44 protein-coding genes and 3 tRNA genes (1 of these 47 running past the window's edge) are annotated in these 57,671 nt (G+C 34.0%); 21 read left to right on the top strand and 26 right to left on the bottom strand.

The features are described from left to right. A protein-coding gene (locus tag BLV91_RS02410; RefSeq protein ID WP_091429238.1) for a TonB-dependent receptor crosses the window boundary here: on the bottom strand, positions 1–1,798 show its 5' portion. Its footprint begins 677 nt before the window's first position; the window shows 1,798 of its 2,475 coding nt (coding positions 1–1,798); its start codon is at positions 1,796–1,798; its stop codon lies off the left edge, out of view. 95 nt (positions 1,799–1,893) lie between these two features. Continuing rightward, on the bottom strand, positions 1,894–2,235 hold the full coding sequence (gene arsC / locus BLV91_RS02405) for an arsenate reductase (glutaredoxin) (RefSeq protein ID WP_091429743.1): 342 nt from the start codon (positions 2,233–2,235) through the stop codon (positions 1,894–1,896). 96 nt (positions 2,236–2,331) lie between these two features. On the opposite strand from arsC, the gene BLV91_RS02400 reads away from it, so the two are divergent. Beyond that, the gene (locus tag BLV91_RS02400) at positions 2,332–3,267 is read left to right on the top strand and encodes a CPBP family intramembrane glutamic endopeptidase (protein WP_091429235.1); all 936 of its coding nucleotides are present in this window, start codon (positions 2,332–2,334) and stop codon (positions 3,265–3,267) included. Positions 3,268–3,282: 15 nt separating this feature from the next. Further along, a complete protein-coding gene (locus BLV91_RS02395) occupies positions 3,283–4,329 on the top strand; it encodes an AMP-binding protein (RefSeq protein ID WP_091429233.1) in 1,047 nt (348 codons plus the stop codon). 184 nt (positions 4,330–4,513) lie between these two features. Here BLV91_RS02395 and BLV91_RS02390 read toward each other — a convergent pair whose 3' ends face one another. The 5 genes from BLV91_RS02390 to lpxD all read right to left on the bottom strand — a co-directional run bounded on the left by BLV91_RS02390 (position 4,514) and on the right by lpxD (position 10,670). Continuing rightward, on the bottom strand, positions 4,514–5,101 hold the full coding sequence (locus tag BLV91_RS02390; RefSeq protein WP_091429230.1) for a hypothetical protein: 588 nt from the start codon (positions 5,099–5,101) through the stop codon (positions 4,514–4,516). Between the two features lie 79 nt (positions 5,102–5,180). After that, positions 5,181–5,825 (bottom strand): hypothetical protein, encoded by a 645-nt coding sequence (locus BLV91_RS02385; RefSeq protein WP_091429228.1) that lies wholly within the window; start codon positions 5,823–5,825, stop codon positions 5,181–5,183. A 351-nt stretch (positions 5,826–6,176) separates the two neighbouring features. Then, complete coding sequence (locus BLV91_RS02380) at positions 6,177–7,760, bottom strand: S41 family peptidase (protein WP_091429225.1); 1,584 nt, start codon at positions 7,758–7,760, stop codon at positions 6,177–6,179. Positions 7,761–7,841: 81 nt separating this feature from the next. Then, positions 7,842–9,470 (bottom strand): acyl-CoA carboxylase subunit beta, encoded by a 1,629-nt coding sequence (locus BLV91_RS02375; RefSeq protein ID WP_091429222.1) that lies wholly within the window; start codon positions 9,468–9,470, stop codon positions 7,842–7,844. A 201-nt stretch (positions 9,471–9,671) separates the two neighbouring features. Further along, positions 9,672–10,670 carry a UDP-3-O-(3-hydroxymyristoyl)glucosamine N-acyltransferase gene (gene lpxD / locus BLV91_RS02370; protein ID WP_091429220.1) on the bottom strand — a complete coding sequence of 333 codons (999 nt, stop codon included), beginning with the start codon at positions 10,668–10,670 and terminating at the stop codon, positions 9,672–9,674. Between the two features lie 185 nt (positions 10,671–10,855). Between lpxD and BLV91_RS02365 the strand changes: the two genes are divergently transcribed. Next, a complete protein-coding gene (locus BLV91_RS02365; RefSeq protein ID WP_175513935.1) occupies positions 10,856–11,767 on the top strand; it encodes a phospholipase A in 912 nt (303 codons plus the stop codon). A gap of 227 nt (positions 11,768–11,994) precedes the next feature. Next, positions 11,995–12,630 (top strand): L,D-transpeptidase family protein, encoded by a 636-nt coding sequence (locus BLV91_RS02360; protein WP_091429219.1) that lies wholly within the window; start codon positions 11,995–11,997, stop codon positions 12,628–12,630. Positions 12,631–12,743: 113 nt separating this feature from the next. Here the strand turns inward: BLV91_RS02360 and prfB are convergent. Next, positions 12,744–13,842, bottom strand: a protein-coding gene (prfB, locus tag BLV91_RS02355; RefSeq protein WP_139262256.1) for a peptide chain release factor 2 whose coding sequence is annotated in 2 segments (ribosomal slippage) — positions 12,744–13,778 and positions 13,780–13,842 — 1,098 coding nt in all. Because the reading frame shifts where the segments join, the coding sequence is not laid out codon by codon here. Positions 13,843–13,889: 47 nt separating this feature from the next. Here prfB and BLV91_RS02350 point away from each other — a divergent pair. Continuing rightward, positions 13,890–14,909: a threonine aldolase family protein gene (locus BLV91_RS02350; protein WP_091429213.1), complete on the top strand. Its 1,020-nt coding sequence runs from the start codon at positions 13,890–13,892 to the stop codon at positions 14,907–14,909. A gap of 65 nt (positions 14,910–14,974) precedes the next feature. Here the strand turns inward: BLV91_RS02350 and BLV91_RS02345 are convergent, their stop codons facing one another. Then, a complete protein-coding gene (locus BLV91_RS02345) occupies positions 14,975–15,295 on the bottom strand; it encodes a YbaB/EbfC family nucleoid-associated protein (protein WP_091429210.1) in 321 nt (106 codons plus the stop codon). 142 nt (positions 15,296–15,437) lie between these two features. Between BLV91_RS02345 and BLV91_RS02340 the strand changes: the two genes are divergently transcribed. Then, positions 15,438–17,498 carry a S9 family peptidase gene (locus BLV91_RS02340; RefSeq protein ID WP_091429208.1) on the top strand — a complete coding sequence of 687 codons (2,061 nt, stop codon included), beginning with the start codon at positions 15,438–15,440 and terminating at the stop codon, positions 17,496–17,498. A gap of 70 nt (positions 17,499–17,568) precedes the next feature. Next, complete coding sequence (locus tag BLV91_RS02335; RefSeq protein WP_091429205.1) at positions 17,569–18,609, top strand: cysteate synthase; 1,041 nt, start codon at positions 17,569–17,571, stop codon at positions 18,607–18,609. Between the two features lie 79 nt (positions 18,610–18,688). Here BLV91_RS02335 and BLV91_RS02330 read toward each other — a convergent pair whose 3' ends face one another. From BLV91_RS02330 to gcvT, 5 genes are all read right to left on the bottom strand, one after another. Next, positions 18,689–20,761, bottom strand: coding sequence for a hypothetical protein (locus BLV91_RS02330; RefSeq protein ID WP_091429203.1), 2,073 nt, complete (start codon positions 20,759–20,761; stop codon positions 18,689–18,691). A gap of 381 nt (positions 20,762–21,142) precedes the next feature. Next, positions 21,143–22,000 (bottom strand): EamA family transporter, encoded by an 858-nt coding sequence (locus tag BLV91_RS02325; protein ID WP_091429201.1) that lies wholly within the window; start codon positions 21,998–22,000, stop codon positions 21,143–21,145. An 81-nt stretch (positions 22,001–22,081) separates the two neighbouring features. After that, on the bottom strand, positions 22,082–22,795 hold the full coding sequence (locus tag BLV91_RS02320; RefSeq protein ID WP_007138974.1) for a YebC/PmpR family DNA-binding transcriptional regulator: 714 nt from the start codon (positions 22,793–22,795) through the stop codon (positions 22,082–22,084). 106 nt (positions 22,796–22,901) lie between these two features. Further along, positions 22,902–24,935, bottom strand: coding sequence for a S41 family peptidase (locus BLV91_RS02315; RefSeq protein WP_091429199.1), 2,034 nt, complete (start codon positions 24,933–24,935; stop codon positions 22,902–22,904). A gap of 87 nt (positions 24,936–25,022) precedes the next feature. Continuing rightward, complete coding sequence (gene gcvT / locus BLV91_RS02310; RefSeq protein ID WP_091429196.1) at positions 25,023–26,105, bottom strand: glycine cleavage system aminomethyltransferase GcvT; 1,083 nt, start codon at positions 26,103–26,105, stop codon at positions 25,023–25,025. A gap of 216 nt (positions 26,106–26,321) precedes the next feature. On the opposite strand from gcvT, the gene BLV91_RS02305 reads away from it, so the two are divergent. The 4 genes from BLV91_RS02305 (at position 26,322) to BLV91_RS02290 (ending at position 28,874) form a co-directional block, all read left to right on the top strand. Further along, a complete protein-coding gene (locus BLV91_RS02305; protein ID WP_394331829.1) occupies positions 26,322–27,176 on the top strand; it encodes an NAD(P)H-hydrate dehydratase in 855 nt (284 codons plus the stop codon). Between the two features lie 3 nt (positions 27,177–27,179). Then, a complete protein-coding gene (locus BLV91_RS02300) occupies positions 27,180–27,647 on the top strand; it encodes a hypothetical protein (protein ID WP_091429193.1) in 468 nt (155 codons plus the stop codon). A 71-nt stretch (positions 27,648–27,718) separates the two neighbouring features. Beyond that, positions 27,719–28,513 (top strand): HipA family kinase, encoded by a 795-nt coding sequence (locus tag BLV91_RS02295; protein WP_091429191.1) that lies wholly within the window; start codon positions 27,719–27,721, stop codon positions 28,511–28,513. Further along, on the top strand, positions 28,491–28,874 hold the full coding sequence (locus tag BLV91_RS02290; RefSeq protein ID WP_091429189.1) for a DUF3037 domain-containing protein: 384 nt from the start codon (positions 28,491–28,493) through the stop codon (positions 28,872–28,874). Before BLV91_RS02295 ends, BLV91_RS02290 begins: the two co-directional genes overlap by 23 nt. Positions 28,875–28,923: 49 nt before the next feature. On the opposite strand, the gene BLV91_RS02285 is transcribed toward BLV91_RS02290, so the two are convergent. Continuing rightward, complete coding sequence (locus tag BLV91_RS02285; RefSeq protein WP_091429187.1) at positions 28,924–29,433, bottom strand: GNAT family N-acetyltransferase; 510 nt, start codon at positions 29,431–29,433, stop codon at positions 28,924–28,926. A 248-nt stretch (positions 29,434–29,681) separates the two neighbouring features. On the opposite strand from BLV91_RS02285, the gene BLV91_RS02280 reads away from it, so the two are divergent. Next, a complete protein-coding gene (locus tag BLV91_RS02280) occupies positions 29,682–30,221 on the top strand; it encodes a lipid-binding SYLF domain-containing protein (RefSeq protein ID WP_091429185.1) in 540 nt (179 codons plus the stop codon). Positions 30,222–30,555: 334 nt separating this feature from the next. On the opposite strand, the gene BLV91_RS02275 is transcribed toward BLV91_RS02280, so the two are convergent. Beyond that, positions 30,556–31,194, bottom strand: a complete 639-nt coding sequence (locus tag BLV91_RS02275) for a hypothetical protein (RefSeq protein ID WP_091429182.1) — start codon at positions 31,192–31,194, stop codon at positions 30,556–30,558. 619 nt (positions 31,195–31,813) lie between these two features. Here BLV91_RS02275 and ehuB point away from each other — a divergent pair. Together ehuB and BLV91_RS02265 are read left to right on the top strand one after the other, a co-directional pair. After that, the gene (gene ehuB / locus BLV91_RS02270) at positions 31,814–32,671 is read left to right on the top strand and encodes an ectoine/hydroxyectoine ABC transporter substrate-binding protein EhuB (RefSeq protein ID WP_091429179.1); all 858 of its coding nucleotides are present in this window, start codon (positions 31,814–31,816) and stop codon (positions 32,669–32,671) included. A gap of 20 nt (positions 32,672–32,691) precedes the next feature. Further along, positions 32,692–35,625, top strand: a complete 2,934-nt coding sequence (locus BLV91_RS02265) for a PAS domain-containing protein (protein ID WP_091429177.1) — start codon at positions 32,692–32,694, stop codon at positions 35,623–35,625. A 385-nt stretch (positions 35,626–36,010) separates the two neighbouring features. Here the strand turns inward: BLV91_RS02265 and BLV91_RS02260 are convergent, their stop codons facing one another. From BLV91_RS02260 to BLV91_RS02240, 5 genes are all read right to left on the bottom strand, one after another. Further along, positions 36,011–37,930, bottom strand: coding sequence for a hypothetical protein (locus tag BLV91_RS02260; RefSeq protein WP_091429175.1), 1,920 nt, complete (start codon positions 37,928–37,930; stop codon positions 36,011–36,013). Between the two features lie 272 nt (positions 37,931–38,202). Then, positions 38,203–39,492, bottom strand: a complete 1,290-nt coding sequence (gene thrC, locus BLV91_RS02255; RefSeq protein WP_091429172.1) for a threonine synthase — start codon at positions 39,490–39,492, stop codon at positions 38,203–38,205. 118 nt (positions 39,493–39,610) lie between these two features. Next, positions 39,611–40,531, bottom strand: coding sequence for a homoserine kinase (locus BLV91_RS02250; protein WP_091429170.1), 921 nt, complete (start codon positions 40,529–40,531; stop codon positions 39,611–39,613). A 98-nt stretch (positions 40,532–40,629) separates the two neighbouring features. After that, positions 40,630–43,077, bottom strand: a complete 2,448-nt coding sequence (gene thrA, locus BLV91_RS02245) for a bifunctional aspartate kinase/homoserine dehydrogenase I (protein WP_091429168.1) — start codon at positions 43,075–43,077, stop codon at positions 40,630–40,632. A gap of 107 nt (positions 43,078–43,184) precedes the next feature. Beyond that, complete coding sequence (locus BLV91_RS02240; protein ID WP_091429165.1) at positions 43,185–43,400, bottom strand: hypothetical protein; 216 nt, start codon at positions 43,398–43,400, stop codon at positions 43,185–43,187. 362 nt (positions 43,401–43,762) lie between these two features. Between BLV91_RS02240 and hutH the strand changes: the two genes are divergently transcribed. Continuing rightward, a complete protein-coding gene (gene hutH, locus BLV91_RS02235) occupies positions 43,763–45,271 on the top strand; it encodes a histidine ammonia-lyase (RefSeq protein WP_091429737.1) in 1,509 nt (502 codons plus the stop codon). Positions 45,272–45,369: 98 nt separating this feature from the next. Here the strand turns inward: hutH and rimK are convergent, their stop codons facing one another. Beyond that, a complete protein-coding gene (rimK, locus tag BLV91_RS02230) occupies positions 45,370–46,740 on the bottom strand; it encodes a 30S ribosomal protein S6--L-glutamate ligase (RefSeq protein ID WP_091429163.1) in 1,371 nt (456 codons plus the stop codon). 140 nt (positions 46,741–46,880) lie between these two features. Next, positions 46,881–49,430 carry an ATP-dependent Clp protease ATP-binding subunit gene (locus tag BLV91_RS02225; protein WP_091429161.1) on the bottom strand — a complete coding sequence of 850 codons (2,550 nt, stop codon included), beginning with the start codon at positions 49,428–49,430 and terminating at the stop codon, positions 46,881–46,883. A gap of 260 nt (positions 49,431–49,690) precedes the next feature. On the opposite strand from BLV91_RS02225, the gene gyrA reads away from it, so the two are divergent. Both gyrA and BLV91_RS02215 read left to right on the top strand, forming a co-directional pair. Beyond that, positions 49,691–52,339, top strand: a complete 2,649-nt coding sequence (gyrA, locus tag BLV91_RS02220; RefSeq protein ID WP_091429159.1) for a DNA gyrase subunit A — start codon at positions 49,691–49,693, stop codon at positions 52,337–52,339. A 54-nt stretch (positions 52,340–52,393) separates the two neighbouring features. Next, complete coding sequence (locus tag BLV91_RS02215; RefSeq protein ID WP_091429156.1) at positions 52,394–53,665, top strand: tetratricopeptide repeat protein; 1,272 nt, start codon at positions 52,394–52,396, stop codon at positions 53,663–53,665. A 53-nt stretch (positions 53,666–53,718) separates the two neighbouring features. Here the strand turns inward: BLV91_RS02215 and BLV91_RS02210 are convergent, their stop codons facing one another. Continuing rightward, complete coding sequence (locus tag BLV91_RS02210) at positions 53,719–54,480, bottom strand: C40 family peptidase (protein WP_091429154.1); 762 nt, start codon at positions 54,478–54,480, stop codon at positions 53,719–53,721. A gap of 70 nt (positions 54,481–54,550) precedes the next feature. Next, the gene (locus BLV91_RS02205; protein ID WP_091429152.1) at positions 54,551–55,729 is read right to left on the bottom strand and encodes an acetyl-CoA C-acyltransferase; all 1,179 of its coding nucleotides are present in this window, start codon (positions 55,727–55,729) and stop codon (positions 54,551–54,553) included. A gap of 241 nt (positions 55,730–55,970) precedes the next feature. Here BLV91_RS02205 and BLV91_RS02200 point away from each other — a divergent pair. The 4 genes from BLV91_RS02200 to BLV91_RS02185 all read left to right on the top strand — a co-directional run bounded on the left by BLV91_RS02200 (position 55,971) and on the right by BLV91_RS02185 (position 57,085). Further along, a tRNA-Ser gene (locus tag BLV91_RS02200) sits at positions 55,971–56,054 on the top strand. An 89-nt stretch (positions 56,055–56,143) separates the two neighbouring features. Beyond that, positions 56,144–56,218 (top strand) — tRNA-Pro (locus BLV91_RS02195). Between the two features lie 39 nt (positions 56,219–56,257). Then, positions 56,258–56,331, top strand: a tRNA-Arg gene (locus BLV91_RS02190). 94 nt (positions 56,332–56,425) lie between these two features. After that, positions 56,426–57,085: a M15 family metallopeptidase gene (locus tag BLV91_RS02185; protein WP_091429150.1), complete on the top strand. Its 660-nt coding sequence runs from the start codon at positions 56,426–56,428 to the stop codon at positions 57,083–57,085. Here the strand turns inward: BLV91_RS02185 and BLV91_RS02180 are convergent, their stop codons facing one another. Beyond that, positions 57,086–57,415, bottom strand: a complete 330-nt coding sequence (locus tag BLV91_RS02180) for a hypothetical protein (protein WP_245709590.1) — start codon at positions 57,413–57,415, stop codon at positions 57,086–57,088. It abuts the gene before it with no gap. Between the last annotated feature and the right edge of the window lie 256 nt (positions 57,416–57,671).

Genomic DNA, 57,671 nt, shown 5'->3' with positions numbered 1-57,671 from the left:
TATATCCTAAATCAAATTTATCAGTCAATGAAGGGTCTAAATCTGGATTACCTCTAAAGATATTGATATTACTTGAAATGTTAGGAGTAGGGTCTAAAAAGCGTCCTCTAGGTCTTGATAAACGTTTGCTATAACTTAATGATAAGCTACTTTCATCTGAAATTTCGTAATTCACAAATGCACTTGGGAAAAACTTGTTGTATTTTTTATTGTTAAATTCATTGGTGTCCAATAAATTAACGTCGATATTAGTGTCTTCCCAACGCAAACCAAATAAGTAAGAGAATTTATTTACCTTAAAACCATATTGAGTGTAAATAGCATTAATTTTCTCTTTGTATTCTAAGGTGTTAGATAGAAAGTTGTCTACACTATTCCCGTTATCACTAGAGAAAATGTCATAATCCTTATTCAGGTTATTGAAATTCCCTTTGTATCCAGCCTCAAACTGACTTCCTTTACCAATAGGTAAAACATAATCAGCTTGAAATTGAAACTGTTTCTGAGTTTCATGATTAAGTGTCGTACTATACGTTGATTGATCTGGGAAAGTTACATTCACACCATTAATGGTTGAATCATCTTTATCGTTATTTCTAGAAAATGATCCGTCAACGGTCAATTTATGACCATTATCATCGAAGTTCTTAAGGAAGTTAGATGAAAATTCGAAATCTTCTCCTTTATCATTTCCATCATTTAAACGGTAGCTATAAGAAGTGAAATCTTTATTGCTATCAAATGCATTGTAGTTTACTAAGTCTTTGTTTTTTCCGCTATTTTCTCTGTAGCTGATCGAGTTAGTCCAGAATGTATTTGGAGCAATTGTCCATTCTACTCCAGTTTTAGTAGAAATTCCTTTTCTAGTTCTCTGCGTATCGCGATCCTCGTTAATGAATTTATTGATAGATCCGTCAGGATTGAAATACTGTGAATTAGTTAATCCAGCACCTTCATTCGTTCTGTAGCTGTAACCGGTAGAAGTGAAGTAATTCATCTTCTCTGTTTTGTAATTTAAGTTGGTGCTTAAGCCATATGTTTCAGGAATTCCTGCAGAAACGATAAAAGTACCGTTAAAGCCTTGGTTTTTTCCTTTTTTCAGAATGATATTCAAAATTCCGGCTCCACCTTCTGCGTCATAACGGGCAGATGGATTTGTGATAACTTCTACTTTGTCAATAGCATCTGCTGGAATTTGGCGTAAAGCCTCAGCCATGTTTAAAGCGTTTGAAGGACGACCATCAATGAAAATACGAACATTGTCGCTACCTCTTAAACTTACGTTTCCTTCAACATCAACAGATACAGAAGGGACGTTTTCTAATACATCACTTACTGTCCCACCTTTAACAAGCATATCTTGACCTACATTATATACTTTTTTATCCAGTTTTATCTCAACAGTAGATTTCTCTGCACGGATAACAACTTCGTTTAATTGGGCTGCGTCCTCTACTAAAGCAAGCGTTCCTAAACTGATGCTTTCTTTAAGGTTTTTGTCTTTTAATTCAATTGATTTAAAAGATATAAACTCAATTTTAATAGTATACGTTCCAGGGATTACATCAATATTAAATTCTCCTTTTGGATTCGTGATCCCTCCAGCGATTACTTTCGCCGACTTTGAGTTTGTAAATGTAACTGTCGCGTATTCGAGCGGCTGCTTGCTTATTTTTTCAATCACTGTACCTGTAATCTTAATTCTTTCCGCAGTAGAAGCTGGTCTTTGCTGCGCAAAACTCAATAAGAATGTAAAGAACAATGTAAGTGTAAAATAATAATTTAATTTAGAACGCATTATTTTTTAGTTTTGATTATTTTTAATTGGAATGCAAAAATCGGATTTGGTTTAAAGGGCAAATCACAAAAATCTGTTAAAAAAGCAAAAAGGGATTAAATAAAAACGGCTACTTTATCTAATTCTCTGCCAATGATGGCTTTATCTCCTTTTATTACAATTGGTCTTTCTATAAGTATAGGATTAGAAACCATTGCTTTAATGATTTCATCATCAGTTATTATTTGATTTTTGAAATTTTCTATCCAAATTTTTTCTTTTTGGCGCACTAATTCCAACGGCTTCATATTTAGTTTCTTTAGCAGGGAAACTAATTCATTATAAGTGGGTGGCTGTTCTAGATATTTAATGATTTCATAGTCTTGTCCAGAGTCATCTAAGAAAGCTAAACAATTTCTGGATTTCCCGCAGCGTGGATTATGATATATTTGAATCATGGTTATTATTTTTTTGAATGAAATAAAAAGGTTATTTTCGAACATACAAAAGTAGGCTTTGAAAGTCTAATCACACATTTAATTAAAGAATAATACATGTTTATAGAACAAGGCGTAAATTCAGAAAATAAGTTTTGGAAATATTTGATTGGCTCAGTGGTAATTATAGTCGCCTCGTTTGTAGGACAGGTTCCGCTATTATTGGGTTTGTTATATGAAACAATGGTGGGAGGAAAAGCATATCCTTCAAACAATGATGCCGTCATGCACTTTTTTGAACCTAATTTGACCTTATTTCTGATTCTACTTTCTTTTGTATTTACCTTAATAGGTGTTTATTTTGTGGTGAAGTACCTGCATAATCAAACCATGCTTTCCATAACAACATCTCGGAAAAAAATGGATTGGTCCAGATTCTTTTTCTCGTTTTCCATCTGGGCAATTTTTACAGTTATTTCTACTTTACTCTTCTACTTCGTCAATCCCGAAGATTTTATAATTAATTTTAAACCACTACCTTTTGCTATACTTGTTATTATAGGGACGCTTTTGATTCCAATTCAGACCAGCACGGAAGAATATGTGTTTAGAGGGTATTTAATGCAGGGATTTGCCAATCTTGCTAAGAATAAATGGTTTCCATTGCTGATGACTTCAATTATTTTTGGAGGTATGCATTTGTCTAATCCAGAAGTTACTAAGATGGGAAATATTGTTTTCGTATATTATATAGGCACTGGTTTGTTTCTGGGGATAATCACTTTAATGGATGAAGGAATGGAACTGGCTTTAGGTTTTCATGCGGCTAACAATCTAGTAAGTGCTTTGCTGGTTACCTCTGATTGGTCTGCTTTTCAAACGCATTCTCTTTTTAAGGACATATCAGAACCTGAGGCAGGTTTAGATGTTATCTTACCAGTAATTGTAATATACCCGATACTTTTATATATCTTTAGTAGAAAATACGAGTGGTCCGGTTGGAGAGAAAAACTGACGGGTAAAATTAATATAGAGGAAGTCAACAATATTTAAAACAAAAAATTGCTAATGAACACGGTAACCTACAAAAACGTACATAATCTTTTTAAGTTAAATGGTGTCCACTTGGATAAGGATGAGTTATGTATAGCAGCCTATTATCTGATAAAAGAAGGTGATGCATTTGAGAAATCTATTGGGGATTTTTTATTGGATTGGTTTGATAATAATCCAAACATCGATTTACAAAGTTCAGGAACGACAGCTGAACCTAAAATTATAAAGACAAGCAAGCAGTCAATGGTCAACTCCGCTTTGGCTACAGGTGATTTTTTCGAATTGAGCCCTGGTGACAAAGTATTGTATTGTTTACCCACCAGATATATTGCAGGAAAAATGATGTTGGTTCGCAGTTTTATATTGGGGCTGGAGATTGATTTTGTAGCTCCAAGCTCTCATCCTTTGGCTAAAAATAAGACTAAATATGATTTTGTGGCTATGGTGCCGTTGCAGGCTCAAAACTCATTGGCTGGATTGAAAAATGTAAGAAAGATGATTGTTGGTGGAGCTAAAATGAGTAAGTCTCTTGAAAAAACACTAGTGAAATCGAAAGCCGAAGTCTATGAAACCTATGGTATGACAGAGACAGTTAGTCATATTGCAGCTAAGAAAGTAGGAGAGGAAGCATTTACCCTTTTACCAAATGTCACCATTTCGCAAAACGGTGATAATTGTCTTATAATTAATGCTTCAAAAATTTCTGTAGAACCAATTATTACAAATGATCTGGTAGAAATTATAAATGAAAAGCAGTTTGTGTTTTTAGGGCGTATTGATAATGTAGTTAATAGTGGAGGAATCAAATTAATTCCAGAGCAAATTGAAGCGAAATTATCAGCTGAAATTAATTCCCGTTTTTTCGTAGGTGGTATTTCGGATTCAGTTTTAGGGGAGAAATTAATTCTGGTTATAGAGGGTGAAAAACCAGCTTCGGATGGAGTTAGCTTTGAAATGTTAGATAAGTATGAAAAACCCAAAGAAGTTTTTTATGTTTCCAAGTTTATGGAAACGGATAATGGAAAAATCAAAAGGAAAGAAATTTTGCTAAGTATTTAAATAGCATAAAGAAGCATTTGCCACAGCAGATGCTTCTTTTTTTTAAGGTTGTTTTGGTAGTTAAAAATAGGAATCAACTTCTATTAAATTAGAAGAAAAGGCCTATGATAAGAATTACATGTGCCAAGAATAAATTTTGCTAATCAAATATTCAGTTTAGTTACAGTCAGAAATAGACTTTTTTTCAGGGTTTTCTTTTATTTAGATCTTTTAGGATTTTAGTAACCCAATCTGTACTCATTTCCACCGCCACTTTTACATTGGATTTTGAGGTTTTAGACTCGTCGTTTGCTTTCCAAAACCAAAATGATTTTGAATCCAGTAAATTGGCTTTTTTAGCTTTTATTAGTTTTTCAAATGATTTTTGAGAATACTCCGTCGAACCAGCTCCTACTGTCACTGCAATTACATCTTTTCCAGTAATTTTCAGTTGTTTTTCTATTGCTTTTGATATAGCCCAGTCAGGCGCCCAATTATAGGTGTTGGCACAAAATACATATAACTGATAGTCGGTTGTTTTAATATCTTTCATAGCAGCGACCGTAGCTATAGTAACATTAAAATCGTTGTCGGCGCAGACACGACCAATGGATTCAGATATTTGCTGGTCTAGATTGTAAAATGGGTCTGGATCATATAGTATCAATACCTTTTTTGAAGCGTATATATTTCCCATATTCCATTTATCGTAAGGACCTTCTTTTTCTACCCACACGGTTAATACGCCCCATATGAATAAGACCGCCAAAACCCATATAATTATCTTTTTCATGCTTTACACAACTTGTTTTTAAAAACCAGATTTTCCATTTTTATTAGGTGTTATTTGTAAAATTTAAAGTCTAAAAATCTTATTTAGTGAAGCAGTAATTAAACTTCAGTCCTAAGATATTTTCTGCATGGCCTTTGAGGACATAGTTAGTTAGATTCAAAGATATGCCAATGTGTCGAGTTTTTTCGCCATAAGAAAAATATTTACCTAGGTTTATTCCAGAACACCAACCAAAACGGGCATCACCAGAATACTCAGAGACAAAACCCATTCCTATGCTGCTGTTTTCATCGGAAATAGCATAACCTACTCCAGTTTCAAACCCTAGGAACCACTGGCGTCTAAAATAAAATTGAAGATTTGGCTTCACTGCAAATAAACCAAAGTTCTTATATAAAGCCCTTTTTTTTATTTCGTCAAATGGACTTTGGATGTCCGAAAGATCTGGGGACATATTTCTGGCAAAGCGATAATCATACTCGGCTCTAATTCCTAACTCTGTTTTTTTAGATATTTTTTTAGCCGCCCTTATATTAATACCGATACCAGCCCTATGTGAACGGTACATTTGGATATGTACAGGTACAGAAAGATTGAAACCACCCTCTAAGAAAATTGACTTGTCTAATTCATTAGCATTTTCTGGTTGGGACGTTTGCTGTGCAATACAAAATTGAATTGCAAAGCAAATTATAGTTGTCAATATAACTGATGACCTTTTCATTTTACCTTTGATTTAATCATTTTTATGATAAGTTTTTATTTGTATTTTACACTATATACAAAAGGGAGTATTGGGAAAGTATAAATTACTTATTTACGCTCTTAGTTGCTACCTATACTATTAAAGATATAGAATATTTGTATAAAAAACTGTTAATCAACGATTAAAGGTAAAAAAATCCGTAGTAAAACTTGTTTTGAATATTGTATAAACTATTTGCACTGTTGTCTAGAAAAACAAGTGATTTTTGTCAGTATTAAAAAAAGTTAGCTTGGTTTTTTAGAATTGTTCTTGAAATATTTTGAATGAGAAAACGATCAAAAAATTAATGTTAACTGCAAGGGATTATTCTCAGTGTTTTTCTGAAAGATTAGATTTTTGGGGTTTTATATCTTTTAGAATCCAGTCCAGCTCAGGGTCATTTTCTTTGATTCGGTCTTCAATTGTAGGTATGATTTCCTTGTCAGGAAAAATGCCACGACCTTCTTTAGCCGTTTTGAATGTGGACTCCATCATCATTATACCAGTACGAATTTGGATTTCACTGTTGGGTAATTTCACTAGAGGCATAAATCCGGCAACAGTTCCATTATAGGCACCACCAGTTTCTTCACCCACAAAAAAAGCTCTTTTTGAACCTTGTAGACTTGTGGAAAGAATGCTAGATGCCGAAAAACTCCCGCCATTTATTAGAACATAGATTTTACCTTTAAAGGCATTTTTATTCACTTTATCAAGTCTGGTATGGGTGGCATAATAATTTTTTCCGTTATCGTGCTTATGAACAGTCAATAGTAAATAGCCATATACTATTGGTGAATATATGACTTTTAATACTTTGATGGGAAATGAACCGCCATGCCAATAAGCACCATTAAATAAACTGGCTTTTGAAACTACTTCAGATTTCTCCAAAAAGACGAAGCTGGAGTCGGCCAAATAGGAGTATAAATTTACAATTTCGCTTAGCCGACCACCGCCGTTATCACGTAAATCAAGAATAAGCGTATTTGATTTGGACTGTTCAATTTTGTTGAAGCTTTCTTTGTAGAATGTCCTAAAGTGCCCTTTTTTAAAACTCCTGATTTTCATTATAGCAACACTACTGTCTTTTTCTAAAAAGCGAAGCTCATGGATGTAATTCTTTTCGTCTTTATTGTAACCGTTTACTCTTTTCTTTCTTCGAATTTCCCTCGATTTTTGTTTATCAATTGAAGTCAGAACCTTTTTGTTTTTATTGGCAAGTTTTTCAAGAGTATCTTCTTTTTTCCTTAAGATTGTAACCGCTTTAAGACTGTCGTTGAATTGGAAATTAAATTGTATGCTGTCCTTGATTCCATTTTCATTTGTGAAATAAGAAGAGAATCTTTTGCCAGCGCTGCGGTTTTTGAAAGTAGTATTGAAACCGTCTGAACTAAAAAAGCGACTATTTTTATTAATTAAATCAATAGCATTTACTCCGTTGACGGCTATAACTTCAGTTCCTGCTTTTATCGTTTTGTTGTTTGATTTGCTTTTTACAACATATAATTTATTGTTCAAGAATTCATAGTCGAATTGGGAAAGCGGACCTATGCCTTTCTTAAGAAGTGCTTTTATTTCTTTCTTTTTGAATTTTTTGCTTGGAGCAATGACTGTCAGATGACCTTGTCGAACTGAAGCCACCACAGGACTCAGTTTTGTATAAAAATCAAAAGGGAGCATGGGTTTACTAATGCTTGATTTTAGGCTGTCGAACTTATAGTCAAGTTCTTTTTTGCTAATATACCAATACAGATTGGGATGTAATTTTTGTAATTTCCGATAGGTAAAATCAACATCAGATTTTAGTTTTTCAACAGAGATTAAATTATTCAAATGTTCGTTGTACTTTTTTACTGAAGCACATTGGACAAAGAATAACATTATGAAGATAAAAAATATGGTTTTTCTCATGTTCTGTATTTACACGAAGGCCTTTAAAAAGTGTTAAGGTAGTTGTATTATGACCACTACCTTAACACTGATTAATATAAACTATACCTGAATGACACCTAAATTAAATTTCTTTTCAATAGGAGAATGATTCGCTGCTTCAATACCCATAGAAATCCATGTACGAGTGTCTAAAGGGTCAATAATAGCATCTGTCCATAATCTGGAAGCGGCATAATAAGGAGAAACCTGCTCGTCGTATCTGGCTTTTATTTTTGCGAATAATTCAGCTTCTTTTGCCTCATCAACTACTTCTCCTTTTGATTTTAGAGAAGAGGCTTCAATTTGAGCCAGAACTTTGGCTGCTTGTGTTCCGCCCATTACTGCTAGTTCTGCACTTGGCCAAGCAAAAATTAATCTTGGATCATAGGCTTTTCCACACATCGCATAATTTCCAGCTCCATATGAATTCCCAACAATTACTGTGAATTTAGGGACAACAGAATTACTTACTGCGTTTACCATTTTGGCACCATCTTTTATGATTCCGCCTTGCTCTGATTTAGAACCGACCATAAATCCAGTGACATCTTGTACGAAAACCAAAGGAATTTTTTTCTGATTACAATTAGCTATAAAACGGGTAGCTTTATCAGCACTGTCGGAATAGATGACTCCGCCAAATTGCATTTCACCATTTTTAGTTTTTACCACTTTTCTTTGATTGGCTACAATCCCAACAGCCCATCCGTCAATTCTGGCATAACCAGTTATTATGGTTTGGCCGTAACCGTCTTTATAAGCTTCAAACTCTGAATTGTCAACGAGACGATTGATGATTTCCATCATGTCGTATTGCTCATTTCTAGCTTTTGGCAGTATACCATATATATCTTTCTCGTCTAATGCAGGCTTTACAGATTTCACACGGCTGAAACCGGCTTTATCATAATCGCCTATTTTGTCAACGATGTTTTTTATTTTGTCTAAGGCGTCTTTATCGTCTTTGGCTTTGTAATCAGTAACACCTGAAATTTCGCAATGCGTTGTTGCACCTCCTAAGGTTTCATTGTCTATGCTTTCGCCAATGGCTGCTTTGACTAAATAACTTCCAGCTAAAAAGATACTTCCTGTTTTATCTACTATTATAGCTTCGTCACTCATAATAGGAAGGTAAGCACCACCAGCAACACAACTTCCCATAATGGCCGAAATTTGGGTAATACCCATGCTGCTCATTTGTGCATTGTTTCTGAAAATACGTCCAAAATGTTCCTTATCCGGGAAAATTTCATCTTGTAAAGGCAAATAAACACCTGCACTATCTACTAGGTAAATAATGGGTAATCTGTTTTCCATTGCAATTTCCTGTGCGCGTAAATTTTTCTTAGCGGTAATAGGAAACCAAGCTCCCGCTTTCACGGTAGCGTCATTAGCCACAACAATACATTGTTTTCCTTTTATGTAACCTATTTTTACAATCACACCGCCTGATGGGCAGCCACCGTGTTCTTTATACATTCCTTCACCTACAAAAGCACCAATTTCGATACACTTCGCTTTTGGGTCAAGTAAGTAGTCAATGCGCTCACGTGCAGTCATTTTACCTTCGCCATGAAGTTTTTGAATACGTTTTTCTCCTCCGCCAAGTTTTACTTTCGTAAAATTCTGTTTTAATTGAGAAAGTAGAAGTTTATTGTGATCTTCATTTTTATTGAAGCTTAAATCCATGATATTATAATTTTTTGTGAGAAAATAGATGGCTAAAATACAAAATTCGCTGAGATAAATTTCAGGATTAATACTAGTTTAGAATCAAAATTAAATATTTGTTAGTGTCCTTATAAATGCAAAAAAGAAAACAGTTGTTTAGATCTGTTTTCTTTTTGTTATTTTATAAAAAGGTATCGATGTTAAGACTATTACCGATAATTATTTTTTAGATTCGTTAACCAATCTTTTTAAAATGGCCCATTGTTTAAGCGCATCGCGTGCTTCGACTGCCGGATAACCCAACATGGTTTTTCCAGCTGGAATATCACCTGTTACTCCAGAACCTGCACCTACAATTGCACCACTTCCAATGGTAGTATGATCTTTTATAGAAGCGCTTCCTCCGATAATAACACCATCACCTAAGGTTACAGATCCTGCAAGACCACTGTTTCCTGCCATTATGCAAAAACGTCCTAGTTTACTGTTATGGCCTATTTGAACTAAATTATCTATTTTGCAACCATCACCCAAAACGGTAGAACTGAATTTTCCACGGTCAACACAAGTGTTTGCGCCAATTTCGACCCCGTTTCCAATAATAACATTTCCAATCTGGGGTATTTTGACCAAGCCTTTTTCAGGACAAGGACGAAAACCGAAGCCGTCAGCTCCAATTGTTGCGTTAGGATGTATAATACAGTCATTACCAATGTGGCAACGCTCTCTAACTACAGTTCCAGACCAAATTACGGTATTTTTTCCTATCGTTGATTCATCTAGGATAGTCGCGTTTGGGTATATAATAGTGTTTTCTCCAATTTTTACATTAGGGCCAACATAGCAACCAGCACCTATTTTAGTACCAACACCTATTACCGCTGTTCTGTCTATTACGGCAGTTGGATGAATGTCAATATAAAATTCCGGCATTGGTTTTGCAAAAAGCTCTAGAACTTGTGACATGGCCAAGTCGGCATTTTTTACTTTTATAAATGCGCGGTTCTCACCTGGTTCGATAGAAATATCCTCATTTACAACAGCAACGCAAGCTTTCGAACTAGACCAAAGTTTTTCGTATTTTTTATTTCCTATAAACGATATTTCAGAATCAGAGGCAACTTCCAATTGCTCAGGTGCAGTAATTGATTGTAAAGTATTACCGAAAATAACACCATTTAGGACTTCGTTTATTTCTTGTACGGAATAGGATTTCATAAGGTTGTTTAAAGATTGAGTTGGGGTATAATTCTCAAATAAAGTGATTTAGAGTTAAAGTTCCTAATATTTTTTAATTCTTTAACACGTATAAATGTGGTATTTATATAAACAATTATAATAAATATGTAACTATCTGATTTGGTAATCAACTACTTTTGCAAGTTATTATCCTATTATATACCATGAAAAAACTGCAAATAAAGTTCTCCATTTTTATATTTTTATTTTCTTTTTTTACCGCAAATGCTCAGTTGCAGGCTTTGTTTAATAATAAAACCCAACAACGAAATTTGACCGAAAGATGGGAATTAGATACAACATCTGCTAGGGGGACTTTTTTAGTTACGCCTTACAAATCCATGTATGTATTACCAGTTCATTGGACTAGCTCTCCTAATGAGCAACCTAGTTCTGGGAATACTGACCCGGATTATATCGCACCTGCAGGAGTTGATTATGATAACGTGGAAGCTAAATTTCAATTGAGTTTTAAGACTAAAGTTCTACAAAGCTTTTTATTTGGAAAAGGGGATTTATGGGTTGGTTATACGCAAATATCACATTGGCAGATTTATAATAATGATTTATCTCGCCCTTTTAGAGAGGTGAATTATGAACCTGAAGTAATTGTGAATTTCCCTGTTAAATTTAATTTTCTAGGACTTAAAACCCGAATGGTTGGTGTGGCATTAAATCATGAATCAAATGGGAAAAGTGATCCTTATTCTAGAAGTTGGAACAGAGTTATTTTTCACGCTGGACTCGAATATAATAATTTGACGATCTATGTTAGACCTTGGCTTATTTTACCAGCAGCTAAAAATGACAATCCAGATATTGGGGAATATATAGGAAGAGGTGACGTAAATATAATTTATGCTAAAAACGGGAATATTATATCCTTTATAGGAACCCATAATTTGAATTTTAATTCTAAAGCAAGAGGAAGTGGGATGTTTTCTTGGTCTTATCCAATAAAAAACAATTTAAAAGGTTTTCTACAAGTTACTCATGGTTATGGTGAAACGCTTATAGATTATAATCATTTGCAAACAACGGTTGGTGTTGGAGTTTCTTTAATTGAATGGTTGTAGTTTTTTAGTTTACTAAAGCAAAAAAAGGCTACTGAATTAATGCACTGCTTTTAAGATAAATTTGGTATTTTTGAAAGGAAGAGGGAAGTTGAATGATAATGTGATTTCCTTGATAGTTTTTGAACAATATACTTACAGTAAATGAAACTTAAGATAAGAACGGATTTTTATTTTTGTCAGCAGCGCTACTTTTTTGTTGTAATCTGCGAGCCCAAACAAATGCTAGTATGATTGAAGACGCAATAGTAATAACCAAGAATAATAAGAGTAAATTAAACAACATTGAGCAATTGCTGGTAGTTTACAATTATCAACCAGAAAGTTACAGTGCTGTTTTTGTTGCCTTTGAGAAAAAGGATGGAAGTTGGGCTTTAAAATTTGATCCCGTAGAAGTAGGTATTGGTAAAAATGGATTTGCCAATCCACTTACTAAAAAGGAAGGCGACGGAAAATCCCCAACTGGAATATTTCGTTTAGGAAAATTGTTTTCTTACGAAAAGCAATTAAATACACTACTTGAGAATCAACAAACCACTGCTGACGATAAATGGATTGATGACCCTGATTCAGTGGATTACAATACTTATGTAAAAGGTACTACCAGTGCAAAATCGTATGAAAATTTATTGCTAAAGAATGATGCCTACAAATATTGTATGGTTGTAGAATACAATACTAATCCAGTTATAAAAGGAAATGGCAGTGCTATCTTTTTTCATTTAGGTGTAAAAAAACCTTATTTTACTGCAGGTTGTGTTGCAATTGATGAAGGCAACATGAAGTCAATAGTGAACTGGTTAGACCCTAAAATGAACCCATCGATTATAATGGGAAATTTGAATGTTTTGAAAAATGGTTTGTAAACAGTAATACAACATCTGCTTAAATTAAAAAATCCTCTCCACTTTTCGATAAATAAAAGTGAAGAGGATTTTTATATAAATTTAGAACCTCAAAAGGTCGCTAGCAGAGTTAACTATTCCTCTTCCTTTTGTCCCATCATCATAAGATAGGCTTTCAAGAATTGATCAATTTCACCATTCATAACGCCATCAACATCGCTGGTTTCGAAACCGGTGCGGACATCTTTGACTAATTTATAGGGCTGCATCACATAATTCCGGATTTGGGAACCCCATTCGATTTTCATTTTACTTGCTTCGATATTAGCTCGTTCTGCCTGTTGCTTTTTTAATTCGATTTCATACAATTGAGATCGTAGCATTTGCATCGCACGCTGTCTGTTATCTTGTTGCGAACGGGTTTCAGAACATTGAATTTGAATTCCTGTTGGTTTATGGACTAATTGTACTTTAGTCTCTACTTTATTTACATTTTGTCCTCCGGCACCACTAGAGCGGGAAGTCGTAATTTCAATATCAGCAGGATTAATATCAATTTCGATACTATCATCAACTAAAGGATACACATAAACGGACGCAAAAGAAGTATGCCTTTTAGCATTACTATCAAAGGGAGATATACGTACTAAACGGTGTACACCATTTTCGCCTTTTAAGTATCCAAATGAATAATCCCCTTCAAACTCAAGTGTGACAGTTTTAATACCGGCAGCCTCTCCTTTTTGGAAATTCAGTTCTTTTATTTTGTAACCATGCTTTTCGCCCCACATCATGTACATACGCATGAGCATTTCGGCCCAATCACAACTTTCAGTTCCACCAGCACCAGCAGTTATTTGTATTACGGCGCTTAAGGTGTCACCTTCATCCGAAAGCATGTTCTTGAATTCGATAGCTTCAATATGATTTTCTATCAATGCATATTGCTCGTCAAGTTCTTCTGCAGTTAGTTCCCCTTCCTTATAAAACTCGTATGCTAATTGCAATTCGTCAGTCATTTCGACTGCTCTATCGTAATCTTCAATCCATTTTTTCTTATTCCTAAGATTTTTGACAATGGCCTCCGCTTCCTTTGGATTGTTCCAAAAATCAGGGGCAAAAGTCTTCTCTTCTTCGTTTGAAATCTCAATTAGTTTGGCATCAACGTCAAAGATACCTCCTCAACGCACCAAGGCGCTCTACAATACCTTTAATTTGTTCGGTAGTTGTCATAAATTATGTAATTTTGTTCGACAAAAATAAGATATAGTTTTTAGAATATGGAAATAAATTTAATTAGCGATACAATTACCAAGCCTACACACGAAATGTTGCAATATATGTTTAATGCTGAGGTGGGTGATGATGTATATAAACAGGATCCTACAGTAATTGAACTTGAAGATACCATTGCACAAATTTTTGGTATGGAGGCAGGACTTTTTTTTCCCTCTGGAACAATGGCAAATCAAGCAGCAATTAAATTACATACCCAAGCTGGCGAACAAATAATTGCTGATAAATATGCCCATGTCTATCTTTACGAGGGTGGAGGTGCGTCTTTTAACAGCGGGGTTTCTTTTTCCTTGATTGATGGTGACCGCGGGATGATAACTGCTGAACAAGTTGCGGCAGCTATTAATGATCCTGAGTTTTATCACAGCCCTTTAACGAGTTTAGTTTGTGTCGAGAATACCACAAATAAAGGAGGAGGCGCTTGTTATGAAATTGAAGATTTACAAAAAATAAAGGCTGTTTGTGATGCCAATAATTTGAAATACCATCTTGATGGTGCCCGAATTTGGAATGCGTTAATTGCTAAAAAGCAAGACCCAAAGTCATTTGGAAAAATATTTGATACGATTTCAGTTTGTTTGTCAAAAGGTTTAGGGGCGCCAATAGGCTCTGTTTTGTTAGGAGATAAAGCGACTATTCACCGTGCTTTAAGAATACGTAAAATATTAGGCGGAGGAATGCGACAAGTAGGATATTTGGCGGCAGCCGGATTATACGCATTAGATCATAACATTAGTCGTCTTGCTGAGGATCATCGCAGAGCAAAGGAATTAGCAGAAATATTAAAAACTAAAGAATGGGTGGCTAAAGTAGAGCCAGTAGAAACTAATATTTTGATTTTTACTTTGGCGCCAAATTACAGTGAGAAAGTTTTAATTGAAAAACTAAAACAAAAAAACATATCCATCAGTTCTATGGGACAGGGAAAATTAAGAATGGTAACGCATCTTGATTATAGAGAGGTGATGCATACTTATGTATTAGAAACCTTATCAAAGATGTAAATGATGAAAAATGAATTATGAGTTTTTAAATCAACTCATAATTCATTTCTTATAACTGTGTTGGATTATTTAAACATATTCTCCATTCCTGGAATCATTGGCATGTCCATTTTTGCAACAGCGTCAAGCTCAGCTTCGTTTACTTTTGTAGCTTTCTCGATTGCTTTGTTCATTACTAGTATCATATAGTCTTCCAATTGCTCTTTGTCCTCAAGTAAAGAATCGTCAATAGTAACTGATTTTATCGTTCTATTAGCCGTAATAGTTACTTTCAATAAACCATCTGTACTTTGTTCGTCTACAAGAACTGAATCCAATCGTTTCTTTGTTTCTTCCATTCTTTGTTGGGTTTCCTTAAGTTTTCCCATCATTCCCATTAAATCCATTTTGATAATTTTAAAATTATATAAGTACGAAATTACAAAATTTGCAACAATACACAATGTTAAATAAGATGAAAAACGCAGTCTTTATGAGTTGGCTTTGTTTATTTTTGTAGCTTGTTTAAAAAATTTGAAAGCTTAAAAAATGACAGAAAAGATACAACCACCAGTTGCTAAAATTATACCCACCATATTAGAGAAATTCGGAGATGTTAGAATTGACAATTATTTTTGGTTAAAAGACAGAGAGAACCCTGAAGTCATTGACTACCTTAATAAGGAGAACGAATATTACCAAAAAATGACTGCTCACACTCAAGAGTTCCAAAAGGAATTATTCGAGGAAATGAAAGCTAGGATTAAGGAGGATGACGAGTCAGTACCTTATTTATATAATGGTTATTTTTATATTACCCGTTTTGAAAAAGGAAAGGATTATCCTATTTATTCTCGAAAGAAAGAGAGCCTTTCGGCAAAAGAAGAGATAATGTTCGACTGTAACGAACTGGCAAAAGGGAAAAAATATTTCAATTTAAGCGGTTTAAGTATCAGTACTGACAATCAATTTGCGACTTATGCAGTTGATACTGTTGGAAGAAGAATTTATACGTTACATTTTAAAAATTTGCTTACAGGCGAGGTTTTAGAAGATAAAATAGAAAATACCACGGGGAATTCTACTTGGGCAAATGATAATAAAACGATCTTTTATACTAAACAAGATATAAATACCTTACGTTCTGATACAGTATTGAAACATATTGTTGGATCAGATTCAGCACTAGATAAGTTGATTTATTTTGAAAAAGATGATACTTACGATGTCGCTGTTGGAAAAGAAAAATCAAAAAAATACATTTTGATAAGTTCTTCAAGCACCTTAACATCAGAATTCAGAACTTTATTAGCAGACAAGCCAGAAGGTAAATTTACTGTTTTTCAAAAAAGAAAAAGAGGCTTGGAATATAGCATTTCTCATTATGGAGACAGTTTTTATATTGTTACCAATAAAGACAAAGCGACCAATTTTAAGCTGATGAAAACTCCTGAATCAGCAACGAAAATGGAGAATTGGGAAGATGTTATTGAGCATAGAGAGGATGTCCTTTTGGAAGATATTGATATTTTTAAAGACTATCTAGTTGTATCAGAGCGAAGTAATGGTCTGAACAAAATTAGAATCATGCCATGGAGCGGAATAGGGGAGTATTATTTGCCTTTTGAAAGCGAGACTTATACGGTGCATCCTACTTCAAATATTGATTTTGACACAGATATTTTGCGTTATGCCTACCAATCAATGGCTACACCGGCTTCGATTATTGATTTTAACATGAAGACCAAAGAAAAAGAAATCAAGAAAGAACAAGAAGTCCTTGGAGGTAATTTCGATAAAAATAATTACACAGAAGAACGTTTATGGGCAACTGCGAAGGACGGAACTATAGTTCCTATTTCAGTAGTATACAGAAAAGGTATGAAGAAAGACGGTACAAATCCGTTGTTGTTATACGCTTACGGTTCTTATGGTCACTCTATGGACGCCCACTTTTCATCAACAAGATTGTCATTATTGGATAGAGGTTTCATCTTTGCAATAGCACACATTCGTGGTGGGGAAGATTTAGGGAGAAAATGGTATGAAGACGGAAAATTATTAAAAAAGAAAAACACTTTCACTGACTTTATTGATTGTTCTAAATATTTAATTAAAGAAAAATACACCTCTCCCGAGCATTTATATGCTGAAGGAGGTTCTGCCGGAGGTTTATTGATGGGGGTTGTTTTGAATATGGCGCCAGAATTATATAATGGGGTAATTGCTCAAGTTCCTTTTGTAGATGTTGCAACCACGATGCTGGATGATACGATTCCGTTGACGACAGGTGAGTATGACGAATGGGGAAATCCAAATTTGAAGAAATATTATGGCTACATGAAGTCGTATTCTCCTTATGATAATGTGAAAGCTCAAGCCTATCCTAATATGTATATATCAACTGGTTTACATGATTCTCAGGTTCAATACTGGGAACCTGCTAAATGGGTTGCCAAATTAAGAACTTTAAAAACCGATGATAAGCTTTTATTTCTGGATACGAACATGGATGCTGGACATGGAGGTGCATCTGGGAGGTTCGAAGCTCTTAAAGAATTGGCAAAGGAATTCAGCTTTTTATTAGATTTAGAGAAAATTAAAAACTAATTCAAAATTTTTTGTTAAATTTGCCATGTTTCGAAGTTAAATAAAATTGACTTTGATTAACTATTTTTTTATGAAAGAAGAAATAAACGCTTATAATAATGTCTTAGAATTAATAGGTAACACACCACTTATTAAGCTAAACAGAGTCACCGAAAAGTTAGAAGGTAATTTCTATGCAAAGGTAGAAGCTTTTAATCCGGGGCACTCCTCTAAAGATAGAATTGCATTATATATTATAGAAGAGGCTGAGAAAAGAGGGATATTATCTCCTGGAGACACCATTATCGAAACTACTTCTGGTAATACTGGTTTTAGTCTGGCGATGGTAAGTATCATCAAAGGGTATAACTGTATTCTTGCCGTTAGTTCAAAATCATCGAAAGATAAAATTGACATGCTTCGCAGTTTAGGTGCAAAAGTTTATGTTTGCCCGGCACATGTCTCTGCAGATGATGAGCGTTCTTATTATAATGTAGCCAAAAGATTGCACGAAGAAACAAAAGGATCGGTTTATATCAATCAGTATTTCAATCAATTGAATATTGATGCACATTATAAATCAACTGGACCTGAAATTTGGAAGCAAACCAATGGTAAAATCACCCACCTGATCGCTTGTAGCGGAACTGGAGGGACGATTTCTGGAACAGCTAAGTATTTAAAAGAACAAAATCCTAATATCAGAGTTCTTGGTGTTGATGCTTTTGGTTCTGTATTGAAAAAATACCACGAAACAAGAGAATTTGACAACGACGAAATCTATCCTTACCGAATTGAAGGTCTAGGTAAAAACCTAATTCCATCTGCTACTGATTTTGATATGATTGATAAGTTCATGAAAGTATCGGATGAAGAAAGCGCGCATTCAGCAAGAGAAATCACCAGAAAAGAAGGATTGTTTGTTGGTTATACTTCTGGAGCAGTTTTACAAGCAATAAAACAATATGCCGAAGATGGTGAGTTTGACGAAAACAGTAATGTTATTGCTATATTTCCAGACCACGGCTCACGCTATATGAGTAAAGTCTTTAGCGATGACTGGATGAACGAACAAGGTTTCTTTGACAGTGTAAACCAAGAAGAAGTTCAAAAAATTGAAATGATTAAATAAGTTGAAAATCATAGATTTAAAAAGTCCCATTCGCCGCGGCGAATGGGACTTTTTTTTGACCTTTATATAAAACACTTATTTAATCCAATAGTTCAGGATTACTAAGTATTAATTCTATCTTTTTAATAGTAATCGTAATCTGACTCATTTGCAATTCTATATTTCTAAAAAACAGACTAATATCTCTATTGACCCAGCTTTCAGAAATAACTCTTGCACCCAAACTGATTCTTAAAATAGCACTTTCAGTTTCATTATTAAATTTCACATTAACCGCTTGACCAATATGGCATTTTTGAGCAGCAAGTCTGATAATTTCTAAAGAAGAATCTTCAAACTGATCGGATAAATCAGAATTTAATAAAGTATACAGTTTTTTAACTTTATCAACTGATAATACTTCCTTGTCTTTAAAAATAAAGAAAGGAAAAATGGTTCGGATATTTCTTATTCCAAATTCCTTACTACTGTAACTCTTTGTTTTGGTTTCATCACCGTAAATAGGTTGTAAAAAAGTGGCTTCTTTTATGGAGTCATCAACAAAATTGCAAAACATCTCAATACCCATATTTCGATATAAAATAGGTGTTTTGTAATACCTGTCCATTTCAACTATGGCAGCATTCCAGCGCATATAGGAACCATAATTATAACCATCAGATAATTCATTTGAACAGAACCAAGAAGTAGGCCAGTCTGAATGATTGTAATATTGGGTTAGACCTTTGGGCAATGGATTCTTTACAGATTGAATCAATTTATTGACACTTTCAGGTAGAATTAATGCACCGCAATACGGAGGGCCAGTGAAGAATTTACTCCCTGTTATGGTAATAATATAGCCTTTGTTTAAATAATTCTGTATGTCTTTTGGATCTAATCTAAGTTGAGAACCATCAACAATTATTTGAATTGATAAATTTTCAAGTGTATTTAATTTTTTAGTAAATTCATCACTAGGAGATTGATAACCTAATTTTGATTGATCCATCGTATGCAGCACGACATGTCTGCCTAGATCTTTGGTTCTTGAAACAGCATTAAACACTTCCTCATCTAATTGACTAGATGATTTTAATGCACCATTTTCATCTCTAAAAGGGATTTTAATTAAATCAACATCTCTAAAACCTTCAATTTTATCCCCTTTTTTAATTGGATAATTCAAAGCAGTAGTGTTTTCAAAATGACAGCCTTTTAAGGCCGAAGCGACACCGCTACCGGTTTCATCAGAGGCTACCAAAATATGCGTAATTTCTTTGTCGGAAATAATTTGGGTTATAGCTGCTATTTGAAGTGAAGAATCAGTACCTGATGGCGAAAATATTATTTCACATTCTTCATTTAATTTGAATATTTTTCTAAGGTTATTTTTTAGTAATTCAGAAAAATCGATAGTAGTATTTTTAAAACCATTTTTCAAGCTATTTCTAATTAGTATACTTCTAACTTTATCTGTTTTATCAAAAGCAAAATTTGAAACGCTTGAGGCTGTCGACGAGGCAAAAGTAAATGCATCAGGTCTTGGGAATGGGCGACATCCGTATTTGTTTAACAAATGAATTTCGTCAATATTCAATCTAAGATCACCTCCTGACATCAATAAGTATTCTGTAGGTTTTGCTAGATTTTCAACAATAGGTTTCCAAGATTCTTTCAGCTCAGTGTTTGAGTTTTTCAAACCATGAAAAGATTGTAACTCTTCATTTTTCAACAAAGATTCGGCATTTAAAGAGGTTTCATTTTTAATTAAGTTAATTAAAAGGTAATCAAGATCCTCTAGTTTTTCTTTATCGTCTTTAGGTAGTAAATTATAAAATATCCGAATCACTTCAAGTGCTGCGATATCACATAAAACAGCATCCTTTTTATCGATATTCAACGCTTTGTACCATAGCTGCCATTCTATACCATATCTTAAATAAACTAAAGCTAATATGGGTTTGTCAAGATAGGATGAACCAATTATAATCGATTTATTAGGTACAATTTTGAAAATATCAGGCTGACTAGTTGAGGTAATAATATTAATGTTATTTACCTTAGGAACGGTATTAAATCTTTTTAAAATGCGAACTAAATAGTTTACATTTTCTTTTTCAAATAAACTTGTTCTTTTATATTGATTTTCAATTAATATGTTGTTTGTCATAAATGTTATAATTTAAAGCGTTCCGTAGAACGATATTCTTTAGTAGGAATAATTGTCTGAATAACTTAATTAATTCAGTAGTTTAATCCTTTTGGAAGCCACCATTAAAAAAGTGATTTCCTATTTTGTATTCTTTATTTTAAGTTGTAATATTTTGTTTGTCAAACAATTATATTCTAATTAGCTTGAAGTATTGGCTGTATTTAGCGAATTGTATTTTGTGAAAATGAAACAAATATAATGAACTTGCGCTCATGTAAAAAAATACTTGTTTGCTAAAGTTCGTCTGTCTTATTTGCGAGTCATAATGAAACCGCATTTATAAATTAATCAGACAAGTAATATACCAATTATAAATATGATTTAGCGCAATTTTTTTTATTAAGTGATAACTTGAGAAAAGGTAATAAGCACAATAGCAACAATGGCTAATAGTAGTCCAAAATAATTGTAACGGCTTACTTTTTCTTTAAAAATAACTACTCCTACGATACTTCCTATAATAATTACACCCATATTCATAGCAGCAAATACTGTCGATGGATTTTTGGCGAAAGCCTGATGCGCTTTAAGATAAAATAAAATATTCCCAAAATTAAACACACCTACAAGCGCTCCAAAAAGTAAATTGTTACTTTTAAATTGGGCTTTTTTTATTGCTATTTCGTAAAGTACTACTGCTAGAATGATCCCAAACGAAATACCAAAAACAATGAATAGCGAAGTTGTAAAAGGCAAACTTGTAGTTAGTGCGATTTGCTTGAATAAAATATCTATCGTTCCAAAACCTACTAATACGACGGCAGGATAAACCCATTTGTTGTTTAGGTTGTCGGTTTTTTTTGAAAGAATTAATAATAAAGCGGGTAGGGCTATCAAGAAGGCAAGCAGTTTTATACTATTGAATTCTTCATCGAATAATAACCAAGCCGCTACAATAGGAATAAATAAGGAAAGCCGTTGTGCAGCATCAGTTTTTACAATTCCCATGTGCTTGATGGACGCTGCTAAAAACAAAAAGATAGCGGGCAATAAAATCCCTAACGGAATATAAATACTCCAAGGTGCAGATGCGTCAATAGCGCTTAAATCAGGACTGTAAAAGAAATAACAAAGCAATAGGGCAAAAACATAATTCCAAGCGACAATTTGGGTTGTGCTTAAAGTGTATTTACGACCTACTTTGAAGATCACCCCTACAGTTACGCTACAGATAATACTTAGAATAAGAAATAACATGGGCTTAATTTTGATTGCATAAAATTTGAGACAAAAAAACTCCAGCCGGAGCTAGAGTTTTATATAGTATTGGAATAAAGTTTATGCTTCTTCCATAGTATGATATACGTTCATAACATCATCATCTTCTTCCAGTTTCTCAATCAATTTTTCGACATCAGCCATTTCAGCTTCCGTTAGTTTTTTAGTGATTTGAGGAATTCTTTCAAATCCAGAAGAAAGGATTTCAAGACCTCTGTTCTCCAATTCTTTTTGAATTGTTCCAAAACTAGCAAAAGGAGCATAGATTAAAATACCGTCTTCGTCTTCAAAAACTTCTTCAGCACCAAAATCGATTAATTCTAATTCTAGTTCTTCAGGATCAAGTCCTTCTGCTGGAATACGAAAATTACAAGTATGGTCAAACATAAATTCTACTGAACCTTGAGTACCCATTGTTCCGTTACATTTGTTAAAAAAACTTCTAACATTGGCAACTGTTCTATTATTATTGTCAGTAGCAGTTTCTACTAAAAGTGCAATTCCATGAGGTGCATAACCTTCAAAAAGAACTTCCTTATAATTAGCTGTATCCTTATCTGTTGCTTTTTTAATGGCGCGTTCCACATTTTCTTTAGGCATATTTGCTGCCTTTGAATTTTGTATAACTGCACGTAATCTAGAATTGGCCTCAGGATTTGGACCACCTTCCTTAACAGCCATTACGATGTCTTTTCCAATTCTGGTAAATGCTTTAGCCATCGCTGACCAACGTTTCATTTTTCTGCCTTTTCTGAATTCAAACGCTCTTCCCATTTCTAATTTATTATATTGAGTCGCAAAAATACAGCTATTAGTTGTTTTTACCAAGATGATGCGCTGTTCTTTTTAAGAAATTGACGGAAAAAATACACTTTTAAGTCTATTTTAAAGAATTGAAATCTTCTAAGATGTTAATGGACTCTTTCAGTAAGTGATTTGTTTTTAATGTTTCCAGTTGAAAGAGATTATTCGCTTTTTCATCAGGATATAAAGTCAGAAGAAATTTATTGAGATAGGAGTTATAAATATTCAAATTACTGATGTGAGCTTCAACACCAATGATCTCTTTTGATAAGCGAGTTACCTCCATTTGTTCTTCAAAAACCGACTCAATAGTTATAGGTAAAGGCAGCTTTGGTTTAGTAATTATGTCGGTTATTTTTTGGTTTATTTCCCTTATTTCATTGAAATAGGAGTCGGTAGCAATTCTTTTTTTGCTGTTGTTTGCAATATTATCAAGGAAGCTTTTTTTATGGAACGGCTTAAAAACAAGTTGATTTGTCAAACTGTCATTTTTAAATGAAGAAGGACTGTTGCTTTCCTTGGGAAATATCGTTTCATAGATTATAGGTATGTATACATTTGGAATAATACCTAATGCCTGGTTGCTTTTTCCGGTGACGCGATAAAACTTGTTAATGGTCACCTTTATGAAATTGTCATTGTCATTTTCGTCTACTGGCATTATCGTTTGCATCGTTGCCTTACCAACAGTGGAGCCTCCCAGCAGCAAAGCCCTGTTATAATCTTGTAAAATAGAAGCGAAAAACTCGCTTGCAGATGCCGTATTACCATTTACTAAAACAACCACTGGTTCCTTAAATAGCATGCCTTTATAAGGATCATTTACTATGGTTTGACGTTGTTTGCTGTCTACAATAATTGAAATGGGTCCCGAATCGATAAACATTCCTGCTAGTTTTATCGCCTCTTCCATTGAGCCGCCTCCATTGTCAACTAAGTCTATAATTAGGCCTTTAATATTTTCTTTCTTTAATTTCAGAACTTCTAATCCAGCGTCTTCGGCGCAACCTTTACCGCTGTTTCCTTCAAAGTCGGCATAAAAGCTGGGAATTTTCAGGTAACCAAATTTTTTATTTTTTTCTTCGATGATAAAGCTGTAGACCGTGTTAGCTTCGTCTTTTATCAGTTGTTTATCAATAGTAACGTCAAAATTTTGACCGGAATTTCTCCTCAGCGTTAAGGTAATTGTCTTATTGGTATCAGAGATAATCATTGTCGAAATTGACTCTATTGTGGCACATGAGACAATTATTCTTTCCTTCATATTAGATACAGAAATTATTTGATCCCCTTTTTTTATTTTGCCCGTCTGAAATGCGGGCCCATTTGGATTTAGAGCATTTATGATAACTTCATTTTTTTCATTTAGACTGACATTTAAACCAAGTGAAAGATGCTCTTTTGATAAAGACGAAACAAAATTTGACTTAGTGTCATTACTGAAATAAGCGGTGTGTGGGTCAAAATAATTACAGAAATTATTGAATATACTCTCTTCATAAGCAGTCGTACTTTGCAGGATGGTGTTTATTCGGCAAAGTTCATTCTCGACAATTGATTTTTTTGATGCTGAAGCAAGTACATCAAAATTAGATTTTATGGAGTCGATGCTGCTATTTTTTGAAGCGATGTCATCAAGAACTTCATATCTTATTTTCTTTCTCCAAACTTTTCCGACGTGGCTTTCCAGCAGATAGAATGGAAATGCTTTCTTGTAAAACCGAATAGTATCTTTTGTTTCATAATCTAGTTTTTCATTGGCGATTGCCTCTATACAGACTTTGTTTCTGGCTAGTCCAGTTTTGTAAGTGTTGACTATATCAGTAACGAAAGAACAGTTTTTAGCAATGATATAATCATCAATTTGGAAACGATATTTTTGCGAAAGAGTTTCGTATTCAGACTTCAGAAATAGATTGTGCGATGGATCGAGCTCGTCAATAAAGTGGTCAAAAACAAAAACCGATAGACTATCATCTATCGGTTTTGGAAGAATATGTTCGCTTTGAATAAGCGTATTTATTTTAGAAAGTATTTCACATGTTTTAGTGTCATTTTGGGCAAAAACCGAAAATGTTGTCAATAACAAAAGCAGTGAAATTGTTTTCATAGATCGTGGTCATGGTATCACTTAAAATTAAGCTAATTATATTTAAAATCAGATTAATATTTAAGAATTTTTTGACTGCGAAACAATTTATTTCTTGTAGAATGGTAATTTTACCACTTTCGCAGGAACATCATTTTTACGAATTCTAATAAAGATATCGTTATCCACGGCGCTATTTGCAACGGTAACATAACCCAGTCCAATTCCTTTGTTCATAGAAGGCGACATTGTTCCAGAAGTTACAATCCCAATCACAGCTCCAGTTCCATCTACAATTTCATAGTCATGTCTTGGTACTGCACGTTCTTGCATTTCAAAAGCAACTAGTTTTCTAGTAACTCCTTCTTCTTTTTGTTTTTTCAAGTTTTCAGAATTCGTGAATTCTTTTGTGAATTTAGTAATCCAACCCAATCCAGCTTCAAGTGGAGAAGTAGTGTCGCTAATGTCATTTCCGTACAAACAGAAACCCATTTCAAGACGCAACGTATCACGCGCCGCTAAACCAATTGGTTTGATTCCAAAAGCCGCTCCAGCTTCAAAAACTTTATTCCATATTTGTTCCGCTTCAGTATTTTTGCAGTAAATCTCAAAACCTCCTGAACCAGTGTAACCCGTTGCAGAGATGATTACATTGTCAACTCCAGCAAAATCAGCCACTTCAAAATGGTAATATTTGATAGCTGACAAATCGATTGAAGATAATGATTGCATAGCTTCAACCGCTTTAGGCCCTTGAATTGCCAATAAAGAATAATCTTCAGATATGTTTTTCATGTCTACTCCTAAATCATTTTGAGATGAAATCCAATTCCAGTCTTTTTCAATATTAGAAGCGTTTACAACCAATAAATACTGCTCTTCTTTCATTTTATAGATAATCAAATCATCTACAACACCACCTTTATCGTTTGGTAAACAAGAATATTGTGCTCTTCCTATTGTCAATACAGAAGCATCATTTGAAGTCACTTTTTGGATCAAAGCCAAAGCATTTGGACCCGAAAGCAAGAATTCTCCCATGTGCGAAACATCAAAAACACCTACAGCATTTCTAACCGTTTCATGTTCAGCATTCACCCCTTCATATAAAATAGGCATATTGTATCCAGCAAACGGAAGCATTTTTGCTCCCAAACTTTCGTGTATGTGCGTAAGCGCAGTATTTTTCATTGTGTATGTATATAAAATTTGAAGTGGCTAATTTATTGAAAAATTATCATATTTAAGGCATCAAATATGTAAATTCAATAGTATTTAGGAGCTATTTCCAGCTTTCCACTGCAATCTTTTTATTTTTAAAGAAAAAATAAAAAGGATTTCCATTTCAATCTGGGCTAGGGGCTTTTGTTTCCCTATTAATTTGTATTTTTAAACAAATAATTCGAAATGATGCAGCCCATTTTCATAGATAAGAACGAAATCATAAAACGCTACAAACCCATTGATTCCCAAACCCACAAAGGGATTCAAGGTCACGCATTGATTATAGCAGGAAGTTATGGGAAGATAGGAGCAGCTGTATTGGCTTCAAATTCCTGCCTAAAAACAGGTTGCGGACTCGTAACGGCCTATGTTCCTGAATGTGGCTATCAAATCCTGCAAATTTCAAATCCCGAAGTCATGACACTAACGGATGAAAGTGAAAAATATATTTCCAACATTACATTCGATATAAAACCACAAGCCATTGCGATCGGTCCAGGTTTAGGACAAGAAACTGAAACTCAAAAAGCAGTTCATGATTTTCTAAAAACCAACAAAATTCCGTTAGTTATAGATGCGGATGCTTTGAATATTTTGTCAAATAACAAAGATTGGTTGGCGTTATTACAACCCAAAACAATAGTAACGCCGCATCCCAAAGAATTAGAACGCTTAATAGGAAAATGGAGTACGGAAGCAGACAAATTCGATAAAACAATTGCCTTTTCTAGACAATATAATTTGGTTGTTGTGATGAAAGGAGCACCCACGCATATTATTGATGGGGGAACTATTTATGAAAACACAACTGGAAATGCTGCTTTGGCGACTGCGGGAAGTGGCGATGTCTTAACGGGAATTATTACAAGTTTAGTAGCACAATCCTATAAACCAGTTGACGCTGCCATCATGGGCGTTTATCTTCACGGACTAACGGCCGATATCGCTTTGCCAAAAACGGGCTATCAGTCCTTCATCGCTTCGGATATTATTAAGTATTTAGGGAAAGCATTTTTGAGTTTAGAAAAAAGCAAATAGATTATGAAAAAGTTTATACTATTATTTACAGCTTTCTTTTTTATTTCCTGTTCTCCAAAAGACAGAATTATGGAGGGAGATTTAGCTTTTAAATCCGTTGAAGTATTTAATTATTATAATCTAGATCAAAAGAATATTAATAAATGGGAAAATATTTTGGATAGTATACGTCAAATAAAAGATCCTAGTAGTAATGATTTACATCTTTTAGAATATTTTGATAATTTAAAAAAATATAAAGTCATTACGTCTCCTTGGGTTAGAGTAAAGTTTAATGATTCTGTCAAAATAGTATATTTTGATGAGTCAGATTATAAATTGCTAAAGCCCTATGTTTCTCATGATTTAGAGAATAATAATAAGAAAGTGACATTAAAAATGAATATAGAAGTAAGAGATGAGTCTATTTATTATTGCAAGCAACTTCTATCAATAAAAAAAAGTAAAGGGCAAACCTATACTAGTAAGTAGTAGGATTTTTTATGCTTCCAGTAAAATCCACTCAACTAATTTGTAAGTTTGTACTTTAGTAAATTCCGAATATGAAAACCAACTTCAATCTTCGAACCGTAAATGTTACGCGGTACATCACGCCTTTGCGCGAAGGCGGTTCTTTGCCAGCTTTGGCGGAAGCCGATGATGATTTTAAATACGTCCTTAAATTTAGAGGTGCCGGTCACGGTGTTAAAGCTTTAATCGCTGAATTAATTGGCGGTGAGATTGCCCGTGCATTAGGTATGAAAATGCCCGAATTAGTTTTTGCAAATCTGGACGAAGCTTTTGGACGAACAGAGGCTGATGAGGAAATTCAGGATTTACTGCAAGGAAGTCAAGGGATGAATCTGGCGCTGCATTTTCTATCAGGTGCGATTAATTTTGATCCGGTGGTAACAGTTGTTGATCCAGTTTTGGCTTCACAAATTGTATGGCTAGACGCTTACATAACAAATGTTGACCGTACTTTTAGAAATACGAATATGTTGATTTGGCATAAGGAATTATGGCTCATCGATCACGGGGCAAGTCTGTATTTTCATCACTCTTGGACTAATTGGGAGAAGCATGCTCAAAGTCCGTTTGCATTAATCAAAGATCACGTATTGTTACCACAGGCTGCAGCCTTAGCTGAAACGGATACCGCTTTTAAACAATTATTGACTCCAGAAGTATTAGAAGGAATTGTAAACCTAATCCCCGAGGATTGGTTGCAGTGGGAAGAAGTAGAAGACACAGCGGCAGAATTGCGAAATGTGTATTTACAGTTCCTATTGACCCGATTAAATCATTCAGAAATTTTTATTAAGGAAGCCCAAAATGCACGAGAAAAACTTATATGAGTATGCCGTAATTCGGGTTGTGCCTAGGGTAGAACGCGAAGAATTCCTCAATGTAGGGATTGTTCTTTTTTGTAAAAAAGCTAAATTTATAAAAGTGCTTTATTCCCTTAACGTCGAAAAAGTACTATCTTTTTCAACAGAAGCAGATGTGGAACAAATCGAAATGAATTTAATGGCTTTCGAAAAAGTTGCACACGGAACTAAAGATGGCGGGCCAATTGCTTTGATGGATATTCCGTCTCGTTTTCGTTGGCTAACTGCTCTGCGTAGTTCCGTTATTCAAAGCTCAAGACCGCATCCTGGATTGTGCGACGATTTGGAACAAACTACGCAACGACTATTTGAAGATTTAGTTTTGTAAAGCAAGCATTTTACTGGGGCGATAAATAGTTTTTATCGCCCCAGTAAAATCAGGCTATTTTTTTCTCCAACACCATAAATTCTAATTTCCCCTCTGATATTGGAATATGAATATCACTCACTGGGAAAGCTTCTCTTGCTCCCGTATCAGTATAACCATGGCGTTTGTACCAATCAATCAATTCGGTTCTAGCTGATATTACCGTCATAACAATTGCATTTAGTCCTATAGCTTTTGCATGAGTTTCGGCCTCAAACAAAAGCTTTTTTCCAATACCGCTATTTTGTAAGTCTGGAGATACCGTTAGCATTCCTAAATACAATTGTTGTTCTTTTTCAACAAGCAAAACGCAAGCTAGGATTTGGTTTCCCTCAGTAAATTTCAGAATCGTATTTTTTGGATCTTGAATAATTTCGATTAACTCCATTTCGTTCGTTCGGCTACCTTCTAGTAGATTGGCTTCAGTAGTCCATCCTTTTTTAGAGGACTCTCCTCGGTAAGCTGAATTGATTAATTTATTTAAACTCGAAACATCTTCTAAAGTTGCTTTTGTAATCATTTACAATGGTCTTTTTATTGTTGTTTTTCAAAGGTAAATAAAAGCATAACAAAAATGCAATTCGCTACACGACCTGTTTCTGGTTTAGATATTGTTGAAATAAGTAATGATTAAGTAGTAAACTTAACTTACTAAAGTGAAGTATTTTGTGTTTATAGTGTTGGTATTCAGTTAAATAAATTTAATTTAAAAAAAATATGATTATCTTTAAGTAAATAAAACATAGAATAATTTAATCCATTTAAGAGATGAAAAATTTAAATATCATTTGGGTATTGGTGATGGCTTGCATATTAAGCGTGTCACCCATTTTAGGACAATCTAAAGCTAAAAAGAACAAAATCATCGCTGACTGTGAAACTGCGAAGGCGGAATTCATCCAGAATGACGGTCTTATGAAGAGTATTTTTGAAAGTGCGTATGCGTACGTCATTTTTCCCAATGTTGGTAAGGGAGGACTCGGCGTTGGTGCGGCAGCTGGAAATGGTGCTGTTTATCAGAATGGCAAGGTTATAGGAATGGCAAAATTATCGCAATTGAGCATCGGGTTCCAGGCAGGTGGACAAGCCTACCGCGAAGTAATATTTTTTGAATCGAAAAAAGAATTGGAAAGGTTCAAAGACAGCCGTTTTGAGTTTGCTGCCCAAGCCTCTGCTGTAGCGGTAACTGAGGGAGCCTCAGCAAATGTAAAGTATGCAGATGGCGTTATGGTCTTCACCATGCAAAAAGGCGGTCTTATGTATGAAGCATCAATTGGCGGACAGAAATTTAGGTTTAATAAATTGTAGTGTTATTGGGGTTGGGCTTATAGCTTTATTACTTTAAATAAAATAGATTGAGACCGCAATCCCTTACGCAAATACTGCTAAATAATATTGAGTTTGTCATTTCGAAGAAAGAGAGCTCATGCTAGTTATTTTCTTCTTGTGATTTCTGCAGCTAGCGTATTTTCTCATTAGGGTGTTTTTTGTATATCACTATTTCAGGACGGGTCAAAAAAGTAATAAAAAAAGCTACTAACTTATGAAGTCAGTAGCTTTTTTTATTCATGGTAGTTTTAGAAATAAAATGGTGTTTACTATTACTACCAAAGGATTCGGTTTAACTGAACTAATATGTTTTTTATTTTTTGCTCAACAATACATCAGCATGTACTGCCACTTCGCTCCATGTTTTACTTACACCATCTGCTCCGGTATGCAATGCTTCACAAGCTTTATTGATAGATGCTACAGCAGCTAAACCATCCCAGTTTTCTAAATTCATTACTCCGTCAAAAGAAAGGCTAGTATCGTTATTAGTAGTGACTTCTAAAGGAATATTTGCTGTTTTTCCGTTTAATAATACATCTATTGAACAAGTGTTATCAGCAGCAACTTTAAACTCACCAGAAATAAGTTCCGTATTTTTCAATACGCCAAAAAAGAATTTCAAAATCTTAGGATCTCTGGTTCCTGTAGCGTCATTAGTAAACAAACTACTTACTGGAATGCTGAATTTAGTTCCATTCAATGCTTCTAATGGTGTTTGTCCTTCTCCAGTATTTGTTAACGTTATTTCTTTAAATGTACCGCCAACAGCTGCTTTGTCAGTTGTTTTGTACGCCGTAAAACTCACTTTTGTAGAGTCATTGATTACGGTATAAGTACCTTCAGTCGTTTGGGTTTCTACAGTTTTATCTTCAGTATCTTTTTTAGAATCTTTACAGCCAACAGCAGTAAATAGTATCATTGCAAGAGCAATCAGTTTTAAGTTTTTCATATATACTTTACTTTTTAAATGTTTGATGTAAAATTAGACATTATAATGGGAACGGCGCAGTTATAGCAGATTAATGACTTGTATTTTAGTGTTAAATCTTACAAAACAGAATGTTAACGATTGTTAATTTTTAGAAGACTTGATGGTCTGATTGGTTGAGGTATTACTAGTTTTTTTAGATGTTTTTGGCATATAATAAATAGGGAAAATTTGAAAGTAAAATATAATATTGCTGTTGTAGTGATTCGGAATAGTGATGGGCAGTAGTGATAAAAAGCTGATGTAATTCTTTTATTACAATTCAGAACAAATCATAATATTAAGCTGTTATGTATGGAAATAGTATGCCGATGAATACTATTATCTAAGAAAAAACTATTGTTTGTGCCTCTCAAAATACAGTAGTATTGGAAAAACAACAATCGAATTCATATTATTTTACTCGTAAAAGTTCTAATTATTTAGATTAATTAGTAAAGTAGGTTGTTTTATCGAATAATCATCAAATTGTAGCAGTAGCTTCCGTTTAATATAGTGAATTTTAATGGCTTAGCGCAATATTTAGTAATATATATATTGTACTTTTAAATTTTTAATTAGAAAATCAAAATTTAAGTAAATGAGGAAAACAATTTTAGTTCTTCTTGTAATTCTTGTTGGAATTACTACAGCTACTTTTTTCATCTATAAAGACAATTCGCTAACAAAAATACAGGAAGCAGGAACCATTAAAATAGGGTATTCTATTGAAGCGCCTTACGCTTTTGTAAAAAAAAATGGGGAAGTTACTGGACTTTCAACAATGGAGGCAAAAGAGATTGTCAATCGATTAGGAATAAAAAATATTGAATGGCGACTAATGGAATTTGGCTCATTGATTAATGAATTAGAATCAGGCAAAATTGACATTATCGCTACGGGTATGTTTATTTCGAATGAAAGAGCCAAAAGAGTGAATTTCTCTGAACCAACATTCTGTGTAAAGCAAGGTTTGCTTGTAGCCAAAGGAAATCCTAAAAAGCTTCTTTCGTACCAACAGATTTTCAAAAATAAAAGCCTTAAAATAGCTATAGTAGAAGGCTCCGTTGAAGAAGTAATGCTTGTAGGAATGGGGTTTAATTCTCAGCATCTTGTCTTAGTACCAGATGTGGAAGCTGGAAAAATAGCTGTAGAAACGAGTTTAGCTGACGCATTTGTAGTATCAAGACCTACTTTACGTCAGTTGCTTAGTAATGATAAAACAAATTTGGTTGAAATAGCGACACGTTTTAATGAGCCAGATGTAACATTAAATAAAAATACAGGATATGGAGCAGTTCAATTTCAAAAAAATGAAGTCCAACTGCAAAATGCTTGGAACAAAGAATTGAAAGCTTTTATTGGAAGCCCAAAGCATTTAGAACTATTGGCAAAATTTGGTTTTTCTAAAGACGAATTACCTGGGACGATAAGCACTGAAGAAATAGTAAACCTTTAGAAATTAATCTACTATTGAAAATGAATTCAATAAAAAATTTGAATATAAAAAAATGGCTTTATATAGTCATCGTTTCCTCACTACTTATTTGTATTGGTATTACTTGGATTTATTTCAAACAAAAACAAATAATTAAACACGAGATCACAGTTTTAGAAAACATTCGTCAAGCAAGAATTGACTTAACAAGAGGGTTTTTACATGTGGGACTTGCAGCTGATTCAAATTCACCCTTTAAACAAGAGGTAGGAATTGCGTATTTAAATCAAGCGATAAATGTGTTTAAAAAGAGTTTAACTAATGACATTCAATCTGAGCTTAATACTATTTCTGAGTCTGAAAAAGAGCTGTTAAAATCTTTTATAATAAATGTTTCTGGTTTTCAAGATACCCTAGAAAACACTAATTATTCAGGAGGCAACGATGCAAAATTAAAAACCAAGTTACGTATACAATTTTATAGTTTAGAAAAACAAGCAGATCAAATTGATACGCTGATTAATGTCAAACTAAAAAGATTATCAGCAACATTAAATTCTGATTTTCTGATAGCCTTAATTGTTGCTGGTCTCTTATTAATCTTAATTTGTATAATTTTTTTCAATCTTACTTCAAAAATTAATAAATCGAATAAAGATCTAATTGAAAGTCAAAAACAACTAAAATCAATTTCAAACAATTTAGTAAATGGTATGATCTATCAAGTTGCTATGTATGAAGAGGGCACACGAAGGTTTAATTATGTCAGCAATGCTGTAAATCAATTGTATGGTTGTACCCCTGAAGAAGTTTTAGCAAACTCAGAATTAATTTATGGTAGAATACACCCTGATGATATCGAAGAATTGATCCTCGCTGAAAGAAAAGCGTTGGCAAATAAGAGTGTTTTTAAAAAAGAAGCTAGAGTCATAAATCCAGACGGTAGTATTCGATGGTCTTATTATGTGTCTCATGTAAGTATAATTGATGGCGTTGCTTGTTGGGATGGAATAGAAGTTGATATTACAGAGCGAAAACAAATGGAAATCGATTTGCTAACTTCAAAAAAACAGATCGAGGAAAGCGAAAATAAATATAGAGTAGCTACCGAAGCCACAAAAGACGGAATTTGGGAATGGAATTTAGTGACCAATGAAACTCTTTATTCAAAAAGATGGTATGCCATTTTAGGATATGATGTTGAAAGCAACAATTTACAGTTTAGCTACCTAGATTGGGAATCCAGAATTCATCCAGAGGATAAAAGTTATGTGTTGCAAGCCTTAAAAGATCATATCGAAAAGGGTATTGATTATAATGTCGAATATAGACATTTACACAAAAGCAATGAATTCCGTTGGCAAAATTCAATTGGTACAGCAATATTTGATGATAGCGGAAATCCAATCAAAATGATTGGAGCCATAAGAGACATTAATAAAAATAAAGTTGCTGATCAGCAGCTTAATGAAGAACGCAACTTTTTAAAAGACATTCTGGAAAGCATGAGTGAAGCTTTTGTTTCTTTGGATGACAATTGGTGTTATACATCTGTCAATTCAAAAGCGGGAGAAATTTTAGGAAAGAATCCAGCCGAATTAATAGGCAAAAACATTTGGGAAGAATTCCCTGAAATTGTAGGTCAACCATTTCAATTGAGCTATGAAAAAGTAATGAATGATAAAGTTTCCATACAAATGGAACAGTATTACGAGCCCTTTGATAGATGGATAGAGAATAGTATTTTTCCAACTAAAGATGGAATTTCTATCTTTTTTTCAGATATCACTAGTCGCAAGAAAACCGAATTGGAATTAGTAAAAACTAAAGAGAAAGCAGAGCAAAGCGATCGCTTGAAATCAGCTTTTCTTGCTAATATGAGTCATGAAATCAGAACTCCTATGAATGGTATTTTAGGGTTTTCATCCTTGTTGAGTGAACCAGGCTTGGGAAAAGAAGAGCAGCAAGAATATATCAAACTGATTCAAATTAGTGGAGCCCGTATGCTAAATCTAATCTCTGAAATTATAGATATTTCCAAAATTGAATCAGGAATGATGGAGGTTAATCTTGAGGAGATCAATATAAATGAAAGAATGGATCTGGTGTTTGGTCTTTTAAACTTAGATGCTGAAGATAAATCAATACAATTATTATATAATAGTAAGCAGTTTTCTGATCTTTATTTAGTGACAGACCCTGAAAAACTCTATGGAATCCTGACCAACTTAGTTAAAAACGCCATTAAATATACAGATAAAGGTACAATAGAGTTTGGATATACAGTTAAAGATAGCTTTATCGAGTTTTTTGTAAAAGATACCGGAATTGGAATTCCAGCAGCGCAACAAGCTGTCATTTTTGAGCGATTTATACAAGTCGATATTTCAAATATTCAGGCACGACAAGGTGCTGGTTTAGGATTAGCGATCGCTAAAGCTTTTGTGAATTTGTTGGGTGGTGATATTTGGCTTGAAAGCCAGGAAGGAGTAGGAACTAGCTTTTATTTTACATTACCGCTTAACGTGAAAAACGAATGGAAAAATGCGCAAACTAATAGAATTCCAAAACTTGAAAAACAAACTTCAGCACCATTAAATATAAAGTTAAAAATGCTAATTGCTGATGATGATGCTATTTCAAGAAAGCTAATTTTAAAGTCGGTACAGGAATTTGGAAAAGAAATAATCGAAGCAAAAACGGGTCGTGAAGCAGTTCAGAAATTCAAAGAAAACCCAGATGTCGATTTAATATTAATGGATGTGCAAATGCCTGACATGAATGGTTATGAAGCAACGAAAGCCATTCGGGAAATAAATCCAGATGTAATTATCATTACACAGTCGGCGTTTGGACTAACAGGAGATCGTGAAAAAGCCTTATTGGCTGGGTCTAATGATTATATTACAAAACCCATAGACAAAAATGAATTGCTTATTTTGCTAAACAAATACTTCACTCAATATAGTATGTAGGAATAGGCAATTCTTCAGCGTTCTAAAACTAATTATTTGGGCGTGACAGCATTCCAGCAAGGGGCTTACTAAGCTTTGCGTTGATAAAGCCCCTTGTCGCAATACTGTCGGGCTATACGCGCTACTTCGGTAGCTAGCTGCTATCCCTCACGCAATTCCTACTTACATTCACGTATTAAAAAAAAAAAAACCGACTAAGTTTCCCTAGCCGATTTGTTGTATGTTGAAAGTTTTTGATTGAATAACTAACGCTTCATCTCTTATCAAAGTCAGAGACATATGCGCAGCGAACTATACTTCGCGGAGCTGGTTCCGTTCAACACAGGCTTCATTGTTGGCTTTGCAAGCCCAACGAACTCTTAGCTGTTATCAGTAGTTTTTTTATTTAGTTTTCTCTTCCACTTAATAATATATCGTCTTCAATTTTTAGAAGAATTAATACAAAAATTTTCAAAAGTACATTATAATCATTTTCTTGAACATCTTTTGATTCAGAGTTTGAGCCGTGAATATATTTATTTCGTAAATCTAAACCATTGGAAAATTCTTTTTTATTTAAATTATAGTTTAAATAGCGTATTTCTTCCCGAGTAAACAAACAGTTTTCAAATTCCACTTCATTCTGCTTCTCCAATTCAATTAAAATACTTTGTATTTCTAAAGGGAAATGCCAAAAATTTATAACCTCTTGATAGTAAAATGAACTAAAAATAAGTGACATAATTCTGTCAACTCTGATAAAGTTATTGATGTCAAAAAAGATGATTTTTTTTTCTAATAAATAATCAATTTCACGTTGTTGAAAGCCTTCAAATAAATCATAGGTGACATTTTCATTTGAAAGGAGTTCATACAGATAGTTATATTTATTCTTAAATGGTTCAATATAGGTTAAAGATGATTGTGTCGAAAATAAGCCATATTTTATGCGGTTAATATTCTCGCCTTTAGTATATACATATTTAATTGCTACTTTGCTTTTTAGTTTGCTAAAATAGATAGGAGATGAGTTAAAACGTAACAGTTCAAAATCTATCTCTCCGTCTTCAATAAATGCATTGTATTGTTTTAATAGAAATTCTAATTCAGGTGCTAGAATACGCACCTTTTCATAAAATTCAGTTTCTTTTGAGGGTAGTGATATTTTTAATTCTTCAATTGAATAGACTTTTTGTAGCGTTTCTAACACAACAAAAGAAATAATATCTTCAATGTCAATATTTTTACTTTTTAAGTAGTGCTTATATAAAGCAAATTGTCCATTAGAGAGAAGTTCTTTTTGAGTAAATTTTATATATTTTAAAAATTCTCCTTTTGAACGCATAAAAATTCTATCCATAGTGTCCAATTCGCAATTTCGATGGACTAAATTTATACAACCTTGAAAGTTGACATATTCAAATAAGACAGTAAAATTTTTGAATATCGAAAAAAAATCTCTTGTGTTAGCAAGGTAATTTTCGCTATAAGTGTAAATTAATCGATTATTTACTTCGTTGTATTTTAAATTTTTAGGCTCTAATTGTTCTCCCGAAATTCCAATTTCCACACTATATGATATTCCGTTGTTTTCCTTGAAAAATGATTTTGTAATTTCACGTTCTTTTTTGGAAGCCCTAAATTTAGTTTTATAATCAAGTTTTAAATTTTGAGAATTTACAATAAGATTAATGTAATTTAAGTTCGGTTCCGAAAGTGAAATATAGTGGTTGATCAATATTTCAATTTTTTCAAATGAAAAGATTTTAGGTATGTAAATTTTTTTTTTCGTATTTAATGAAATTTCCTCGTAGTGAGATAAAATTATCTCAGCAGTTTCGGGATTTTTTTCAAAATGCTCTAGAATTACTTTTGAATAGTAATTTACTAATTCTTGGTTATATAAAACTTCTTGGAATATATATCTTTTCGAAGTCAATAAATTAGAGATTAAACTAGAATCAATTTTTTTAAATATATTTAATTTATTGAATAATTCCCAAAAATTATGAGTGTACTGGAAATTTATTTCTGTAAAAACTTGAATGAAATTTGAGTTATTGATTGATAAAAAAAAGTTTTTTATCAACTCGCAGAACTCACTTGCTATATTTTTATATTTTTGATAATGTTCATCAGACCAAGTAGATAATCGAAGATTATTTTTAAAGTATAATTGAATGTTATACAATTCAAGTAAATCATTTATCGCAAAGGAATTATTCTTATCGAATAATTGAATTATTTTTTCTGCATTTTCTAAATTTATTCCACTACTTAAATCGTCATTTGAATAATAAACGACCCTTCTTAAATCATCTGACATTTTCTGCTATTTTGATTATAAATTTACGTTAGATTTCTGATTCTGTGGCAAAATAGTTGGTAACTTGTATGTTGTGGCCATAAAATTCAATCCACCCATTATAGGTTGGCTTTGTGCGATAAGTGTCCTTTTATATTTTCTTAATCAAACTTAATGATTTTACTTACAGGAAACCATTCCAATATTAAAATAAAAACAGCAAAGTCATTCCACAAAAAAATGACTGAAAATCATTCTTCAGTCGTTTGTATATTTAATTTGTAATTTAAGTATTAGCCTAAAAACGCTTTGAATTCCTCGTAAGTTTTAATCTTAGTGCTTAGTTTTTCTTTTCCTAACACACTTTCAATTTGAGCAGGAATAGGCAGTTTTACATTTAATGTGGGTTCTACCGTATCTAAAAACTTGATAGGATGCGCGGTTTCTAAGAAAATCCCAAGTGCGTTCGGGTGGTTTTCTAATTCTTTTTTTAATCCTAAATAACCAACAGCTCCGTGTGGTTCTGCTATGTAACCATCTGTATTATAAATGGTTTTCATGGCTTGTAATGTCTCAGCATCTGTGAACGTAAAAGAAGAAAAATCCTTTTTAAACTGCGCCAAATCATTCTGGTACATTTCCTGAATACGAACAAAATTACTAGGATTCCCTACATCCATCGCATTCGAAATCGTTGCTTTAGACGGTTTAGGATCGTAAAGTCCGCTTTCTAAGAAACGAGGAACCGTATCATTCACATTAGTAGAAGCAACAAAATGTTCTACTGGCAAGCCCATTTTCTTGGCGATAATTCCCGCACATATATTCCCGAAATTCCCACTTGGACAAGAGAAAACTAAGGGTTTGTTTTGTTTTTTTAATGCTTTATAAGCAAAAAAGAAATAAAACATCTGTGGCAACCAGCGCGCAATATTAATAGAATTCGCCGAAGTCAGATTGTGATGTTTCAAACTCTCGTCTAAGAATGCTTTTTTGACCATATCCTGGCAATCATCAAAAACACCGTCTACTTCAAGTGCTCTAATATTTTGTCCTAGCGTTGTCAATTGGCGTTCTTGAATGTCACTGACTTTCCCTGATGGATACAGGATAATTACTTCAACTCCGTTTACGCCTAGGAAACCGCTGGCAACTGCACCACCTGTATCTCCAGATGTAGCAACGAGAACCGTATTTTTACTGTCTTTTTTATCTTTGTTGAAATATCCCAAACAACGGGACATAAATCGCGCTCCCACATCCTTAAAAGCCATTGTAGGACCATGAAATAATTCTAGAGAATAGATTCCTTTTTCGACTTCCACAACCGGGAAATCAAAACAAAGTGTTTCGGCAATAATTTCTTTTAGTTTTTCTTCAGGAATTTCGTCACCTACAAATTGGCGAATCGCTTGAAAAGCAATTTCCTCGTTACTTAAACTTTCGATAGTATCAAAAAAGGCTTGAGGCAATGGCGTAATCGATTCCGGAAAATACAATCCTTTATCGCTAGCTAATCCTTGTATTACGGCTTCTTGAAAAGAAACTTTTGGGGCGTTATGGTTTAAACTGTAGTATTTCATTGGTAAAAATGATTTCTGATTGGAGATTAACGATTTTAAATTGTTGATTGTTCTCGTAATAGGAGTTACTTCTAAAATCAAAAATCGTTAATCAAAAATCTTAAATTTTTATTTAATATTATAATATTCTCACACCATCAGGATTCACTTTTGAAACGTGAATTTCGTACGGTAATTTCATTTTGTCATAAACAGCACTCATAGCTTTAGCGATTTGCTTTGCGGTATCTTCTCCCTTGCTTAAAGCAAAAATAGAAGGACCAGAACCTGATATTCCAGAGCCTAAAGCACCATTTTCAAGTGCAGTTTGTTTGATTAAATCAAATCCAGGAATCAATACGCTACGCAACGGCTCCACGATTTCGTCATGTAGCGAGCGACCTATTAAGTCGTAATCTTTGGTATACAAACCAGCAATTAATCCTCCTACATTTCCCCATTGCATGATGGCGCTTTTTAAAGAAACGGTTTGTTTCAATACAGAGCGTGCATCCGATGTTTTTAGTTCAATTTGTGGATGAACTACCGTGGCATATAATTCTGACGGACTTTCTATTTTTATAATATCAAGCGGATCATAACTACGTACCAATGTAAATCCGCCTAATAGGGCAGGAGCTACATTGTCAGCATGAGCGTTTCCGCAAGCTAGTTTTTCGCCTTGCATTGCAAAAGGAACCAAATCTTTGATTTCGAATGGTCTTCCTAGTAATTCGTTGATTCCAAAAACCGCACCCGCTGAACTGGCAGCGCTACTTCCAATTCCGCTTCCGGCTTTGATGTTTTTGTAGATTTCAATTTCAAATCCCGCATCCGAATTTAATGCTTCCAACATTGCTAATGCTGCAACTCCAGCTACATTTTTTTCAGTTTCAAGAGGCAAGTCGGCACCCACTAATTTAGTGATGCGAATCCCTTTTTTATCTGATTTCCTGATAACCATTTCATCCCCAACATTGTCTAAACACAATCCAAGAACGTCAAATCCACAAGATAGATTGGCGATGGTTGCAGGGCAAAATATTTTTATTTGATTCATGATTTTTTGTTTCAGGTTTAAAGTTTAAAGTTTCAGGTTTTAAAAAAAGTGCTTTTCAACAACGATTTAACTTGAAACATTAAACTTGAAACTAATTTTTAAACATTCCCTATCCTAATCACATCCGCAAAAATTCCCGAAGCCGTAACCGCAGCTCCTGCACCAGCACCTTTTATTAATAAAGGTTGGTCAATGTAGCGATCTGTGTAGAATAATACGATATTGTCTTTTCCTTCTAAGTTGTAAAAAGGGTGATCTTTTGGGATGAATTGCAAACCTACGCTTGCTTTTCCATCTTCAAATTGCGCTACAAATTTCAATCGGCTGTCTTTTGCGTTGGCTTCCGCCAAAATATCTTCAAAATGACTAGCATGTTCGATTAGGGATTTAAAGAAATCTTCATTATTTACAGTTTCCATACATGCAGCAGGAAGAAAAGATTCATTTTCAATTTCTTCAATTTCCATTTTGTATCCGCTTTCACGAATCAAAATCAATATTTTTCTGGCTACGTCAATTCCGCTCAAATCAATCTTTGGATCTGGCTCTGTAAATCCTTGTATTCCGGCTTCTTTTACTACATCATGAAAAGAGTTGTCTTTATCAAAATTATTGAAGATAAAGTTCAAACTTCCTGATAATACCGCTTGGATTTTGTTGACTTTATCTCCTGATGCCACTAAATTTTTAACGGTATCAATAATAGGTAATCCTGCACCAACATTTGTTTCAAATAAGAAAGGAGCATTGTATCTACGAGATAAGTTTTTAAGGTTTTTGTAATTGTCAAATGCCGATGAACAGGCAATTTTATTACAAGTAACTACTGCAACACTCTCTCTTAAAAAGTGTGCGTAAGTTTGAGAAACGCTTTCGTTTGCCGTGATATCAACAAAAATACTATTACGTAAATTCAGTGCTTTTACTTGTTCAATAAACAATTGTTGGTCTGCTTTTTCTCCTTTGTCTAAAAGTGATTCCCATGATTTTAAATCAATACCTTCTTCATCAAAAAGCATTTTTCTAGAATTGGCTAAGGCAATAACTCTCAGGTTTATTTTTAAGTTGTCTTTTAGGAATTTATTTTGTTGGTTAATTTGGTCGATGAATTTCTCACCTACATTACCAACACCCATAACAAAAAGATTCAATTGTTTTGTGTTGTCTTCAAAGAAACGTTCGTGAAGCGTATTTAATGCTTTTTTCACATCTCTTTCGTTGATTACTGCTGAGATGTTTCTTTCAGAAGCACCTTGTGCAATGGCACGAATATTAACATTATTCTTCCCTAAAGTACTGAACATTTTTCCGCTCAATCCTTGGTGGTTTTTCATGTTCTCACCCACTAAAGCAATGATGCAAAGATTTTTTTCAACAATACAAGGTTCGACTTTGTTTTGAAGAATTTCAATTTCAAAAGCTTTGTTGATAGCTTCTTCAGCCACATCAGCATCCGAATTTAAAATTCCGATACAAATAGAATGTTCTGACGAGGCTTGTGTGATAAAAATAACATTCACATTGGCCTGAGATAATACTTCAAACAGTCTTTTTGATGATCCTAAAACACCAATCATTCCAGGACCTTCTAGAGTGATTAATGTGATGTTGTCAATATGACTAATCCCTTTTACCGGATTTCCATTTGCAACAGCATTATTCGAAATAAATGTTCCTTCGGCTTCTGGCTCAAAAGTATTTTTAATCAGAATAGGAATATTTTTTCTTAAAACGGGTTGAATTGTAGGTGGATACAACACTTTGGCACCAAAATGAGACAATTCCATAGCTTCTTGGTATGAAATACTGGCAATAGGTTGCGCTTGTTTTACGATTTTTGGGTTAGCAGTAAACATTCCGTTTACATCAGTCCAAATTTCTAAATCAGTTGCATCTAAGGCACCTGCTAATATTGCTGCTGTATAATCAGAGCCGCCACGACCTAAAGTGGTAGTGATTCCGTCTAAAGAAGTTGCAATAAATCCGGGCATAATAACTACCTGACTTTTATTCGACGAAAAATAATCAGCGATTAGTTGGTTTGTTAATTCAAAGTTTACTGCAGCTTTTCCAAAATTGCTATTGGTTTTAATCAATTCACGGCTGTCTTTGTAACTGCTATTATCTAGGTTTTGTTTTAAAGCTTCTGCAATAATATAAGAAGACAATAATTCACCAAAACTTAAAATAGTATCGGCAGTTCTTGCAGAAAGTTCTCCTAGAAGGAAACATCCGTCTAAAAGTGTTTCCAGATGATTAATAATCCTTTTTACATGACTTAATAAACCACTTTGTTGACTTACCGGTATTAACTCTTTTAGTGTGTCTAAATGTTTTTTCTCGATTTCGGCAACAACATCTTTGTAGCTTTCGTCACTTGCTGCTGCTTTTGCGGCAGCAGATTGCAATAGATCGGTAATTTTGCTTAAAGCAGATACCACTACGATTAATTGATCTTGTTTTGCTTGATTTTGGACTATGTCTAGGACTAGTTTTATATTTTGTGCATTGGCGACCGAAGTTCCGCCAAATTTTAATATTTTCATTTTATGTGTTTTGATTTTAAAAAAATGTAATGTCTTTTATACATCCAATATCCTTCTTTCTTTAAAAAGAAAAATACAAAATAGGATTATATGTAAAATGTATACCCCTAAGGGGTAGTAGTTGTTGTAGCTGTAAATGTAGCCGTAACAGAAAGTGCAACCCAAATTTGAGTTGTTATCGAAGAGTGATATGTAGATCTGTTGTCTTTCATTATTGTTTTCCAAAAATACAGTTTTTTATAAAAAGCAAAAAACCTTTTTTCTGTTTTTGCGAATATTTTAATAATCCAATGAGAATTTGGTCTCTGTTGAGTATTTCTCATTTTATGAGCTTGTTAGCGGAACAATCAATATATTTTATTGGATCCAGAATCAAATTGAGTGTGTTTCTGATTCTTGTTTTTAGAAATGCTATACTATATTGTACTTGTTTTGACTTGATAAACAAGGTATTCCTTTATTTTAGACGCTAATTACATTGATAATGGTTTTTAAGAGTAAATTAATTTAGCTGGTTTTACTATTTTTTCAACCGTCCTAGCTTTAAAGAAGGAATAATCTTCCTGTTTTTACGTCAAATTTATTAAATCAATATTTTTTGACAATTATTTTAAATTATTGTCAATATATGTTGCTTTTTAATATTGATTTATTGAATTTTGGCTACTCAAAATTCGATACGAAAATGGACAATACACATTATATAAGTACTGAGGTACTTACCCTTGAAATAGTACAGGAGATTATTTCCCAACACAAATCATTAGAGTTATCTGATGAGGCTAAAGTAAATATTCAAAAATGCCGTGATTTTTTAGATAAAAAAATGGCTTCTCATTCGGAACCTATTTATGGTATTAATACTGGTTTTGGTTCACTTTGCAATGTCAAAATATCAAATGAGAACTTGTCTAAATTACAAGAAAACTTAGTAAAATCACATGCTTGTGGCACGGGAGAGGAAGTTCCATGCGCTATTGTAAAATTAATGTTGTTGCTTAAGATACAGTCTTTGAGCTATGGACATTCGGGTATACAATTACAAACAGTAGACCGTTTAGTAGCCTTTTACAATAATGATGTTTTACCGGTAATTTATACCCAAGGTTCTTTAGGTGCTTCAGGCGATTTAGCTCCTTTGGCGCATTTGTCATTACCATTGTTAGGAGAAGGGGAAGTGTATTTTGAAGGAAAAAAAGTGCATTCAAGTGTCGTAATGGAGCGCTTTAGCTGGGAACCAATTGTTTTGAAATCTAAAGAAGGTTTAGCATTGTTAAACGGTACGCAATTTATGAGTGCTTATGGAGCCCATATTTTGATAAAAACGAATAAGTTTTCTTATTTAGCAGATTTAATAGCAGCAATATCTTTGGAAGGATTCGATGGTCGCATCGAGCCATTTCATGAATTGATACATTTTATTCGTCCTCACAAAGGACAAATTGTAACGGCCAATCGCGTTAAAGACTTTTTAGATGGTAGTGAAATCATTGAGCAAGAAAAAACACATGTGCAGGATCCCTATTCGTTTCGTTGTATCCCACAAGTTCATGGAGCCTCAAAAGATGCTTTTGAGTATGTAAAAAAAGTGTTTAAGACAGAAATTAATTCGGTTACAGACAATCCTAATATATTTATTGAAAGTGACCAAATCATCTCTGGAGGTAATTTTCATGGACAACCTTTGGCTTTAGCCTTAGATTTTATGGCAATTGCTTTGGCTGAATTGGGAAGTATCTCAGAAAGAAGAACCTATCAGTTGATTTCAGGTTTACGTAATCTGCCTGCATTTTTGGTAGATAACCCTGGACTGAACTCAGGATTGATGATACCTCAATATACTGCTGCTAGTATTGCTAGTCAAAATAAACAATTAGCAACGCCATCAAGTGTTGATAGTATCGTTTCTAGTAATGGACAAGAGGATCATGTGAGTATGGGAGCAAACGGAGCTACAAAGGCATTACGAGTATTGGATAATATCGAACGTATTTTGGCAATAGAGTTAATGAATGCATCTCAAGCAATTCATTACAGAAGGCCATTACAATCGAGTGAATTTATCGAAATGTTCCTAAGTTCTTACAGAGAGGAAGTACCTTTTATAAAAGAAGATCGCATTTTACATTATGATATTGAGAAAACAGTAGCTTTCTTGAATAGTTTCCAAATCGAAGAAGATTTGTTAAATTAGTTTAAGATAAGGCTAATAATAAATAAAAAACCATCCAATTTTTTAATATTGGATGGTTTTTTTACTTCAGTTTAATAGTATACTACGTTAGGATCGAATTACTTAATCTTAAAGTTCTTTTCGATAGCCTTGATCATTTCACCTGCTATATCTTTATTTGTAGCTCCTTCAATTCCTTCTAATCCAGGGGAAGAGTTAACTTCTAGTAATAAAGGCCCTTTTGAAGAACGGATGATATCTACACCTGCTACTTTTAAATCCATAGCTTTTGCCGCTTTTATCGCGATGCGTTTTTCTTCCATGGTTACATTAATAACCGATGCTGTTCCACCTAGGTGAATGTTCGCTCTAAACTCGCCAGGCATAGCCTCACGTTGTATAGAAGCTACTACTTTACCATCGATTACAAAACAACGGATATCTTTACCATTGGCTTCTTTGATGAATTCTTGGACTAATATGTTTGCATTAACACTTTTAAAGGCATTGATAACACTTTCTGCAGCTTTTTTGGTCTCCGCCAAAACAACTCCTTTTCCTTGAGTTCCTTCTAGTAATTTTACGATTAGTGGAGAACCACCAACCATTTTAATTAAATCATTGGTATCCAAAGGCGAATTTGCAAATCCAGTTGTTGGTATTCCTATTCCGCTATTTAAGAGCAATTGTAATGAGTATAATTTATCACGAGATTGCGTGATTGCACTTGCTGAATTTAAGCAAAACACTTTTAATGCTTCAAACTGTCTCGTCAATGCACATCCGTAAAAAGTGATGCTTGGTCGTATTCTAGGAATAATAGCGTCAAACTGGTTTAGAATTATCCCACCTCTATAATGAATTTCAGGAGTATCCGCATCAAGTTTCATGTAGCATTCCTTGATGTTTAAAAAATGCATTTCGTGACCACGCATTTCACCCGCTTCCATGATTCGCTTGTTACTGTATAATTCAGGGTTACTAGCTAAGACACCAATTCGTAAACCTGTGCTTGCTTTTGCAGAATTTTTATATAATTCTTTAAGACTGTCAGATGTAGGTTGGCCTAAAAGGTATTGTTGTTCTGGGTCAACAAGAACTCTTCCGCTCATGGCTTCGCGTCCTAAAAGCATACGAAATCCCATTGAATCCCTATTAGTCAACGTCATTTCAATTGGCCATTTTGAATCTCCAATTTCTAAATTAGTTTGAATAACATACCGTTGTTCACGAAATCCGCTAGAGCTTTTTACGATTCGTTTGTCGATTAAGGGTGCCTCACAGTGTATAACTGTTTTGAGGTTATTTTGAATTGGGTTGATGTCAAATCGTACCCAGTTTGCTTCATTTTTGATGAAAGGGGCAATGTTTATAGCGTGTAACGCCGATGTTTTAGCACCTGAATCAACACGTGCTTTTATTGTAGGGATTCCCAGTTCTGGAAATGAACACCATTCTTCGCTACCTAGAATTACTTTATTTTGTGACATATATTAAAATGTTTGAGCTGTAATTATAAAATCCAAATGTAAATATTTGTTTTTAATAATAAGAGAAATTGATATAAAGAATAAACCCGTTATGTTATAAAAACGTAACGGGTTTATTTTATGACAAAAGATTCAATAATCTATTGTTTTGTAGGTTCTTCTGCTTTTTTGACTGTAACTGTCAATTCTTGGGCACCTTCTTCAATGTCCATGAAAATATCATCACCAGAGGCAATTTTTGAAGTAATAATTTCTTCAGCAAGTGCATCTTCAACGTATTTCTGAATGGCTCTTTTTAGTGGTCTTGCGCCAAATTGTCTATCAAAACCTTTCTCAGCAATAAATGCTTTCGCTTTATCAGAAAGACTTAAGTTGTAACCTAGCTCAGATACTCTAGCATATAATTTTTTCAATTCAATTTCAATAATTAAATCGATATCATGTTTCTCTAAAGCATTGAATACGATTACGTCGTCAATTCTATTTAAAAACTCAGGAGCAAATGTTTTCTTTAATGCATTTTCAATGATGCTTTTAGAATTATCATCAGCCTGTGCTACTTTTGCAGCAGTACCAAAACCAACTCCTTGACCAAAATCTTTCAATTGTCGTGCTCCAACATTTGAAGTCATGATTATGATAGTATTTTTGAAGTCAATTTTTCGACCTAAACTATCTGTCAAATATCCGTCATCAAGAACTTGCAATAACATATTGAAAACATCTGGATGCGCTTTCTCTATCTCATCTAATAAAACCACACAATATGGCTTTCTACGAACTTTTTCGGTTAATTGTCCACCTTCTTCGTATCCTACATATCCCGGAGGCGCTCCAACTAAACGTGAGATTGCAAATTTCTCCATGTATTCACTCATATCAATACGAACTAAAGCGTCTTCAGAATCAAATAATTCTTTTGCCAGTACTTTAGCTAATTGTGTTTTACCAACTCCTGTTTGACCAAGGAATATGAATGAACCAATTGGTCTGTTTGGATCTTTCAATCCAGCACGATTTCTTTGAATAGATCTCGCGATTTTTATAACGGCTTCTTTTTGTCCAATAACTTTACTTTCGATAAGTTGAGGTAATATAGCTAGTTTGTTACTTTCTGTTTGCGCGATACGATTTACAGGAATTCCAGTCATCATAGATACAACATCTGCGACATTATCTTCTGTAACTTCGATTCGGTTATTTTTAGCATCTTCTTCCCATTGTTCTTGGGCTATAGCCAATTCTTTTTCGATGCGTTTCTCATCATCTCGAAGTTTGGCGGCTTCTTCATATTTTTGTTTTTTAACAACAACATTCTTTAATTCACGAACATCTTCTAATTGACGTTCTAGATCTAAAATTTGTTTTGGAACTTCAATATTGGTAATGTGCACACGAGAACCTGCCTCATCTAAAGCGTCAATAGCCTTGTCTGGCAAAAAGCGTTCAGACATATATCTATCTGTTAATTTCACACAAGCTTCAATTGCTTCTTGCGAATAAGTAACATTATGGTGGTCTTCATATTTGTTTTTAATGTTATTCAAGATGGTAATCGTTTCTTCGACAGATGTTGGTTCTACGATTATCTTTTGAAAACGTCTTTCTAAGGCGCCATCTTTTTCTATATACTGTCTGTATTCGTCAAGTGTAGTAGCTCCAATACATTGGATTTCTCCTCTTGCTAAAGCTGGTTTGAACATGTTTGATGCATCTAGGGAACCAGTAGCTCCGCCAGCACCAACTATAGTGTGAATTTCATCTATAAAAAGAATGATATCATCATTTTTCTCTAATTCGTTCATTACTGCTTTCATGCGTTCTTCAAACTGTCCTCTATATTTAGTACCGGCAACAAGGCTGGCTAAATCTAAAGTTACAACACGCTTGTTGAATAGGATTCGTGAAACTTTCTTTTGAATGATTCGCAACGCTAATCCTTCGGCAATAGCAGATTTCCCAACACCAGGCTCACCAATAAGCAGTGGGTTGTTCTTTTTACGGCGGCTTAAAATCTGGCATACGCGCTCAATTTCTTTTTCACGTCCTACAACAGGGTCTAGTTTTCCTTCTTCAGCCATTTCGGTTAAATCCCTTCCGAAGTTGTCTAAAACAGGTGTTTTAGATTTTTTATTTGATTTATTGGCGGGATTGTTGAAATTTCCTTCTTTCAGACTGTCATCTTGTCCTGAATCATCGTTGTATGAGTCAGTTGCTCTTGGTAAATTCTCTAAGAATTCTTCTTCGCTTGGTGTCATATTGATATATTGTTCTTTAGCCACATCATAATCAATTTTTAATTTATTCAGTAGCTTGGTTGTTGGGTCATTTTCGTTTCTTAGAATACATAATAGAAGATGAGCGGTGCTTACGGAAGAGCTTTGAAATACTTTTGCTTCTAAAAAAGTAGTTTTCAATGCACGCTCTGCTTGACGAGTCAAGTGAAGGTTTTTCTTTTCTATATTAGTATCTATAGTAGGGTTTGCAGGGCTTAGTATTTCTACCTTTCTGCGTAAATGGTCTAAATCAATAGACAGGTTATTTAATATTTGTATTGCTTTACCACTTCCATCTCGAAGGATACCTAGCATCAAGTGTTCTGTTCCTATGAAGTCATGACCTAGTCGCAAAGCTTCCTCTTTGCTATAGGTAATAACGTCTTTTACTCTTGGTGAAAAATTATCATCCATAATATATGTATTGATTGTATGTGTAAATTTAGTGAATTACCATTTGAAAAACAAAAATCGTTCCTTAAGATGTCATGTCAGCTAATTGACGAAAAAATGATGGAATAGAATCAAAAAAAATGCTTTTTTTATTAAACAAATGAGAAGGCTGCTTTGTTAATAAATCATTGAAATAAGTATGTTAAAATACTTTCAAAAATTTCAAAAAGCCGTATATTGGCACGTTTTGAAACTAATATAATTTTTTAATATAACAACTTATGTCTGAAGGAGAAAAGTTAATTCCTATTAACATAGAAGATGAAATGAAAACAGCTTACATCGATTACTCGATGTCGGTTATTGTATCAAGAGCACTTCCAGATGTTAGAGATGGCTTGAAACCAGTACATCGTAGAGTACTATTTGGAATGCATGATTTAGGAGTTAACTCACGATCTGCTCACAAAAAGTCCGCAAGAATTGTCGGGGAAGTTTTAGGAAAGTATCACCCACACGGAGATACCTCTGTTTATGACGCTATGGTTCGTATGGCCCAAGAGTGGAGTTTACGTTATTTATTAATTGACGGTCAAGGTAACTTTGGTTCTGTGGATGGAGATAGTCCTGCAGCGATGCGTTATACTGAGGCTAGAATGCGTAAGATTTCAGAAGAAATTTTGGCAGATATAGATAAAGAAACTGTTGATTTCAAATTAAATTTTGATGATACGTTGCAAGAGCCAACGGTTATGCCAACTCGTGTTCCTACCTTATTAATTAATGGGGCAACAGGAATTGCTGTGGGTATGGCTACTAATATGCCTCCTCACAACTTAACGGAGGTGATTGACGGTACCTTGGCGTATATGGACAATAACGATATTGAAATTGATGAATTAATAAATTATATAAAAGCGCCAGATTTTCCTACTGGTGGTATAATATATGGTTATGAAGGCGTTCGTGAAGCTTTCAAAACAGGTAGAGGTAGAGTAGTGATGCGCGCCAAAGTTGGTTTTGAAGAAGTGGATGGTCGTGAGTCAATCATTGTTACTGAAATTCCATACCAAGTCAATAAGGCAGATATGATCAAGCGTACTGCAGATTTGGTTAACGATAAGAAAATTGAAGGGATAGCAAACATACGTGATGAATCAGATAGAAACGGTATGCGTATTGTTTATATCTTGAAGCGTGATGCTACACCTAATGTGGTTTTAAATACCTTATATAAGTATACGCAGTTACAATCTTCTTTCAGTGTAAATAATATTGCAATTGTAAAAGGTCGTCCTCAAATGTTGAATTTGAAAGACCTGATTCACTATTTTGTTGAGCATCGTCATGATGTGGTGACTCGTAGAACGCAATTTGAATTGAGAAAAGCGGAAGCAAGGGCACATATTTTAGAAGGTTTGATTATTGCTTCAGATAATATTGATGAGGTAATTGCATTGATTAAAGCCTCGAAAAGTACGGAAGAAGCAAGGGAAAAATTAATCGAAAGATTTAAATTATCCGACATTCAGTCTCGTGCTATTGTAGAAATGCGTTTACGTCAATTAACAGGTCTTGAACAAGACAAGTTAAGAACGGAATACGATGAAATCATGAAGTTAATCGAGCATTTAAGAGCTTTACTTGCCGATGTTAACTTAAGAATTGCTTTGATTAAAGAAGAGCTTATTGAAATTCGTGATAAATATGGTGATGAGCGTCGTTCAGTAATTGAATATTCAGGTGGTGATGTTAGTATCGAAGATTTAATTGCAGATGAAAATGTGGTAATTACGATTTCACACGCTGGATACATCAAAAGAACGAACTTAACAGAATATAAAACTCAAAATAGAGGTGGAGTTGGTCAAAAAAGTGCAGGAACAAGAGATCAGGATTTCTTGGAACACATGTTTGTAGCGACAAATCACCAGTATATGATGTTCTTTACTCAAAAAGGGAAATGTTTCTGGATGCGTGTTTATGAAATACCAGAAGGAAGCAAGACTGCTAAAGGTAGAGCGATTCAGAATCTTATAAACATTGAGAGCGATGATAAAGTAAAAGCATTTATTTGTACTCAAGATTTAAAAGACCAAGATTACATTAAGGGACATAATTTGATTATGGTAACTAAAAAAGGTCAGGTTAAGAAAACGTCATTAGAGAAATATTCTAAACCTAGAGTAAACGGTGTTGCTGCAATTACAATTAAGGAAGGTGATGAATTATTGGAAGCAAAATTAACAAATGGCGAGAGCCAAATCATACTTGCAGTTAAGTCTGGTAAGTTAGTTCGTTTTGAAGAAACTAAGACCCGCCCTATGGGAAGAACGGCATCTGGAGTTCGTGGAATTACGTTGAAAGATGACAATGACGAAGTGATTGGCATGGTTACTGTAGATAAAAACAATATAAACGACTCACAAGTTTTAGTTGTAACTGAAAATGGATACGGAAAACGTACCAAATTGGTTGACGAAGACGGGGAAGATGTTTATAGAATTACTAATAGAGGAGGAAAAGGGGTTAAGACTTTGAATATCACTGAAAAAACAGGAAGTTTAATTTCGATAAATGCCGTAACAGATGCTGATGATTTAATGATTATCAATAAATCTGGTTTAACTATTAGAATGGCTGTTGAAGATTTACGTGTAATGGGACGTGCAACTCAAGGTGTTAAATTGATTAATCTAAAAGGTAAAGATTCTATTGCTGCTGTTACTAAAGTAATGAAAGATGATGTCGAAGAAACTGTTGTTGATGAAGACGGAAATGTAATTGAAGCTGAAGTTATCGAAAGGGTAAAACCAGTTCTTGAAGTTTTAGAAGATGAAGAAGGAGATGACGATGACGACGACACTGATGAAGAAGAAGCTGAGGATGACGATGTCGAAGAGGATGATTCAGAAGATGACGAAGATTAACAAAACAATTATTATAAATTAAGAAAAAAAAATTAAACAAAAAACAAGAATACTATGAAAAGTAAATATGTAATTCTAGCATCAGCTTTATTGATCTCTGTTGCTACCTTTGCTCAAAAAGATGAAATAAAAGCTGCAGAAAAAGCCTTGAAAAAAGGAGAATCTAAAGAAGCAGCGACTATTTTACAAGGAGCTGAGTCTTTAATTCCTAATGCATCAGATTCTGAGAAAGCCCAGTTTTTCTTTTTGAAAGGGAATGTGTATCTAGATCTAGCAGATAAAAACATTGAGACAGATAAAAATTTGTCTTTAGCGGCAAAAGCATACACTGACTTAATAGCTGCTGAAAAAGCATCAGGAAAATCAAAATATTCTAGTGAAGCAGCTGTATCTGTTACAAAGATTAAATACAAATTAATAAACAATGCAATTGCTGATTCTAAAGTGGATAAGCATTCTGAGAGCGCAAATAAATTATATGCTGCTTATTTGTTGGATACAAAAGATACTTTAAATCTGTATTACGCAGCATCTACTTACGTAAATGCAAAAGAATATGATACAGCATTGAAAATGTATGATGAGTTGAAAAGATTGAACTATTCTGGGAAAGGAACTAATTATTTAGCATTAAATAAATTGACAGGAGAAGAAGATCTTTTTACTACGGCTGCAGAAAGAGACAGAATGGTGAAAATGGGTACACATGAAAAGCCAACAACTGAAACTATCCCTTCAAAAAGAGGAGAGATATTCAAAAATATGGCTTTGATTCTAGTTCAAAATGGAAAAACAGAAGAGGCTAAAAAAGCGATTGCGGAAGCAAGAGTAGCAAATCCTGATGATACTTCATTGATTTTGACTGAAGCAAACTTATATTTGGAAACGAAGGACTTTGAGACTTATAAAAAGTTAATCAATGAAGTACTGGCTAAAAATCCAAATGATGCAGATTTAGTTTTTAATTTAGGGGTTCTTAGCGCTAATGCTAAAAATACTGTTGAAGCAGAGAAGTACTATGCTCGTGCTATTGAAATTAACCCAACGTACCTTAATGCCTACATAAATATGGCGGCCTTAAAATTGGAGAGTGAAAATGCAATAATTGCAGAAATGAATAAATTAGGCACTTCTGATAAAGATATGAAGCGTTATGCTGCATTGAAAGCACAAAGACAGGGTATCTTTAAATCAGTGATTCCTTATCTTGTAAAAGCATTAGAAGTAGATCCTAAAAATGAGGATGTTTCAAAAACATTGCTAGGAGTATACAGTGCGTTAGAAATGACTGCTGAGAAAAAAGCTTTAGAAGCTAAAATGAAATAATACATTTTATATTCGAACATAAAAAAACCTATCTGATTTCAGATAGGTTTTTTTTATATTATTTTTTTTATAACTCGGAGTTTATGCGTGTGCTTATTAATCTCTGGATTGTAAATTCCAAGGTGATCTAGTCGATCTATCCTAATCTTTCCGCTAGCATGGATGATATAGTTGTTCTCCATGATTATACCTACATGTATGATGTTGCCTTCTTCATTGTCAAAAAAAGCTAAATCTCCAGGTTCGCTTTCCTCTATAAAGCTCAATGCTTCCCCTTGTGCTGATTGTTGAGATGCGTCCCTCAATAACTTATAGCCGTTGAGTTTGTATACCATTTGAGTAAAACCGGAACAATCGATTCCAAAAGGTGTTTTTCCGCCCCAAAGGTAAGGTGCGTTCAAATATAGAAAAGCTGTGTTGATTAGTTTTTTTTTGTCTTTAATTCCTTCAACTTTGGTTCCTTCAAAATCAAAATTACTTTTGTTTATCTCTGGATGATTGATAAACGATAATGAAGACCCCAGTGGAATTGGAATCAACAAATTAGATTCGCCAGTAATGTATTCTATTAAATCTGCATTTAAAACGATAGCATCATCAGAAAGAAGACTGTAACTTGATTCAGAAATACTTTGATATTGTTTTGAATCTACCCAGCCCTCATATCCATCAAATTGCATTTTGATACGAGACCATTGGTTCAATTGCTCTAAAATTTTAAAATGTTCTCCAAATAAAACTTGGGAAACGATTTCACTTTTATCATTTGGTTCAAACCGAAGAGGGATTATAGCCAGATTACAAATTCCGAACATTTAGGTTTATTTATTAGTTAAGAATTATGCGTTATAGGATTTAAGTCTATAACGCATAATTATAATTGTTTTAGGATCTTTCAATAATAATTGCCGAAGCACCACCACCACCATTACATATAGCGGCTGCTCCAATTTTACCATTATTTTGTTCTAAAACATTTAATAGCGTGACGATAATACGTGCTCCAGAGCAGCCCAGAGGGTGTCCTAATGATACTGCGCCACCATTTACGTTAACTTTGTCGTTATCTAAACCTAGAATTTTTGAATTTGCTAATCCAACTACTGCGAAAGCTTCATTGAATTCAAAGAAATCAACATCAGTTGTGCTTATTCCTGCTTTGTCTAGAGCTTTAGGAAGCGCTTTTGAAGGACTTGTAGTGAACCATTTTGGTTCTTGGGCTGCATCAGCATAACTTTTGATGAAAGCCAAAGGTTTTAGTCCTAATGAAAGGGCTTTTTCTTCGGTCATTAGAATCAATGCTGCAGCTCCGTCGTTTATTGTAGATGCATTGGCAGCTGTAACAGTACCTTCCTTTGTAAATACAGCGTTTAAAGTAGGAATACGATCAATTTTAACGTTGGTGTATTCTTCATCTTTGGATACCATAATTGGATCTCCTTTTCTTTGTGGAACTGCTACAGGAACTATTTCATTGTCAAATTTTCCATCTTCCCAAGCTTTTGCTGAACGCGCATACGATTGAATTGCGTAGGTGTCTTGGTCTTCTCTGCTAAAGTTGTATTCAGATGCACACAGATCAGCGCAAACTCCCATTGCGTTGTTGTCATAGGCATCAATTAAGCCATCTTTTTGCAGTCCGTCAACCATAGTGGCTGGGCCAAATTTAGTTCCGCTACGCAAATGCATATAATGTGGAGCTAAACTCATGTTTTCCATTCCTCCGGCAACAACAATTTCTGCGTCGCCACATTGTATTGCTTGCGCCGCCATCATTACGGATTTCATTCCTGATGCGCATACTTTATTTATAGTGGTACAGACTACGTTATCAGGTAAGCCAGCATAAATTGCTGCTTGGCGTGCAGGAGCTTGCCCTACACCGGCCTGGATCACATTGCCCATAAAAACTTCGTCTACTAATTTTGGATCTAAACTTATTTTATCTAATGCTCCTTTTATGGCTGCTGCTCCTAATTTAGTTGCAGAAACGGTAGATAATCCCCCCATAAAACTTCCGATAGGTGTCCTAACGGCAGAAACGATAACAACTCTTTTGCTCATAACTTATATAATGTTGGTTTATCTAGCAAATTTAATCTTTTTTAGACAAATTCTGATTTTGATTACGGGTTTATATTTTTTAGAAAATAAATTTACTTTTTATTTTGTGCTATATGTTTGACTGTGAAGTGTTTTTATAAAAATGTAAAAAAACATTGAAAAAAACCTTCAGAATAGTTGTGAGTAACGCAAAGAAGTCCTAAATTTGCAACCGCAAAACGAGACACGTTTCTCTGAGCTTGGAGGGGTGCCAGAGTGGTAATGGAGCAGTTTGCTAAACTGTCACCGAGCAATCGGTGCCAGGGTTCGAGTCCCTGTCCCTCCGCTTAATTTTTTTATGATTCAAAAATAGCGTTTTTGAATTCTCATAAAAATGAGAAAGGCATAAAGATTTTAAAATGAATATTGAATTTTCGGGGTGTAGCGTAGCTCGGTTATCGCGCCTGCTTTGGGAGCAGGAGGCCGCAGGTTCGAATCCTGCCACCCCGACAATAAAAACTTTTTCCATTTAAGTTTTAAAAGAAAAATGGAGGCATAGCTCAGCTGGATAGAGCACCTGCCTTCTAAGCAGGCGGTCGAAGGTTCGAATCCTTCTGCCTTCACAAAAACCGATACTTTAATTAGTATCGGTTTTTTTGTGTTTAATAATCTGTATAAATCGGCTCAATTTTCCTATTTTTATAAAAAAAAATATTTATGAACTCTTCTTTTAGATTTTGTTTGTTTTTGGGTTTTCTTTTATTATTTGTTTCTTGTAAAGCCCAAGTTGTTTATCCTTCAAATGGAACAAACAATAAAGTGGTCGTAAATGATACTACATTTGTAAACCTGAAAGATTACAGCAGTGATTTTGTCTACGATATGAAGTATGCAACCGAAGATAACTTTTTGAAAGCTAAAGTGTATGATTGTGCAGAATGTTACCTGCGTTTAAAAACAGTTTCTGCATTGGTTGAAGCCAATAAAGAGTTTATTAAAAAAGGATATAGAATTAAGCTTTTTGATTGTTACCGACCTCTTGATATCCAAAAAAAGATGTGGAAGATTGTCTCAAACCCCAAATATGTCGCTGACCCGGTGAAAGGCTCTATCCATAATAGAGGAGGAGCAGTTGATATAACTTTGGTAGATACTACCGGAAAAGAACTCGATATGGGGACTGATTTCGATTTTTTTGGCATCGAAGCAAGTCATAATTACACTAAGCTTTCTGATACAGTAAAACAAAACAGAATATTACTTAAAAGTGCTATGGAAGCAGCTAATTTTAATTCCTTTGATTCTGAATGGTGGCACTATAATTTAAAAGCGGGGCTAAATGATAAAGTATCAAATGTGAAATGGGATTGTGACTAATTACTCAATACACTGTAAATTATTTATGAAGTAAGTTTCAGGTTCATATACCAGATTGTCTAACTCTGATTTAAACTCTTTCTGAATCACATAATCTTCTGTATCGGTCAAATATTTAATTCTCATTAAAGACACTGCAGAATTTTTCAATTCTTCAAGACTTCCTTTCATAAACATAAAACGAGCTGTCGTTATACGATTATCAAAGTTTTTATCGTCGCGTATAAGGGAACCACAGTTTTCTTCATCAACATGGATTAATGTGATAATATTTCCATTAAATAACTGTAAAAATAATTTAGAATTTTTATCAAAACAATTTGCCTTCAAAAAACCTTTACTTTTTTGTATTAATTGAACATTTAGGGGATCAAGTCTAAATGTTGTGGGGAAATATATAAATAACGACTTTTACATTTATAAAATATATCTCAATGCAAGATTCCTACAGCGAACTGATCAAGTTATTATTGCCAGAAATTATTGTTGAATATTTCGAACTTACTTCCTATAAAAAGGGAGATGAAATCCTCCACCTTTACTTAAAAGAGGTTAATTCGATTCCTAAAGAATATCTGCAATCTAG

Origin of the sequence: Flavobacterium degerlachei, assembly GCF_900106645.1 — a bacterium.
Classification (GTDB): domain Bacteria; phylum Bacteroidota; class Bacteroidia; order Flavobacteriales; family Flavobacteriaceae; genus Flavobacterium; species Flavobacterium degerlachei.
This window is presented reverse-complemented; position numbering and strand designations above follow the sequence as displayed.

Bases quoted from the DNA above. Each gene is read 5' to 3' on its own strand.
- arsC (WP_091429743.1), bottom strand. From the start codon at position 2,235: ATGATTCAAATATATCATAATCCACGCTGCGGGAAATCCAGAAATTGT.
- BLV91_RS02400 (WP_091429235.1), top strand. From the start codon at position 2,332: ATGTTTATAGAACAAGGCGTAAATTCAGAAAATAAGTTTTGGAAATAT.
- BLV91_RS02395 (WP_091429233.1), top strand. From the start codon at position 3,283: ATGAACACGGTAACCTACAAAAACGTACATAATCTTTTTAAGTTAAAT.
- BLV91_RS02390 (WP_091429230.1), bottom strand. From the start codon at position 5,101: ATGAAAAAGATAATTATATGGGTTTTGGCGGTCTTATTCATATGGGGC.
- BLV91_RS02385 (WP_091429228.1), bottom strand. From the start codon at position 5,825: ATGAAAAGGTCATCAGTTATATTGACAACTATAATTTGCTTTGCAATT.
- BLV91_RS02380 (WP_091429225.1), bottom strand. From the start codon at position 7,760: ATGAGAAAAACCATATTTTTTATCTTCATAATGTTATTCTTTGTCCAA.
- BLV91_RS02375 (WP_091429222.1), bottom strand. From the start codon at position 9,470: ATGGATTTAAGCTTCAATAAAAATGAAGATCACAATAAACTTCTACTT.
- lpxD (WP_091429220.1), bottom strand. From the start codon at position 10,670: ATGAAATCCTATTCCGTACAAGAAATAAACGAAGTCCTAAATGGTGTT.
- BLV91_RS02365 (WP_175513935.1), top strand. From the start codon at position 10,856: ATGAAAAAACTGCAAATAAAGTTCTCCATTTTTATATTTTTATTTTCT.
- BLV91_RS02360 (WP_091429219.1), top strand. From the start codon at position 11,995: ATGATTGAAGACGCAATAGTAATAACCAAGAATAATAAGAGTAAATTA.
- BLV91_RS02350 (WP_091429213.1), top strand. From the start codon at position 13,890: ATGGAAATAAATTTAATTAGCGATACAATTACCAAGCCTACACACGAA.
- BLV91_RS02345 (WP_091429210.1), bottom strand. From the start codon at position 15,295: ATGGATTTAATGGGAATGATGGGAAAACTTAAGGAAACCCAACAAAGA.
- BLV91_RS02340 (WP_091429208.1), top strand. From the start codon at position 15,438: ATGACAGAAAAGATACAACCACCAGTTGCTAAAATTATACCCACCATA.
- BLV91_RS02335 (WP_091429205.1), top strand. From the start codon at position 17,569: ATGAAAGAAGAAATAAACGCTTATAATAATGTCTTAGAATTAATAGGT.
- BLV91_RS02330 (WP_091429203.1), bottom strand. From the start codon at position 20,761: ATGACAAACAACATATTAATTGAAAATCAATATAAAAGAACAAGTTTA.
- BLV91_RS02325 (WP_091429201.1), bottom strand. From the start codon at position 22,000: ATGTTATTTCTTATTCTAAGTATTATCTGTAGCGTAACTGTAGGGGTG.
- BLV91_RS02320 (WP_007138974.1), bottom strand. From the start codon at position 22,795: ATGGGAAGAGCGTTTGAATTCAGAAAAGGCAGAAAAATGAAACGTTGG.
- BLV91_RS02315 (WP_091429199.1), bottom strand. From the start codon at position 24,935: ATGAAAACAATTTCACTGCTTTTGTTATTGACAACATTTTCGGTTTTT.
- gcvT (WP_091429196.1), bottom strand. From the start codon at position 26,105: ATGAAAAATACTGCGCTTACGCACATACACGAAAGTTTGGGAGCAAAA.
- BLV91_RS02305 (WP_394331829.1), top strand. From the start codon at position 26,322: ATGATGCAGCCCATTTTCATAGATAAGAACGAAATCATAAAACGCTAC.
- BLV91_RS02300 (WP_091429193.1), top strand. From the start codon at position 27,180: ATGAAAAAGTTTATACTATTATTTACAGCTTTCTTTTTTATTTCCTGT.
- BLV91_RS02295 (WP_091429191.1), top strand. From the start codon at position 27,719: ATGAAAACCAACTTCAATCTTCGAACCGTAAATGTTACGCGGTACATC.
- BLV91_RS02290 (WP_091429189.1), top strand. From the start codon at position 28,491: ATGCACGAGAAAAACTTATATGAGTATGCCGTAATTCGGGTTGTGCCT.
- BLV91_RS02285 (WP_091429187.1), bottom strand. From the start codon at position 29,433: ATGATTACAAAAGCAACTTTAGAAGATGTTTCGAGTTTAAATAAATTA.
- BLV91_RS02280 (WP_091429185.1), top strand. From the start codon at position 29,682: ATGAAAAATTTAAATATCATTTGGGTATTGGTGATGGCTTGCATATTA.
- BLV91_RS02275 (WP_091429182.1), bottom strand. From the start codon at position 31,194: ATGAAAAACTTAAAACTGATTGCTCTTGCAATGATACTATTTACTGCT.
- ehuB (WP_091429179.1), top strand. From the start codon at position 31,814: ATGAGGAAAACAATTTTAGTTCTTCTTGTAATTCTTGTTGGAATTACT.
- BLV91_RS02265 (WP_091429177.1), top strand. From the start codon at position 32,692: ATGAATTCAATAAAAAATTTGAATATAAAAAAATGGCTTTATATAGTC.
- BLV91_RS02260 (WP_091429175.1), bottom strand. From the start codon at position 37,930: ATGTCAGATGATTTAAGAAGGGTCGTTTATTATTCAAATGACGATTTA.
- thrC (WP_091429172.1), bottom strand. From the start codon at position 39,492: ATGAAATACTACAGTTTAAACCATAACGCCCCAAAAGTTTCTTTTCAA.
- BLV91_RS02250 (WP_091429170.1), bottom strand. From the start codon at position 40,531: ATGAATCAAATAAAAATATTTTGCCCTGCAACCATCGCCAATCTATCT.
- thrA (WP_091429168.1), bottom strand. From the start codon at position 43,077: ATGAAAATATTAAAATTTGGCGGAACTTCGGTCGCCAATGCACAAAAT.
- BLV91_RS02240 (WP_091429165.1), bottom strand. From the start codon at position 43,400: ATGAGAAATACTCAACAGAGACCAAATTCTCATTGGATTATTAAAATA.
- hutH (WP_091429737.1), top strand. From the start codon at position 43,763: ATGGACAATACACATTATATAAGTACTGAGGTACTTACCCTTGAAATA.
- rimK (WP_091429163.1), bottom strand. From the start codon at position 46,740: ATGTCACAAAATAAAGTAATTCTAGGTAGCGAAGAATGGTGTTCATTT.
- BLV91_RS02225 (WP_091429161.1), bottom strand. From the start codon at position 49,430: ATGGATGATAATTTTTCACCAAGAGTAAAAGACGTTATTACCTATAGC.
- gyrA (WP_091429159.1), top strand. From the start codon at position 49,691: ATGTCTGAAGGAGAAAAGTTAATTCCTATTAACATAGAAGATGAAATG.
- BLV91_RS02215 (WP_091429156.1), top strand. From the start codon at position 52,394: ATGAAAAGTAAATATGTAATTCTAGCATCAGCTTTATTGATCTCTGTT.
- BLV91_RS02210 (WP_091429154.1), bottom strand. From the start codon at position 54,480: ATGTTCGGAATTTGTAATCTGGCTATAATCCCTCTTCGGTTTGAACCA.
- BLV91_RS02205 (WP_091429152.1), bottom strand. From the start codon at position 55,729: ATGAGCAAAAGAGTTGTTATCGTTTCTGCCGTTAGGACACCTATCGGA.
- BLV91_RS02185 (WP_091429150.1), top strand. From the start codon at position 56,426: ATGAACTCTTCTTTTAGATTTTGTTTGTTTTTGGGTTTTCTTTTATTA.